We start from the raw sequence: 57,297 nt of genomic DNA on the forward strand, positions 1-57,297 counted from the left end.
GTCGACATAGAGTTCGTCCAGCGCATAGCGGTCTGCTTTGGCCTGGTCCCGCCAGACGTCCCATCGCAGGTTTCCCGATTCTGCCCTGCACTCGGGCGCCATGCTGAACAGCAGGGCCTCAAGCTCTCCGGCCTTGCCAGGCCTGGCAAGCAAGGTCGCCATGATCTTGACGTGAGACATGGTCTACTTCTCGGTTCGCTATTTCGCGGTTGCCGCACTCTCGATGAAAGCCGCAACATCCTGCGGATGCGACAGCATCACCGCGTGGCTGCTGTCGATCTCGACGGTCGTGGCGCCAGCCCGCTTGGCGAAGGTTCGCTGGAACGTCGGGGGGATCATCATGTCTTTCTTGGTGACCATGAAGTGCGAGGGCTTGGCCTTCCATGCAACCTTGTCGATTGGAGTCTGCACCGCCTCCAGGCCCCACGGAACCTGGGCGACGGCCATGAAGCCGGTTACCGTGGGATCGACGTCCGCTGCGAAAGCGGTCGGAAATCTTGAGGGATCGACCAGCAGGTAGCCATCTTTCGGCGGCAGCAGGGGCGCTCCCGACTCTCCCGCAGGCACGGGTTGCTCAGCAAGCGATGCGACCGATTCCTTGGCGTCGGGCGCAAAGGCGGCAAGGTAGACCAGGCTCTGCACCTTCGGATTATCGCCTGCCTCGGTGATGACCATCCCGCCATAGGAATGGCCCACGAGGACGACCGGCTTGCTTGCCGCGGCGATCACACGATTGGTGGCTGCAACGTCGCCGCTAAGGCTGATCGTCGGGTTCTGCACGACCAGCACCTCGTACCCGTCGCCGGTCAGGATGTCGAACACTGCTTGCCAGCCGGAGCCGTCGACGAACGCGCCATGCACCAGGACGATCGAGACGGGCTTGTCGGCGGCAGCAGAGGCGGCTGAAGATGCGATAATCATGGCAGCGAGAAATCCCCAAATTGATCGTTTCATAATCGTCTCCATCAGTTTCTGGTTTCACCTTGCGTCTGGGCGGCCGAACCGGTGCGCCTGCCTGTTAAGCTCACGTGCGATTCCGGTTCAGCGCAGCGATCAGGGCGGCGGCGATCGGATGGTCTGAGCGCGGATTCTGGCCCGTGATCAGCTCACGGTCCTCGATCACATAGGGCTCGAAATCTGGGCCGACGGTCGTTTTAGCGCCTGCCAGGTCTAAGGATTCTGGCATGTGGAAATAGAGCTTGCCGTGGAGGATGTTGTCCTCAATGGGTTTTTCCTCGCTGGCCGAATAGACTGTCATCCTGTAGCCGGCATATTGCCATCCTTTCGCAAGTTCGGCTGCCTTGGTTCGGTCGCCCTGAATCAGCGCCTCGCGAAATTTCTTCGCCCGAGGCAATGCGGAGATCGAGACGATCGGGCCGTGGCAGAGCAGCGCGGTAGGCTTTCCGGCCGCATGGAAATGCCGAAGTATCTCGCCCGCGTCGGGATCTTGCATCAGATCGACGACCGGCCCTTGGCCTCCCGGGACGAACACGCCCGCATAGTTGTCCAGTCCCTCCTCGACCACCGATCGCAAGGTGCGGCCCTGGTTCGTCGACGGATCGTTGGCGAAGAAATCCTTGCCACGCCGATACGCCGTCTCATCGCCGCCGAAATGCTGGACCGCATCGGACACCGGGTCGATGTATGGCTTGGCGCCTGAGGGAGTGGCGAGCAAGACTTCATAGCCTGCCCCGACAAGCGCCATCATCGGCACCACTGTTTCATTGAGATATTGTCCTGTCGGTCCCGTGCCGCCTCCCTGAATTTCGATACGTGTGGCGTTCGAGCCCAGCACCACCACTTTTCCCTTGCTCATGAAAGCCTCCGGATGTTTCGCGGTGGATGGCGGACCGAAGCCGGCCATCCGGGAACTGCGGATACGATATCGCGGCGACGGCAGGTCGGCTGGTTAAAAGAGGTAAAAACCAGAGCGGGTCGTGATGGCAGGGATTCGGCCAGGCGGCGAGACACTCGCGCCGAGGACAAGGTGCCTAGTCCGCCTCACCTTTTCTTCCGCATCAACATCGAGAAGATCACTGGTCGTCGTGCCCTCGTCTTACCGGCCCAGCCCCTTTCATGATGATCTCGCGATGCGGATAGGGGATGCTTATGCCGTTTGCCTTGAACGTGTCCCACAGCGCCAGCAGCACCTTGCCGCGCACGTTGGTCAGGCCTTGCTGCGGGTCTCGGATCCAGAAGCGCAGGACGAAGTTCAGCGAGGAGTCACCGAAGTCGGTCAGCCAGCAGACCGGTCGCCGGTCGGCCTCGACCCGGCCGACGCTGATCGCGGCCTCTATCGCCAGTTCGCTGACCTTGTGCGGATCGGCGTCGTAGGAGACGCCGAAGTTCACGTCGAGGCGCACGAGGTTGTCGCTGAACGACCAGTTGATAACCCTCTGGGTGATGAAGTCCTCGTTGGGGATCAGGAATTCGCGGCCGTCGCGCGTCACCACTGAGACGAAGCGCGCCCGCAATTCGCGTATCCAGCCGAAGGTGCCTTCGAGCGAAATCGTGTCGCCCGGCTTGATCGACTTGTCGAGCAGGATGATCACGCCGGAGACGAAATTCGAAACGACCTTCTGCAGCCCGAAAGCGAGACCGACGCCAACGGCGCCGGAAAACACCGTCAGCGCCGTCAAGTCGAGACCGACGGCGGAAAGTGCCACGGCACCGGCCACCAGCACGAGGCCGATCTTTGCGACCTTGCCGACGAGGACGCGGATCGACGGTGTCAGTTCCTCGGAGAGGCGGACGCGCTCATCGATGTAATTGCCGGTGACCACCGCAAGCCAGACCGTTGCGATCAGGAGCAGCGCCGCCTTCAGCACCATGAGGGCCGAAAGGCGAACCGCGCCGAGAGGGATTGCCAGGCTATCGAGGACGGCGGCCGCCTCGTCACTGACGCCCAGGATGACAAGGGCCGCGTAGATCCAGGCCAGCCAACCCAGCGTGCGCGCGACGAGGCGGTTGCGGATGATGCGCGACAGCACGGTCGCGAACAGCCACGCCAGCGAGAGCAACAGCGCGACGAGCAGGAGATGGGTGCGGCTCGGCCAAGTGAAGGCGAGCAATAGGTTGAGCGCGGCAACAAGGAAGATAATGAACAGAATCCAGTCGGTGCGCCGCAACAGCGCGATGACGACCCTTAAGAGTCCGGGATGGCCCTTAATCTGGCGTGCCTGGTTCTCGACGAAAGGCTCGACCCGCAGCGCCGCCAGCTTCGCCACCGCAAAGAGCGAGGCAATGATGCCGATCTGATAGACGAACCAGGGCGCGGCGGCATAGTCGAACCATCCGCCGGCCCAGGCCAGCGCTCTATCGATGGCGTCGCGAAAATCCATTGCCACACGACCACTTGGCTACGAATTGCACGTCCACAATGTCGTCGGCCCTGTGATTGGTCAAGCCGACCTTCAGGGTCCGTAGCGGTCACTCTCGATGCCGGCTCCGCCCCAAGGCAATCGACGTGGTTCCACCCATTCCTGACGTCCGGAGTGTAAGCCGATCACCGCTCATTCATGCCATCTCCTTTGCTTTTCGCTGGAAGCCACGGCTTCGCAGCGTTGATCTGGTGCGTGAGGTCAGGCGGCCGGCAAGCCTGGATCGATGCCGGTCATGGCGATGGAGACGTCCCAGAGCCGCTTCGCGAGCGCGGGACTTTCGGCGTGCGGCGCGCGGTTTGCTTCGCCGGCTACACCGCGGATTCCCCCAAAGCCGGTGGGACCGTAATAGCCTCCAGGCTTCACCCTGCCGGTCGCAGCCAGAAGTGCCGGCCACGCGCCCTTGTCGGCGCTGTTGAGCAATAGGCCGACGATCGGGCCCGCGAACTGGACAATCCCCATATGGCGGCCAAGACTTGTGCTGGCGATGCCAGGGTGAACGCCGATTGCCGTGACGGGCGACTTCGCCGCGCGCAGGCGACGATCCAGTTCGAAGAAGAACAGCGCGTTCGCCAGTTTGCTGGCGCCGTAGCGATCGGTCTTGATGTAGCTCTTGTCGGCGTTGAGGTCGTCCCAGTCGATCTTGGCCTTCAGATGCGCGACGCTCGACGTCACGACCACCCGCGATCCCGGCGTCTCCGCAAGTTTAGGCAGGAGCAGCGAGGTGAGCACGAACACGCCGAGATGATTGACGCCGAACTGCGATTCGAACCCCTGCTTCGTGCGCGTCAGCGGTGGGTTCATAATCCCGGCATTGTTGATGAGCGCATCGATCCGTGGCTCCTTCGCGGCGATCTCGGCTGCGGTACGAACGCTGTCGAGGTCACCGAGGTCCAGCGGCAACCAGACGAGATCGGCCTTCGGCGTGTCCGCTTGATCCGCGCGATGGCATCCTGCGCCCTGGTCTGCTCGCGGCAGCCAAGCAGGACGCGCGCGCCCCTGGCGGCAAGCACCCGCGCGATTTCGAATCCTACGCCTGCGTTGGCGCCGGTGACGATGAAGCTTTTTCCCGTCTGTTGGGGGACGTTGGCTTCGGTGAAACCCTTGCTCTTAGACATTTTCGATCCTTATACATGAGTAATGACATACTCATTTATGGGTTAAAACTCAGGCGGCAGACCCCTTCCAGAACAGGTCGAATCCGGCCTGCCGGATGGCGTCACTTTCCTGAGGTTTGGCTGTGACCGCGTTGATGCTGATGTCGGCCAAGTCGAAGAGAATAGTATCGATGTAGAAGGCGATCCTGTCAGACGCGGCATGGCCGGCGAGACACTCCTCCACCATCGTCCGCGCATCCCGCTGCATAGCGTGGCACCGGTTCCGGCTTTCCGCTGTCACGCGATCCGACACCTTCAATTGGCGAAGGGCCTTGCGCGCTGTGGCGTGAGCCAGTCCCCAGTCAATCAGACGGTTCCAAACCGCGAATAATCGGTCTTTGGCGGAAGAGTCCGCCGGATATGGGGCTAGCATCGTCTCTGTGAGGTCGGTCTCGATCTCGACAAAGAGTTGGTTGAGCAGATCGTCCTTGGTTGGAAAGTAAGTGAACAGCGTCCCCTCAGAAACGCCGGCAGCCTTTGCGATCTTGGCCGTGGACGCGCCCGTGCCCAGGCTGGCGACGAACTCGGCCGCCGCATCGAGCAGTGCCTGTCGCTTTTCTTCACTAAGGGGACGCGCCATATTCCGTCTAACGATATTGAGTGAGTAGATACTCAATCATATAGGAGATGACATGAGATTGGTCAACCCCCTTGGGCACCGCGCGAAGAGATGTCCGTTCTGCGAGGACGGCAGGGGCTGGCGGATTGACCGAGATGCGGCGCGAAGCGCGCCATTCACCGTAACTTGCCGAAACGCAACAAGGCCCCTCGCCGGGCCTTGCCGTATCAAACGCTGCCGTAGAGCGGTTCGCCGCTCACTTCCCCATCAGTTGCTTGGCATTCTCAGCCCTGATCGAGGGTGGTCTCCACCGTCACCGTCGGCTGCACCGCCACGGCGGCAGGAAGTCCGACACCAGGCCGCAGGCGATCGACGCGACAGGCGCCAAAGGGCCGTACCCGACCCTATGCTCGCTTCACAATTCTCGGTTTGGTCGGTCGGCGGGATTGATCCGCGCTCTCGAGGGTCAAGGCCAACCGCTTCTCTTCTTCGATGGCGCGATCTACTGCCTCGATTTCCTCTTGGAGCGCCTTCAACTCGGCTCCGTAGCTGGAGCCATCGCTGTCCCCGATCTGAAAGCCACTTGCCCGCATCGCGTCGCGAGTATGGTGCACGTTACGGACTCCTTCGCGTCGAGTCGCGACCAGGATTTCCCTAAACTCTTCAAGACGTTCAACGTGATTGCGAGTCATTGCGTTCTCCTATTCCGTCGTCATCGTCGCCTGCGGCGATTCAGAACGGCTAAAAATTACGACGCAGAAGCCTTAAAAGAGTACAGGAGATTCTCTCGACAAAGCATGAGCGCGGAAGCTCAAATTTGAACGTCTTGCAATAAGGTGGGGCGCAGCAGGCGGAAATTGGCCTGGGACCCAGGTGTTGGACTCGTCCGGCGGCTTCGAGGCTCGGAAGGCCGGAAGCGGACCTCTGGGCGCCGGGCCGCTGCAAGGGTTCTCAATAACCCTCGGGCGGTCAATACCTGGCGTCCCACGGGGCTCTGTCGCCAAGTTGTACGTCACGTGCGCACTTTACAAGCCACCCCGGCCATAGCGCCAATGCCAAGCATGCACTAACATTCCAGCTCGACCCCGTTGGGGCTGGCCAGTGATCTGTTCAAAGGGAAGTACCCATGACCAATCATTGCTGTGGACCGGGCTATGCTTCTCCAGCCGAGGCGATGACGGCACCTCGCGAAAAGCTGCTCTATACGATTGCCATCTACACCGGCACGGGCATTCAGAAGCCGGACTATCTGTGCACCATCGATGTCGACCCGGAGAGTTCGACCTACAGCCAGGTGATTTCGCGTTTGCAGATGCCGGGCATTGGCGATGAGCTTCATCACTCGGGCTGGAATGCCTGTTCGTCGTGCCATGGCGATGCGAGCATGGAGCGGAAATATCTGATTGTGCCGGGTGTGCGCTCGTCCAATCTGCATATTGTCGATTGCGCTACCGATCCCCGCAACCCGACACTGTTCAAGGTCATAGACGGCGCTGACATCAAAGCCAGGACCAATCTGTCGGCGCCACACACGGTGCATTGCCTCGGCTCGGACATCATCGTTTCCATGCTTGGCGATGCTCAAGGCAATGCCCCCGGCGGCTATCTGCAACTCAGCAAGGAGTTCGAGATCGTCGGCCGCTGGGAAAACTCCATGGGTAGCATCAAGTTTGGCTATGATTTCTGGTACCAGCCGCGACACAACGTGATGGTCAGCTCAGAATGGGCCGCGCCCAATACCTTCATGCCTGGCTTTGACCTGGAAGAGGTTGGCCATCTGAAATATGGCCGAGAGATCCATTTCTGGGATTTTGAAAAGAAGGAGCCAAAGCAAACATTCTATCTCGGCGAAGATGGCTTGATCCCACTGGAAGTGCGATTCCATCATAACCCCGACAGCAGTCACGGCTTTGTTGGCGCGGCCCTTTCTGCAAATATCATCCATTGGTGGAAGGACGCGGCGGGTGACTGGCAATGGGAAAAAATTATCGATGTCGGCAATGAGCCGCATCCCGAATGGCCGATACCAATACCGGGCGTGATCTCGGTCATTCTGCTCAGCATGGACGATCGATACCTCTATCTCTGCAACTGGTTGCACGGCGATATCCGCCAGTATGACATCTCGGACCCTCACAACGCCAAGCTTACCGGACAAGTGTGGATGGGCGGACTTCTCGGCCGTGCGCCTGAGGTCAATGGCGTGAAAGTGACTGGCGGGCCGCAGATGATACAGCTCAGCCTCGACGGCAAGCGCCTCTATGTGACGACCTCACTCTTCTCGACCTGGGACAACCAGTTCTATCCGGAAATCCGGACCAATGGCGGCTGCATGCTGATGGTCAATTGCGATACGGAAAACGGTGGCATGGAAATCGATCCGCGGTTTGTCGTTGATTTCGGCAAGGAGCCAAATGGGCCAAGCCGCTGCCACGAAACCCGTTATCCCGGCGGTGATTGCACAAGTGACATCTGGGTATGACCAGCTTCACCATCACTCTCGCCAATCAAGGCGGTGCAGCCTTTGACGTCGATCACCGCAAGCCGCTCTTGCAAAGCTTGCGCGAGCAGGGCGTGGACCTGCCCTACGGCTGCAAGTACGGCGGCTGCATCACCTGCGCGGCCAAGATGATCAGCGGCAAAGTCGATCAAAAGGCGCAGCGGGCGCTGAACAACCGCCAGATCAACAATGGCTATATAATCCTCTGCGTCGCCCGCCCTATGAGCGACTGCACGCTGGAGGTCGGCGTTGAGAGCCACGACAAGCTCTATCGCAACCCCTTCCTTGACCCGCTGGCCGCGCATGAATTGAAAGCCGATATCGCGACCCCGTTGGAAGCAAAGAAATGACCCATATGAATCATGATGAGCCCTATTCGGAGGCTTATCTGCAAGACATTCTGAAATCGGTCAAAACCATCGCGATGGTGGGGGCCAGCCCCGACAAGACCAAGTTTTCCTATGGTGTTCTCAGGGTGCTGCACGAAACCGGCTATGACATGATCCCGGTCAACCCCAGTTCCGGTCTGGATGAAATTCGAGGGCTTAAGGTGTATCCGTCACTGGCGGCCATCGACCGGCCTGTGGATATGGTTGAGGTTTTTCGCCGCTCTGAGGATTTGCTGGAGGTTGCACAGGAGGCTATCGCCATCAATGCCAAGGTTTTGTGGGCTCAGATTGGGGTGCGCGATGACGCTGCCGCCCGGTTGGCGGAGGAAGCGGGCTTGAAAGTGGTGATGAACCGCTGTCCCAAGATCGAGTTGTTCCGCCCCTTCTGGAAGCCGAAGTTGCACCTGGGAATATGATTGCAGGCACACGGAATTCGGTGTGTCGCGGTAACCGGTCTGTTCCCTTCGGTCCTGGACGTTGATACTGCTAGCAGATTGAATTTTGCCCGAGATACGATGCCAGATGGTCGCTGAGATCACGCGCGTCGTCGCCGGCGCCGTCGATCAACGCAGACTTGCGGCGGCGCAGAAACTGCATCCCCATCAGGTACAGGCCCGGATGTTCCGCAACCCCGCCATCGTGGCGGACGTAGCCCTTGCGGTCGAAGACCGGCAGTTCCAGCCAGGAGTAGTCCGGCCGGTAGCCGGTGGCCCAGATGATCGTCCTGATCGCGCCTGCGGCGAGGTCGAGGCCGAGCGGCGGGCTGTCCTCGACACGGGTCGGCGGCAGGCGATCCGGCGGCCCGACCGTCGCGTCCAGGTCGTTGGTGCGCGCCCATTCGTCGATGAGGTCGAGTAGCCGGGCCATCTTGAGATCGGAAAGCGCGCACATGTTGCGCAACGACCCCGCAAACTGGGCCTTGCCGTCTTCGGTGATGCCGGCAAGACGACCGATGAGCCGGACGCCGAGGTCGTCGAGCGCATTGAGGTCGAGGGTGGTGCGGTCGGGCGTGCCGGCAAGCTGCAGCGAAGGAACCCGTCGCGCCCGCCTGATGTCGTCCACCTCGTCGTAGCGCTCGTCGAGCACGCCGGCGGCGTCCATCCACCATTCGAGGTCCTTGCCGCGATAGACGCGGGGTGCCCGGATGTGCTCGCCCACCGACAGGGTCACTTGGCGTCCCGAGCGCTGCAGCTCCTGTGCGATCTGGGTGCCGCTGGCCGACGCGCCCGCCACCAGCACGCCACCGTCGGCGACCTGGCCCGGATTGCGGTAGGACTGCGCCGTCAGCATGGCGACCGACGGCGGCACGCGGACGGCGAAATCGGGCAGGCGCGCGATGTTGCACGCGCCCGACGCCAGCACGACGGTCCGACACCGCCACTCGCCGCGGTCCGTGCGCACAAGATATCCCGCCCCGTCGCTGCGAACCGAGGTAACGGTCGTGTGGGTTCTGACCGGAGCCGAGATCGCCTTGGCATAGTTCCCGAGGAAGTCGATCACTTCAGGCATCGTCCGGTAGCCGTCGGGGTCGTCGCCGTCATAGCGGAAGCCCGGCAGCCGGCTCTGCCAGTTCGGGGTGAGCAGCCGCAGCGAATCCCATCGCTCGGTGCGCCAGCTATGGGCGATCTCGCCGCGCTCCAGCAGCACGTGGTCGATAGAGCGCTCCGCGAGGCAGCGGCTCATCGCGAGCCCCGCGTGCCCTGCACCGACGATCACTGTGGTGACGGAACTAATCGCGCCCTCTTATCGGGAGAGTCTACGGTTCGAAGCGCCTTTCAGTTCACCACGACCGTGACGTTCGTCGGATTGGTGACAATGTCATAGACCGCCGACCGCTTCTGCGACTGAGCGACGAGCGCCTCGATGTCTTCTTGCTTGGCGTCGGCGTCGATGTTGTACCTTACCGTGATGCCGCTGAAGCCGTTGCGCACGTCGCTGTCGATACCAAGTATCCCGGCGAGATCCATGTCGCCTTCGATGGTCGCCTTCACCGACTTCAACTGGATGTTCCGGTTCTGGGCAACCGCAGCGATGCCGGCGGTCAGGCAACTGGCCAGCCCGACCAGCACGTATTCGACCGGCGTGGCGCCCTGATCCAGGGAAGCGAAGACCTCCGGATGGTCGGCATCGAATGCGAAGGTGGTCTTGCGATGCTGATCCTGGCCGAGACCGTAAAAACTCTCGACCGTCGAGTGGCTGTGGGTGCCGTCCTTCCATTCGCAGGCCGCGCGCCACTTGAACTGCGCGGCCTCCGGGGCGTTGGTAAGCGCTTCTTTTGCGGCGAGCAGCGCCTCGACGTTAACGCCGTTGTTTGCCTGTACTTCGGAAGCCATAATTATTATCCTCCCTACCTTGCACTGGCTCAAAAACCCGACCGATTCCACTGACCTCCTGATCAGATTTCACCATGACGCGGCATGCTATGGGTCGCGAAGCGTTTCGACAAGTTGTTTCCGTTGGGGAAGCAATGCGGGTTCACGACCACGCCGTGAGCCCGCCGGCGTTCTGGCCGGCCCAGTTGGGTGCGCCAAACCGTCAGTAGGCTTCTATCGTCAGAATGGCGTTCTGGAATCGCTTGGCCGCAAGGTCCTCTGGCGTGATCCAATATTGCAGCGGCCCCATCTCGCCGACGGTCCAGTTGAGCGCCATATCCGGCCCAAGTTGGAGCAACAGCAGGTAGCGGTCCTTCATCTCGTCGGCCGCGACCTGGACGACGTCTCCCTTGCCAAGCATTTGATGGGTACGGGACATGTGGCGGTGAGACAGGGCGGCTACGACGTCAGGACCGATGAGCGCTGCACCGGGCCGAATCTGTCAGTCCCCCCTCGGCGCTTTGATGGCCGCGATTGAAAGCCAATCGTTCATCACCTGCGGAAGCTGCCGATGATGCGGCCGCCGCACTGAGGATGACGGGATACCGTTGGCATGCAAATCTTCCAGAAAGGCAAGGATTTGCTGCTTCACCTCGGGAGGCGGTGCGTCATAATCCTTCAGTCCGGCGTTGACCGTCGGAAAGAATGCGTTGAACATCTTCGAACCGAACGCCGACAGTTCGCGCTGCACCGTCCGTAGCCGCTTGGCCTCCGGATTGTCTTCGGCAACATCGCCAAGCGCCTTCAGTTGGGCCGTGACATCGGCCGCCTCTTCGCGATGATATGCCTCCACAAGCTTCCGAACAGTCCGCGCCGAATGCCAATTGGCCGGAAATCCCGGATACGGCGTCCAGAGCGTGTCTTTCGGCGCATGATGAGCGGAAAGCAGCGGATCAGGGGCGACTGGCGGACCGTAGAAGGCGTCGACCCTTTCGGTGCGAATTTTGTCGGCGACCTCGAAAGCATGACCTTCGTGCGCACGCGCCGTGACGTCGGCGTCGGTCGGCTCCTCGATCCAGGCAAACTCGACCTCGACCCGATCATAGTGGGTTCGCTTGCCCCGCAAGATTTCTTCCATGGGGTCCGATCCCTGAATCCTGGCGGTGAAGGGCATGTCAAGCGGCGCCCACTTCTGTGTCGCCTGACGTGGTTCGTAGCGCGCCACGAAGTGCATCGCGTCCGCCCCGAACGTGTCGGACATCGGCGCAAAGAAATGGAGATAGCCCTTTTCGGGGAGCAGATCTCGTCCTGGTCCCGGCGGCAGATCCGAACAGTCAATCTGCGCCATGAAATTGAGGCGCTCGAGCAATCCCTCCCGATTGTGAACCGTTGGCCAGTCGAACTCATCGGGGACGATCGGCAGCCCACCAAAATAGCTCATGCTTCGTTGGGGAAGACGCGGCGGAAAGACGTGCTTGATCGCAATGCGCGCGGCTTGCCCACGTTCGATCGCTTCGCGGCCATCGACGGAAATCGGTGGGATCTTGCGCTCGACATGCGCTTTGAACGCCGCCTTGCGCTGGTCGTCGCTGGTCTTGGCCTGCTGCTGCATGTCGGCGATCAGCTTTTCCGCCGCAGAGTTGGGTTTGGGCGATATAGCGTGGGCCGCTTCAGAGGTTCGCGCACGGCCTGGCTTGTCTTTTTCTTTTGAAGACGAAAACAGCCCGGCAAGGCGTTTTGCCCCGCTGTAAACCAGGCCGCCAACGATCAGGAGCATCGCCCCGACCACCAACAGCGGCATCAGCTTTTCCATGACGCTTACCCCCCCGTCGTCAGCCACGTCACTCCGTCCCGCAACCAGATTATTGCCGTCATATCAGCCGTTGCGCAAGCAAGGGGCCAACCCATCCGCGATCCGGCGGCAATACCGGGCGCAGCTCACGGAGACGGAGCACGTCTTCCACCTCTGCGCAGCCGTCAGCCCGCTGACGGACAAGACCGTGAACAGCAGCACCGTGACGGAGGCCCAGAACGCCATCCGCATCGCCAAGCAGATCGAGATGGAACAGTGCGGGTTTACGACGACGCCGTGAGTGAGGCTGTGGGCTGGCGCGGCCAGTGCGCCAAACCGGTCTATCGCGTAGTTGTCTAGCAATGGCGTGCGGCACCGCGGATTTCGGATCCTTACACGGCAGAGCTTAAACGCAAGCTAAGTAGGCCGGTGCCCGGAATCCCCGCAGGAGGTGGTTATGAGGGTGCCGTGGGACGGTCAACGCGTTTCTGGCTCAAACGGCCGCGATGGATAGCATGCCTCCGGATATTAGTTTCGGCCTGCTAGCAGCAGGCTATGGGGTTAAGACCGCGTCGGCCGTTGAATATTCCGCGGATGGCCCCAAAGCGCTGCGTTAGAATTTTCCAGCGGTGAAATCGAATACCACCACATCGATCAGTGCGCGGCGCGCGTCGGGAATCCGGGCAGTCAACATTTTGCACATCTCCTCCGCACTCGTAGGCGCGGGAAGCCCGTCAGGATGAACCTTCAGCCGCCGGTTGCTCGCCGAGGCCATATCGCCGAACCACAACACACAATAAATGCCGCGCTGTTCGGAGCGCCAGTCGACGAGATATTGAACATCGAGTTGGCCCGTCGCCGCGTCCCAGACATCTGTGTGCCATTGGCCCTTAACCTCGATCGGCAATTGCATGGCCCCCCGCGCGAAGGCGAGGTCTGCCCGCTTGGTCTGGGGCATATCCGCCTCGGTAATCCGCTGAATGTCGTAACGAGAGAGCTCGGCCCCGATCATCGCCGCCAGCCGGTCGCGGCAGCGATTCTCGTCGCGCGGAATTCCGGAATCGGTCCAGAATTCGACAACCGAATCGAGGTCGTCACCGATCAGTTTGCGCCGCGCGACATCCATCTCTTCGAGGACCAACGCCTTCAAGTCCTCGATATTGCCCGGCGGTCCGTCGTCGAGAAGTGCTGCGAGATCGCGCGGCAACAGCCCCGAAAAACTCTCCTCGGCGCGCTTCTGCCGCTGCTCGGCTGCCATATGCCGAATGAACTCGGCGTAGCTGTCATTGGGGCCAGCGACGAGCCGCCCCATGGCTTCGCTCGCTTCGACGCTCGTGTCGTCAGCGATCCGGCTAATCAGTGAGCGAAGAAAGTCTGCCGCGTTATAGTCATTGGTGTCGCCCCAACCAGAGCCTTCCAACACCGCATGGGGCCACTGCTCACGAAACTCGGTAATGATCCATTCAGACTGCGCGGCCTTCAGCGGCAGCATACTGCCGCGCTGTTCGAACTGGAACCGGTTGCGGAGGAACCAGATGAATTCGGGATATTCTGCGCCGATTCCGCCGAGAGTGGGCCGCACCACGTCGAACCGCAGCAGCACATCGATCGCAAGCCACGACAACATGTGATCGAAATTGCGAAACACTGTCGCGGCCCGCGCCTCGGCCACCAGCCGTAGCGCATCGAGCGCGCCGCCATGGGTGAGGCAATCGACCAACCCAGCCTCGACGGACTCGGGAACATTGGGAAAGGCGGTTAGCCAGCCGGCGCCAAGCGCAACGCCGGTCGCCTGCCAGTCTGGATCGTGGGCGAGCATATAGAGCCCGGCGACATGTTCGTTGCCCGCCGTAAGCGCGGGTTCGATCCAGAGCTGCGCGAACGCGCGCCGCGCATCTGGAGTGGTGAAGACATCGGCTTCGAGCGCCGCGCGCAGCTCCTCCTTTTCCTTCTCGATGCTCCAACCATGATCGTCATGGCTGAGCAGCAATGCGGCCTGTTTGAGGGGTTCGGACAGGTCGGCCAAGCCCTTTCCATTGCGCGCGCGCTCATAAAGCCCGGCCATGATCGCGAAACCGTAATTATAGGTCGTCCCGCGCGCGGAAGCGTTGGCGATTTCTGCGGCGGTGGGCAGATCGGTGCGATGGAGAACGGACTCGAATCCGACGAGCGCGTCATCTCGTAACGCCGGCCCGATCCATTCGGCTAAGCGCTCGTCCGGCGGCAGTTCGCTGGGCAAGTCGCGGAACTGGTCTAAATAGGCTCGCGCGGGACCCACGATCGCAGCCAACTCGCCCGAACGCAGATCCTCGCGCCCCTTTTCAAAGTAACGACGCGCCATCTCAAAGGCCACCTTGCGCTTTCGCTCCCGCTTGCCCGCTTCCTTCTCCTGCCGGACCTCCCAGGCAGGCTTTTTGGGGTTTTCCAGCTTGCGCAAGAAATCAGCGAGAGACTTGTCGCCACGCTTGAAGGCTTCCGCCGCTGCCCTCACATCCGGATCTAGCCCGTCACGGCCCCAGCCAATTTGCACCAAATCCTTCCAATCTTGGCGCAGGTCCGATTCTTCGCTGTCACGTTGGGCGAGGTGATCGAGCGCGCAGACAAGGTCACCAGGCCGCGTTGTCAGCCCAACCAGCCGGCGTTGCAGATAGTGTTCAGTGACCCACAGACTGTCCTTGCGCCGGTCGTTCGCCAGCACATGCGTCTGGACCGCACGACGCAACGCATCATGCGCCGCCAGCCGCCCGGCGAGCGTCTTCTGCGCCTCGTGATGCCATCGATGTGCTTGCTCAATAGTCCCGAGCCAGCGCCAAAGCAAAGGTGCATGGGCCGGTCCGGCCATTCCTTCGTCGATTGCCCGGACGATGAGATGCGCCATGATATCGGCGACCTCATTGGCATTTTCCCAATCGCGGTCGAATATCAGCTCGGCATAATCGGCGATTAGGTCGAGCATCCCAATCAGCCGCCCCGACGGAATCGCGTCGAACAGACGATCATAGCTGCGCATCGTATGGACACGGCGTCCGTTGCGGCGTGGCACCGAACAACTGGTCACCCCCATTTCGGCGAACAAGGTCGCAACTAGCAACCCGTCCGACACGTCGGCATGGATGTGCTGGATCAACTGGCGGGCGAGACGCGGTGCATCGTCACCGCCCTGATCGGTTAGGGCTGCGATCGTCCTTTGCCACCAGACACGGTCGCGATGCGGCAACAACGCGTCCGCCGCGTCGTCGCGCTCGCGATAGAAGCGCTCCCGCGACAGCACGATCGCCTCAAGCGTATCGGCCAGTTCGGCAGCAAGCGACGTGCCCTCCAGTCCTTCAATCAGCAACGAGCGGAGATGGGCACGGCTAGCCGCCGAGGCGATGATAGCGTCGATCTTGGGCTTGAGCGCCGGAATCATCAGCCCCGCAGCGGTCTTGCTGTCCCAATCCGCCGCGCGGAAATATGGATCGTCCTCAGCTAGTATGCAGAGCGCCTCGAACAGGCAATCCGCGAGATGCGGAGTCAGCGCGGCAGTTTCACCGTAGCGCAGGACGCCATAGGGATCCACAGCAACGACCCGCTCGGCCATCGCCGGACTGTGATAAGCGAGCCAAGCATGCAGACCGCGCAGGCTCGCCGGCACACCGCCGCTACCCTGCAACTGCGCCAGCACACGCCGCTGCGTCCGCGCCGTTGTTGCCTGTCGTGCGAGCCAGCGCGCGCCGAGATACTCGGCGATGACCCGGTGGATCGGCTTGGCGAGCGAAGGACCGACGCTATGGAACAGCTTAGAGGAAAAGATCGCTCGGACGGCCTTTGCCTGAGGCAGCGTCTCAAGGTCGGCAAGCCGCAGGCTGCCCTGCTGGGCTTGTGCCGCGCCGGCTGCACTCGCGGCTTCGGCGCCAGCAAATAACAGGCCAGCCGCAATCGCGCCTGCGGCGTCGAGCGCCCCGTCCTCGGTGAGTTGCGCCAAGCCACAATCCTGCCGGTCCGCATCGTGCTCGGGCCAGATCAGCGCGCTGACGCGCTCGAACAAGGCCGCGCGCGTCGCAGGCAGTTGTGTGTCGCTCTCGGCAACCCGTCCCATTAGACCTAGCGTCAGTGGGTTGCGATACAATTCCTCCAGACTGTGCGATGCGAGATGGTCGAGCACATGATCGGTATCCACATTCGGATGATACGAAAGCAGATAGGCGCGCGCTTCCGCTCGATCGAATGGTTCAAGCGTCAGCAATTTGGGATCGGCACCGTAGAGTTGACGCAGGTTCGTTACGCTACGCGCCTGCCACTCGCGCGACCGACACGAAAGGACGAACTGCGGCGAACCGGCCTCTTCGAGCTGAGCGAGAATTGCGTCAATTGCGTCGCCTTCACGCCGCGACATTGCCTCGTCGAGACCGTCGATCAGTAATGGCTTGCCGGTCGGCACCAGGTTGGCCGGATACTTGGCATTGATGAACCGGATCGCGGTGACCGGTTCGACGCCGAGCCGCCGGCCGAGCTCACGCATCAGCTCGCTTTTGCCCATGCCAGGCTCGCCAAGGACAACCTTGTTACCGGCAAGGGCAAGAAGTCCCTCCTCATCAACTCGGTTATCGAGAATCGAGGCATCGGTGGGCGTGAGCAGGCGGGGGAAATAAACCGCGGCAGGCGCAAGGCCTGTGTCTTCATCCTGCGTTTCAGCAGACGCTGCGGCGCTTGCCATGTGAACTGTACGTCTCCTCTCCGATCCTGTCTCGAACCTAAGCATATGACGGGGCAATGTCAGCTGTCAGAATCGCCGAAAGTCGAGCAGAATAGCGCACAACAGGTGCAAAGCCTTCGTTCAAGCAAGTGCACAAGGCCATAAGTCACCCTGCTGCGAATGTCCGGAAATTGCCGTTTCACGGGCACAATGGCTGCAATACGGCTGACCATCCGCAGACGAGCTGCTATGTAGCCTACATGTTTCATGAAATCGTGCCCGCAACCGAAGTGACAATGGCCGAGATTGAGGCATGGCTCGACGCCGAAGAAAGCATCTATCAGGCGGCGCAGAAGACTTGGGAAGAAAATGAGAGCTTTGCCAGCGACCCGCTGGCCCGCGGATTCCGCTGCAATTGGGACTCAGTCAAGCGCGACTGGCGCAGCGAAAATGCCCAGGTCTATGTTTTGCTAGTGGACGGCCGCGCGGTTGGCTTCTTGGATGGCTACGATATTATGGAGATTAGGCCGGACCTCCGAGGGGTAGGTTATGGGCGCATTTTGGCAGAGTTCATGCTGGGACTTGCCGCCCGGCAAGGCCGCTCGGTCATCGAGATCGAGATAGCCCCGTCGACCGCGGAGCCTTTTTGGAAACACATGGGCTTTACGACGGTGCCGGAGCGTCTGAGCAACGGAGGGGGCATCTACGCCTACAAAATCCTCCCGCAGATATTCAGCCTTTCCGATGGCGAAAGGGTACCCTTTTCGATTGAGTTTTTCACGGAAGAAGAAAAATACTCGGCCACCCCGAAGCCGCTCGCGAGATTCGCGGGGTTTGGCGAGCGACTTTCCGGCAATCAGGTCCAGCTGCCACAACGGGTATACTGCTTCAACCCCGCCGACAGTGGATACCACGACTACTTCGTCCGGATTGAGGTCGGCGGTCGTCAGGTGCACTTCGAGAAAGTCAAATACGAGTCAAGCCGGGCATTCGGGATTGAGCGCGACGCAGGCCACATCTACTTCATGGATCGCATAACTGTCGCGTAGCTGGGAGTCAGGCTCAAAGCGGCTTTCCGTCGGCGGCGACTGCTTCTAGGGCTTTGGAACGGCAACGCAAACGGCTGACATGAGGCGCGAAGCTGCCATTCTTCGGCAGGGCCAACCTTCCCCAAAAACAAACAAGGCCCCTCCCGGGGCCTTGCGTATCAACCTCAATGCCGCGCTCTAACCCCCCTCACTTCCCCATCAGCTGCTTGGCATTCTCGGCCGTGATCGCGGTGGTTTCCACCGTCACCGTCGGCTCCACCGATGTCGCGCAATCGAGCAGGATCTTCTTCGACATCTCGATCGCTTCCTTGGCGCCCGTCGGGTAGGTGAAGGTTGCGACCCAGTCGCCCTTGGCCACGGCCTCGATGCCGCCGGCCGGGCCCGGCAGGCCGTCGGTGCCGATGATCTTGACGTCCTTGCCCGCGCCCTTGGCGGCGAGCAGCGCGCCGGCGGCCATCATGTCGTTGGAGGCGTAGAGCACCTTGATGTCGGGGTGCGCCTGCAGCATGGCGGCGAAAGCGACCTGGGCTTTATCCGGCACCCAGTCGGCGGCCTGCTCGGCCACGATCTGGACCTTGGGGTTTCCCTTCACGCCTTCCTTGAAGCCGTTCAGGCGCTCCACGGCCGGCGTCGAGCTCGGCAGGCCTTGCAGCACCGCCGCCTCGCCGCCATCGGGCAGCAGCGTCTTGGCGGTGTACTTTCCGGCTTCCTCGGCGATCTTGAAATTGTCGCCGCCGATGAAGGCGGTGTAGTCCTTGCCGGGGTCGCCGACCGTCTTGCGGTCGAGCTCGATGACCGGGATGCCGGCATCCATGGCGCGCTTCACCGCCGGGGTCAGCGGTGCGGCCTCGAAGGGCGAGATCAAAAGGATGTCGACCTTCTGGGTGATGAAATTGTCGACCTGCGAGGTCTGCGTGTTGACGTTGCCGGCGCCGTCGGCGATCTGCAACGTGAAGCCAGGGACTTCCTTGGCCGCCGCCTCCAGCTCGTCATTGACGTGCTGGCGGTAGGGCTCGGCATTGTTGGCCTGCGAAAAGCCGATGATGAACTGGCCGTCCTTGGCGCAGGCTTTCACCAGCGGCTCGGCGGCGTAGGCGGTGCCGGCAATGCACAGGCCGGCGCCGGCCAGAAGCACGGCCTTGAGGGTCGATGCTCTTGTAATGGTTCTCATAACTCACTCTCCTCCTCGTCGGGCCGGGGGCCAGACCTTGGTTGACGTCCACGTGTTGCCGTCTCCTCCTTGTTTGTTGATGCATGTCGTTGTCGCAAAACCGATTTCACTTTTGCGCGACATGCACTAACGACCCAAACCCTCGCGGCGGCGAACGAGGGATTGAAGCACTGCCGCCAGCACGATGATCGCGGCGGTCGCGAGCAGCTGCATGGCGGGGGTGATGTTGTTGAGCTGCAGGATGTTGGCGAGTGCGCCCAGCATGATGGTGCCGGCGACGGTGCCGACCATCGAGCCGGCGCCGCCGAACAGGCTGGTGCCGCCGATGACCACGGCGGCGATGGCCGTCAGCTCATAGCCCATGCCGTCATTGGCGCTGCCGAAATTGAACTGGCCGGCATGCACGATGCCGGCAAGGGCGGCGGCAAAGCCGGTGATGGCGTAGACCGAGATTTTCACCATCGACACCGGCACGCCGGAAATGCGCGCGGCGCGCTCATTGCCGCCGACGGCAAAGACGTAGCGGCCGAAGCGCGTGGTGTTGAGGACTATGGTGGCGATTGCGGCAAAGACGATGAAGACAAGCGTTGCCACCGGCACGGTGTTGTTGAACAGCCGTTCGCCCAGCACGGCAAACACCGGCGGCGCCAGGCCCGGCCCGTCGCCATAGGAGATGTTGATGTACTGGTTGCCAGACACGACCAGCGCGAGACCCCGCGCGGCCTGCAGGCCGGCCAGCGTGACGATGAAGGGCTCCAGTCTAAACCGGGTCGAGATGGTGCCCTGGATGGCGCCGAAGACGATGCCCATGACGAGCACGGCGAGGATGGTGGGGATCAGGCCGAAGCCGCCGGAGATCATCATCGATGCGGTGACGACGCTGGACAGGCCCAGCACCGCGCCGACCGACAGGTCGATGCCGGCGGTGATGATGACGAAGGTCATGCCGATGGCGATGATGCCGGTCTCCGACACGGCACGCACGATGTTGGCGATGTTGTCGGGGTTGAGGAACAGGATCTCGCCATGGCGGCGCGGCGAGAAGATGATGCCGCCGATCGCCACCAGCACCAGGCCGATCAGGCTCTGGAAGCGCACGATAAGCGCCAGCGGATCGCGGTGCTTTGGCGCCGCTGTCACGGGCGCGCCTGCCGCCGAAATCTTCTCCTCAGACATCAAGCCTCCCTGCCATTTGCCGCGGCCAGCACCGTGTGCTCGTCGACGCCGCCCATGAATTCCGCCACATTGCGCCCCTGGCGCAGCACCACGATGCGGTCGCACAGACCGATCAGTTCCGGCATTTCGCTGGACGCCACCAGTATGCCGAGCCCCTGCGCCGCAAGCGCCCTGAGCCGCGCGTAGATCTCGCCCTTGGCGCCGACATCGACGCCGCGCGTCGGCTCGTCGAGCAGAAGCAGGCGCGGGTTGCCGAGAATTTCTTTCGCCAGCACCACCTTCTGCTGGTTGCCGCCCGACAGCGCGCCGACAGCAATGTCGGGGTTCTTTGGCCGGATATCGAACTGGCTGAAGGACTCTTTCACCGCTTCCGCCTGGCGGCTTGGCGACATCAGGCCGGCGGGCGAAATGCGACGGATGACTGACATCACCAGATTGAGGCCGACCGCCATGCGCAGCATCAGACCCGAGCCCCTGCGGTCGTCGGTGACGAAGGCGATGCCCGCGTGGCGGGCCGCGCTGATCGAATCCAGCTTTACCGGCCGGCCTGATATGGCGACCTCGCCCTCCCAGCGGCCTGACAGGCCGGTGCCGTAGAGCGCGGACAAGAGCTCGGTGCGCCCTGCCCCCATAATGCCGGCGAGGCCGACGATCTCGCCTTCGTGGACGTCGAGTGACACGCCTTGCGGCGCCTGCCAGCCGGCGCTGTCGCGGGCGAGTTTGAAGCTCGCGTTCTTCAGGCTGAGCAGCGGCTTGCCCGCCCCTTTGGCGCGTTGGGGATAGAGTTCGTCCAGCGGGCGGCCGACCAGCAGCCGCACCAGTTCGGCCTGCGGCGCGTGTGGCTCGGTGATGCCGGCGACACGGCCGTCGCGCATCACCGTCACCCGGTCGGCAATGCCGGGCACTTCCTCCAGCCTATGCGAGATGTAGACGATGCCGACGCCGGTGGCGGCGAGTTTTCTCATGATGTCGAACAGCCGCTCGACCTCGCCCACGGTGAGCGCTGCCGTCGGCTCGTCCATGATCAGCACGCGCGAGGCATAGGACAGCGCCTTGACGATCGCCACCACCTGGCGCTGGCCGATCGACAGGTCGGCGACCATCGCCCCTGGATCGATGGCGATCTCGATCGCCTCCAGCCGCTTCTTCGCCTCGCGGCGCATTGCCGGGACGTCGAGGAAGCCGCCAGGCCGCATCAGCTCACGGCCGAGGAAGAGATTGGCCGCCACATCGAGCGACGGCACCAGGTCGAGCTCCTGGAAGATGGTGGCGATGCCGGCGGCTTGCGCCTCGCGCGGGTTGTTAAAGCGCACGGGCTTGCCGTCGATCTCGATGGTGCCTTCATCCGGCGTGTAGACGCCCGACAGCAGGTTCATCAGCGTCGACTTGCCGGCGCCGTTTTCGCCGAGCAGCGCATGGATCTCGCCCGCCCTAAGGTCGAAGTCGACGCCGCGCAGCGCCTGCACGCCGCCGAAGCGTTTGACGGCGCCGGTCATCACCAGAAGCGGCGCGGTCATTTCGGCCTCCCGCAGGATTCGCGTGCCTGCAAGGTCGCCTGCAGGCGCACGGCGCGGGGCGCGGAAGCGGTCGACGCGATGCGGGCACTGAGCAGCGCCGCCGCCTGCCGGCCGATCTCGGTGCAGGGCTGCTCGATCAGGGTCAGCCTTGGCTCGAAACAGTCGGCCCATTCGAAATCGTCGAAGCCGACCAGCGACAGGTCGCGCGGGATCGAAAGACCCTTTTCGCGGATGGCGCGGACTGCCCCGATCGTCGTCATGTTGTTGCCGGTGACCAATGCGGTGGGCGGCGTGGGCAGCGACAGGATGGCGTGCGTCGATGCGGTCGCTGCCGCCGTGTCGATATTCTCCGGCGAGACATAGTGCGGCACGCTTTCAAGTCCATTGGCGGCGAGCGAAGCCTGGAACGCCTCGATGCGTTCGCGCGTCGTCGCCAGCCCGGGCTGGCCGGCGATGTAGCCGATGCGCTTGTGGCCGAAGGAGGCGACATGGTCGATCAGCGCCCGCATCGCCGTGTCGTTCTCGACGCCGATCTGGTCGAAGCGGTCGTCGGCAAAGCGGTCGATCAGCACGCACGGCACCTTCTTGTCGGCGAGATAGTCGATGGCGCGTTGCGGCGACCCCGATGGCGCCAGGATGACGCCATCGACGCGGCGCTGGTGGAAGGCCCGCACCACTTGCAGTTCGCGGTCGGGGTCTTCCTGCGTGTCAGAGAGAAACACCATCAGCCCGAGCCGGGCGCATTCGGCCTCGACCGCGCAGATGATGTCGGTGAAATAGGGGTTGGAAATCGCCGAGATGGCCAGGCCGACGCTGTTGGTGGTCGACGCTTTCAGCGACCGCGCCAGCTCGTTGGGCTGATAGCCCATGGCGGCAATGGCGTCGTTGATCAGCTTCGCCTTCTCCAGCGAAACGAAGCGCGTGTTGTTGACGACATGCGAGACGGTCGACACCGACACGCCGGCGCGCCGCGCCACTTCAGCCATTGTCGGCAAGACAATTCAGCGCCAGCAAGCGCTCCTCCCTATGCGGTTCCCATCCGCTCTGATGGCGGATTTCGGGGAAGCTTAGGGTGATCGAAACGTTTGCGCAATCGATTCGATGGATTTTTTCGCGAAAGCTGCTGATCTCCCCCAAGTGGGGGAGATGGCCGGCAGGCCAGAGGGGGCGCTGTCCCGCCAGCGTGTCAGCGTATCGGAAGTGTCTGACTGTCGAGAGGAAAAGCGGCCGGCCGGTTCGCAAGGTTGGCGATCCTTCGCGCCCCCCTCTGCCCTGCCGGGCATCTCCCCCACGAGGGGGGAGATCGGCAGCGGCAGCGTCAGCGCCCAGCAAACTCGGCCAGCAACCCTTCATACTCATCAAGCGCCGGCAGCGCGGCATAGCTGTGCACCGCCGGCGTCTCCGCCCAGGGCAGCTTCTCGCTGGTCCATGTCTCGATGAACGGCGTGAACCAGCCGGGTTCATCAAGCATGGTCGGGCGCAGATTGACGAACCAGTCGAGGCCTTCGGGCCGGGTGAACATCCAGCTCATGCAATGCGGGCAGAAATAATGGCGCGAGGCGCCGTGCAGGCCGCCGATCACCGGCTCGCCTTGGGTGATTTCAAACCCATCCGAGGGAATGGCGGCGCTCAGCGAATAGGCGCTGGCCGACATGGTCTGGCAGCCGGTGCAGTGGCAGGCCATGGTCAACAGCGGTTGCGCGGAAATTTTCAACCGCACGCGTCCACAGCGGCAGCCGCCCTCGGCTGGCAGTTTCAGGGTCGGCAAGGCAGCCTCCTGTCTTCTTGGCGGCGGCGCTTCAGCTGCCGGTCAGCGCCTTAGTCGTCACCAGCGTGACGCCGGCATCGGTGAAGTCCGCATTGTACCGGGCGATGATCTCGGCAGCTGTTGCGTCGGGCGTATCCAGCGTGGAATGGGCATCGGACACGACAGTGACGGCAAGGCCTTCGGCCAAAGCGCCCTTGACGGTGCCGGCGATGCAGAAATCGGTCTGCGCGCCAGCGAGCACGACCTCGCCGGCCCCCTGCTCCGCAACCCACTCGCCAAGCTCGGGATTGGAGAAGGCGTTGCGCACGGTCTTGGAGAATGTCGGTTCGTCCTTGGCCTGGCCGAGTTCCGGCCATACCGGCCAACCCGGCTCGCCCGGCGCCAGCGGATCGCCGGCCGGCCCGTCATGCCGCACGAACGCGACCTTGCGCCCCTCGCGCCGCGCCCAGTCGATCAGCGAGCGAGTGCGCTCAGCGATACCCGGGGCATCGTGGATCGGCGGCTCGACAAGGCCGTCGAACATGTTGGTCTGGAGATCGATGACGATGAGGGGAGCGCGTTTTGACATGGCGCGAAGATAGCGCGGAAGGTGGATGGGTCAAGGAGAGGGCTCAGCCGTCGTGGCCAAAAATGGTTCGGAATGGATGGAAATCCACCCTTAGTAGCACTAGCATCGTTTAACAGCGGCAAGGGGCGGCTATCAGTGAACAGTATACCGTTTTCCTGATCGGTGCAGGCACTGTCAGCGACGACGAACAAGCAACGTTTACGCTGCACGATACAGGGACAAGATGCCGGCTTACCTGCAGCTATCGAGACAATACGATCGAGGCTGAGGAGGACGATTATTTCGAAGCTTTGTTCCAGCTCCGCCAGCAGCTAGAAGTCGATGGCCTGCTGCCTTCTTGTTACGGCGCGAGCTACAATGTCTTTCCTGAAGCCACGCTGATAGCGAAGAGCCGCGGGCTGGTAGTCTGCAAGGTGAAAGAGGGGCAACTCCCCCAAGAGAGCGACTTGGTCAATATATTCGACGAAGGCCACGACATCATACCTGTGTTTGTCCACATGCAACAGCGCTTTTGGGATAGATGGCTGGCCTCCCTCCCGTCATAGCGGTCGTGTGATCGGACAGACGGGCAACCGGCTAAGAGGTCGGGCGGTTCGCCCTACTCACTCGATCCCACCAGTCGCGACATAAGCGCCGGTGGTGCGTCCGTCCTCCAGTCTTATAATCGCAGTAACGATCGAGCCGTAAGCACCGCGCCAGACGCTATGCGTGCGCTCATGCTCGATGGCCGGCACCACGATGCTTCCGCGAAAGTGATTGCCGCTCCGCTGCATGGCGACGGGCTCGCCATTGACGTGGACCTTGACGCCCGCGGTCTGCGCGTCATTGGCATCGAGCTCGACCGTCACGGCGATTTCGACCTGGTCTCCCAGCCGTCTCGTCTCGGCGACAAGCCTGAGCGCTGGCGGCGGCGCATCGCTAGCCCGCAATCCACCACGCCCCGCAAACACATCATCCGGCAATTCCGGCGTGCGCGGCGGGCTGGTGCGGCGTTGGGTGGCGCGCTCGTAGTCACCGGCGAACTGCAGCAGCCTGACATCGTCATAGGCCTTGCCGGCAAATGTCAGCCCGACCGGCATGCCGATGTCGGCCATGGTGCCCATCGGCACGGTGACGGTCGGGATGCCGAGATGGCGCCAGACCAGATTGCCGTTGGCGACCCAGGTGCCATTGCGCCAGGCAAGGGCTGCCGAGGCCTCGTTGATATCGGCGTCGGCCGGGCCGACATCGGCGACCGCCGGCAGCACGACCGCGTCGAGACCGTTCGCATCGAGCCAGTCCTCGAAGTCGAGACGCCGTGTTGCCGCCAGTCCCTTGAACCCATCTTCCAGCGTCGGAATGTCGAGGAAAGACGTCACGCCTTGCCTGGCGCGGGTGACATAGTCGGCCAGATCGAAGCCGTCATCGCCATAGCGGTCGGGCAGCGTGCCTGGCGGTTGCGGGAAAATTTTCGGGCCGTCGACCGAAGCCAGATCGGGGATCGCCGGATCGGCATTGGCGCGCAAAAAATCGTCCCAGCCCCAGATGCAGAGGGCCCAGATTTCGCGCTCGGCAAACGCTTCCGGAACCAGCCCGCGCTCGACCATGGTTTTCGCGCCCGGACGGTCGCGTTCGTAGTTGGAGACGACGGGAAAATCGACCTCGACCACTTCTGCGCCGAGCTTTTCCAGGTCGTTTGCCGCCTGCCGCCAGAGGTCGAGCACCGAGGCGCGGGTCTCGATCGGGCGCTCGGCGTCGCTGTCGCGGCCGATATACATTTTCGGCACGCCGAGGCGCTTGCCTCTGAGCGAACCTTCCAGCCTAAGCGCGGTAAAGCTTGGCGGCCTGAGGTCTCCGCTTTTCGGGATCGTCACCCAGGGCTGCACGCGCCAGAAATCGCCGCGCGTCTCGGCGTCGTCGGCGACGATCACGTCGAGCAGTTCCAGCATGTCGGCCATGCCACGCGTATGCGGCACCACCACATCCATGGTCGGCACCAACGGCCAGTTGACCCTGACCGAAATGACGCCGCGCGACGGCGTATAGGCGACCAGCGCATTGTTGGAGGCCGGCGCACGACCCGACGACCATGTCTCTTCGCCGAGCCCAAAGGCGGCGAAGCTGGCGGCGGTCGCGGTGCCCGAACCGTTGGACGAACCGGAGGCGAAGGCGGCGGTCAGGTAATCGGCGTTGTAAGGGCTTTCGGCGCGGCCATAGACGCCGCGCTGCATGCCGCCATTGGCCATTGGCGGCATGTTGGTCAGCCCGATCAGCACCGCGCCGCCGGCCCGCAACCGCGCGATGGTGAAGGCGTCCTCATTGGCGACGAGATGCTCGAAGGCCTGCGAGCCCGCGGCCACCGTCAGGCCCCTCACCTTGTAGCTGTCCTTGGCGGTGTAAGGGATGCCGTCGAGCGGCGCGAGCGTGGTGCCATTGCTGCGCCGCAGATCGGAGGCGACGGCCTCCTCGAACATTGCCGGGTTGAGCACCGGCACGGCATTCAGCGCTATGCCATGGCGGTCGTAATGCGCGATGCGCCGGAGATAGGCGCCGACCAGCTCGACGCTGGTGACGGTGCCGTCTTCCAAGGCGCGGCGCAGGTCGGCGATCGAGGCTTCGACGAGGTGGAAGGGCATGGGATTCTCGGTTGGCGGCAGGCAAAGACTCTTCGCATCAGGCGATGCAAGTGTCACGCCTCAAACGGCGGGCACGACGGCGAAGCTGCTGATCTCCCCCCTTGAGGGGGAGATGGCCGGCAGGCCAGAGGGGGGCGCTGTCCCGCCGGCCTCTCGAAAAGACCGGACAACGTCCCATCGAAATATCTCAAGTCGGATAGCGCGAAAACGGATCACAGGTCGCGATCCTTCGCGCCCCCTCTGGCCTGCCGGCCATCTCCCCCTCAAGGGGGGAGATCGCTACCCTCACCCATTCCTCAGCGCCTGCGCCGGCGATTGCCGATAGGCGAGGATCGACGGCACCACCGCGGCAAGGCCCGCCACGACAAGCAGGACCAGCACTGAGCGCATGTCCTCGACGCGGAACGTCACCGGCATGGAAAAACCGCTCACCTCGCCCATCGTATGCGCAATCGTTCGGGCGGCGAGATAGCCGAAGAGGAAGCCGAGCAGGACCCCGGCGCCGACGATGACGAACGTTTCTACCCAGACGATCCCGAACACCACCGCGCGTGGCGCGCCGAAGGCGCGCAGGGCGCCGATCTGGTGCCGCCTCTGCAAAACATGGACGACGATGACCAGAAGGATGGCCGCCGCAACGAGGAATTGCGCACCGGCCGCCACCACGGACAGGATGCGCCGGGCGTCGCCGAGGGTTCCGTAAAGCCGGGTCAGCACTTCGCCGGGAAAGACCGCCAGCGTGCGTTCGCTGCGATATTGCTGGCGCAGCTTGTAGGCGTCGGCGATGGTGTGCGGTTTCACCAGGACGGCCGGCAGGCCGGGCGCCGAAGGATCGAGAACCGCATCGGGGTTGATCGCCGCATCGAAACCGTGCGGCTCGGCACCGTCTTTTGCGTCAACCTGCTCGACAAGAGCTGCTATTCCGGCGCGTCCATTCTCGTGCTTATGAACATGCCAGACCGCCTCGATCGGCACGATGATCGCCCGGTCCCAAGCTGTGCCAGTAGGGCTGAGGCGCCCGACAATCGTGTAGGTGAAATCATTGTGGATTTCGGTCGCCGCATGCAGCTGTCCGTGCGCGGGATGAAAGCGGGCGCCGACGCTTTTGGGCACGGCGGCGCCAACCAGCGCATCGCCAAGCAGCGCAAATGTGCGGCCTTCGGAGACGCCGCCCAGCCCGTCGACCAGCGCCTGCGTGGTGCCGACGATCGGAAAGTCTTCGACAAAATCACCGAAACCGACCGGCGCTGCCCAGGCCACCCGCTTATCCCTGATGAGCCCGGAGAGCACATCGCCCGGCATCAGCGACAAGGGTGCCGCCTGGAGAAATACCGAAGACAGCACCAACTGGGTTTCGCTGCCCGGCGCGCCGATCACAAGGTCGAAGGCATCAGCAGCTTGCGCGCTGCCCAGCCGCAGCGCCCGTTCGCTGAGCGTCACCGCAACGCCGAGCGCGGTGGCCAGCGCGATCAGCAAGGCCACGGCAGCCACGCCGATCCAGTGTCGCCTCAGATCCGCGGCGATGAAGCGGAGCATCGGCTATTCCTTTTCCAGCTCAAAAAGCTTCATCGCGCTCGGCCATCTCCTGCAACGCGCCGCTATCGCGCGTCACCTGACCGGCCTCCAGGCGGATGATCCGGTCCAGCCTTTCGATCAGCCGTTTCTCGTGGCTGGCGACGATGAGCGTCGTTCCCGCCTCGCCGGCCAATTGTAAGAGCAGGTTCGCCACGGCAATTCCGGCATCGGCATCGAGGCTCGCAGTCGGCTCGTCGGCGACGACAATGGCCGGTCTTGTCACCAGCGCCCTGGCAACGGCGACCCGCTGCATCTGTCCGCGCGACATGGTTTCCACCGGCTGCCCCGGACGCTCAATTTCGACCCGTTCGAGCAGCCGCAAGGCTTCCGCCTTCAGTTCAGCCATCGGACGGACTCTCGACAGCCTGCCGGGCAGCAGCACGTTCTCCAGCGCCGACAGGCCGGGGCAGAGGTAGAACTCCTGCATGACCAGGCCGACATGGGCGGAACGCCAGCGGTCGCGCCTGGCTTCGGAGAGGCTCGCAAGATCGGCACCGCCCCAGCGCACCGAACCATGCCTTGTCCTTTCCAGCCCGGTCACGATGTTGATGAACGTCGTCTTGCCCGATCCAGACGGCCCGGTCACGGCGACTTTCTCGCCGGCCGCGATCTCAAGCGTGGGCACGGCGAGCGCGGGCTTGTCGAGGTCACGGAAGGAAACCCGCAAATCCCTGACGGAAAGGCCAAGCATGATGGCTACGCCCGGTAGAAATGCGCATCGACGATGCGCAGAAGGCTGACAAAGCCGGTCTCCGGGTCGGTCCAGGAGCCGGTTTCCAGCCGGCCGGCCACTTCAATGAGGGCGTTTGCCTGTTCGAAGGTCTGCGCCTGGTCGAGATAGATGACGACGATGTTGTCCGGCCAATCGGCATCGGATGAGCAGAACGGACACAGCGCCATTGGAATCTCGGTCAGGACGAAGAATTTCGCCTCGGCCTTGAGCGGCGGCGCCATGAAACCCTTCATGGTGACGTCCTGGCCGGCAAGCGTCTTGACCTTGTCGGAGAAGCTCATGCCGAGCACGCCGATCTTGGCGTAGAGGTCATCGAAGGTAAGCGGCGCTGGCGCGGCCGACGCGCTGCGCAAAGCCTGGGAAAGACAGACCGTAGCCGAACCGAGCAGCATGCCGCGACGGGTGATCGGTCTGCACTCCATGATTGCTATTCCCTTGTCGATTGGCGCGGGCGCCGTCAGCGCCCGAACCATCGTCCCCGGCCGCTCCATCGGCAAGCGCCGTATGGAGCGGCCGGGATCATCATAGAGTGCGCGGCTCAGTTCGTCGCCGGCGCCAGTCCGAGCGCATCGGCGAGGACCTTATAGACGTCGCTCTCCTCCATGTAGCCCTTGAAGCCTTCCGCACCCGGGCCGGTGGCCTGCAGCACGACGTCGTCAACGGCATGGACCGCGCTCTCGGCCGACTTCGGCAGGTTGCCGATGCGCAGCACGGCGCCGGGCACGTCCTTGTACTTCTCGTTGGCGACATACTGCTTGCTCTCGTTCTGCACCGCCGGCACGAACGGGCCGTCGAGCTTCGGACGGAACGTCTCGTAATAGTCGGGGAAGTTGGCGCCGAAGATCGCCAGACGGCGCGAGACATCAACGCTGTCGGGATAACCGTCGTTGTTCTTGTCCTCGTAGTTCGGGAAGCCGGCGTCGGCATAGACACCGACCTTGTCGCGCATGTCCGGGCCTGGCTTGCTGTCGTCGATGGTGCCGACGATGGAGACGCTGTGGGTGTGGTCGCCGGTGACGACGATCATCGTGTCGGGATGGGTTTTGGCGAATTCCATGGCCACGCCGACGGCCTTATCGAACTCGATGACCTCGACCATGGAGCGCTCCCAATCCATCGGATGCGACATCTTGTCGACCGAGGCGCCTTCGACCATCAGGAAGAAGCCTTCCGGGTTCTTCGACAGCTCGCCAAGTGCGACATTGGTCATCTCGACGAGACCCGGCTGATTGGGGAAGGTTTCCACGGTGCCCTTCTTGAGGAAGTCGCGGTCCAGCGTGACGTCCATGTTGCCGGTATGGAACAGGCCGAGGATCTTGCCGGTGTTGGTCTTGGCTGCAGCCTCGAGTTCGGTCTTGTCGGTGGCAAGGGCGTATCCGGCATCACGGAATTTCGCGATGTAGTCGGTGTCGTCCTTGCGCTTGGAGCCGGCCGTGCTCTGCGGCAGGAAATAGGCGGAGCCGCCGCCGAGGATGACGTCGGGCTGCGTCTGGTAGAACATGCCGACGATGTCGGCCTTGTCGCCGCGGCTGCGGGTATGGGAGACGACGGCTGCCGGCGTGGCGTCCTCGACCTCGGCCGTCGAGACGACGCCGATCGACTTCTTGCCGGTGCGCCGCAGGGCCTCGGCGATGGTCTCGACCTTCGGATCATCCTGGCTGGGTTTGGTGCGGTCGGCATAGACGCCGAGCGCGTTCACCGCCGTCTTGTGGCCGGTCATGTAGGCCGACATGGTGTTGGCGCTGTCGGTGGCAATCGCGTTGGTCGACGACGTGCCGATAAAGGCCATATGGTCGAGATCGTCCATGTTGAGCCGGCCGTTCGCCTTGCCTTCGGTCATGCCCTTGGACATGATCCGCGCACCGGTGCGATGCGCAACGGAGAGGCCGTCGCCAAGCAGGAAGATGACGTTCTTGGCGCGCGGGGTCGCCGAGGTTCCGAACACCTCCCATTTGACGGACTTGGTCTCGTCGCCGGCCTTGGCTTCGATCTCATAGGTGCCGGGCTGGGCGATGCTGGCAGCGCGGATCAAAATGGCGGAGGCATCGACCCCCTCTTCCTTCTCAACGAACTCGACCTTCTTGCCAAGAACCTCTTCGGCAGGCTTGCCGTTGATCGTCACCGTGACCTGGTCGGGCGTGACGACCTTGTCGAATTCGACCTTCAAGTCGAAGGGAGACTGGGCGAGGATGGTGGCGCGGTCGAGAGGATAGATCGTGGCTGCACCAGCAGCGCTGGCAAGACTTGTCGTAACGGCAAGCGCGATAAGGGGGCGAAGCATAAGTGACCTCCAAAATTGACTGATAAAAGACAGTTTTTGGTAGTGGTTGCCGATGTCCGTTATATGACAAAACCTCGCCCGGGCCGCTCACATTTCTGCGTCATCCGGAGCCTGTCGAGAATCCGGATTGAACGAAGCTGCCGACGCGGCATATTCTTGGCCGCTTGCCATCCCCACTCGTGTGGGAGATCAGCTGCTGAGCACCCCATTCACTGCGGTGCGCCGGCAAACAGTATCTCGCCATCGCCGCCCGTCGCCGGCCAGTCCCTGATGGTGCGGTCGCCGCCGCCGGTGAGCAGCGTGCCGTCGGGGGCGAAGGCGACGGCGTAGATCGGACCGGTGCGGCTGTCGAACATGGCGATCTGGTTGCCGCTGTCGACGTCCCACAGCCGCGCCGTGCCGTCGAGCGAACCGGAGGCCAGGCGCTTGCCGTCGGCCGACAGCGCCAGCGCGTAGACCGTGCCTTCATGGCCTTCGAAGCGGCGCAGTTCCCTAAACGTGTCGAGGTCCCAGAGCTTGATCGTATAGTCGCCGCTGCCGGTGATGACATGGTGGCCGTCGGCGGTGAAGACGGCGCCGTAGGTGCCCTGCTCGTGGCCGTGCCAGCTGCGCAATTGCTTGCCGGTCTCGACGTCCCAGAATTTCAGCGTGCCATCGATGGAGCCACTCAGCGCGCGCGTGCCGTCGGGCGAGATGGCGACCGTGCTGATCGGCCAGTCGTGCCCGGTCATCACATGCAGCGCGGATTTGTTGACCAGGTCCCAGACGATCACATTGCCGGTGTCGTGGCCGCTGACGGCGCGCTTGCCGTCCTGGCTGATGGCCAGTTTGCGCACGCCGCCATTCTCGCCCGATGAGAAGACATGCAGCACCGTGCCGTCGGCAAGCTTTCGCAGCACGATTTCGCCGTCGTCGCCGGCGGTCAGCGCGGTGACGCCGTCGGGCATGAACAGGGCCGTGCGCGCCATGTCCTTGTGCTCACCGAGATTGCGGATCAGCCGCTTGCCGGCGATATCCCAGAGCTTGATCATGTGGTCGGTGCTGGCGCTCATGATGTCGCGGCCATCGGCTGACACGGCGAGCCAGACGACGGCGTCACGATGGCCGTCGGGCTCGGTCGGCAGCGGCGGTTCGGCCGGCGGCAAGGGCGCCACGGTTTCCGGGGGCGAAGGAAGTGTGGCTTGTGGCGGCGAGGCCGGAGCCGACGGCGGAGCCGCTTCCGGTGGCGGGGTCGCGGGGGCAAGAGCGACTTCGGGTGGCTGCGCCAGTGCAGGCGGTGGCGCAGGCTCCGGCGTTGCCGGAGGTTTGGCTGCCTGCTCAGGCAGCGCGGGCGGCGGGGCGACAGGCGGCGAACTCGGCGGCGCTGGCGGCGTCACCAGGTCCGGCGGGACGCCGGCGACATGCTGGCCCTTCGGCTCGGCTTTGGGTTCGTTCGGGGCGGCTACCTCAGCGCCCGGCCCAGCTGTGCGCCACGGGCCGAACTGATCGGCCAGCAGCGCCAGAACGACAATCGCCGGCAGAACCAGGAAGGCTTGCCGCATCCGCGGCCTGCCGGGGTTTTGCACCTCCGCTGCCCGACCGAACAATGGGGCTCCGGACAGGTGGTTCGGGCCGCGCGGCAACAGGCCGGCAAAGAACAACAGCGCCCCGATCACACAGACCGCGCCGGCCGTAAACAAGGCAACCAGGCGCACGGAGGCAAAGGATGCCGCGATGCTCGCATCGGCCTGCGCCAGACGCTGCATGGCGAAACAGACCACGCCGATGACCAGCGAGACCAGCGCGAGCAGCCTGTCTGCACCCCTGTTCATGCAGTCTCCTCGCAGCCGCCTGCAAATTGTCAGGCCCCAAGCCAACTCACGATACCAGCGGCGTAAATTACAGCAAAATGCTGGTACAAAGCGACATATCACCCATCTGGCCAACAGCGCTTGCCGTCAAAGGGGTATGCCACGGCTCTTTGGTCAGATACTTTAACCAACCGAATTCAAAATCGAAGGCTCTCTTTTGTCCCAAAACGCTTCAAACTCTAGCCAGTCCGGGCGCCAGGTCTTGGTAAATTTCGGCAATCGTTACGTTGTCTTCAGCTCCGACCGAACCAGTCCCCAACCTCTTGCCTTCGATGCGCTTCGCGATACGAAAGTTCTGCCTCGTGTTGCCGACGAAAGTGAAATTGCTGAAGAGCGGATAATTCAGACTCTCCGTGTTTCCGATGTGACAAATATCGAGCCCTCGATGCAGTCGGAACCTGGGGATGTAAGGCTTGTTTCAAAAGACGGGAAACAAATCTTTGTGGACGTGAAAGTGCGTCAACGTGAGCCAAAAGAGCGCGACTACGCATCTCTTTTCGAACAACTGAAGCATGTCCGCGACCTAGAGATCTGGAGTTTTAACATTGAGAGGCTTGGGCTGACCATTCTCAGCCTTGATGAGCGTAATAATCCACAAATTACAAAACTAGTTCCAATAGATGTTTGGGAAAGAACTGAAACTGGAGTGTTCGACCGCAACCGCGTTCTTGTGCGTGTTCAAGATTGGATACAGCGTATCAATAACCTCTATCTTGATGTTTGGTCTTGGATTCCTGACCGACACGATCTCCGCGCAGATCAAAGTCGTACTGTAAGCTTCTCGGAAGACTTGATGCAATCGTATGCTATAGCAGATCGTGACCTACCTGTACTCGACATTATTTTCGGCGATCAAGTGATCGTCAGCTTTGTTCCTAGAGCATTGTGGATCGTAGGTGCCCGGGGCAGAATAGACTTAATCACCCGAACCGGCACTCGCCTTCTTATTGATCGGGGCTCCGAGGGGGCACCAAACTGGCAGTTGGTGTCAGCTGAAAGCCGTCGAGATTCGGTACCGTTCAATAGAAATGAGTTCTTCACTTTGGTTTCTTTGCCATGAGCAAGCTGACAGACACGAAGCTGGCTTATGACAAGTTCGCTGACCTAATAGACCAAGAAATTAGAAATCGCCGAGGAAGCTCTAAGGAACTTGATCGCTTCCGACAGACACTTGATGTTGCTTTCTATCTCCTCGGATGGGCCCAGTTTGAATATCTAGCCAAAAACGAAGCAGAAGACCGAATTTCAGAGCAAGCTCAGGCAAAAGTTATTTCTGGTCACGCTTGGCGTTACCTGAGGGAGAACATCAAGGGTTTCCCTTTGAGACGGAAGCTAGATTTGATATTTCATGGCGATCAGAAGACTCTAGATTCTCTCAATAAAGACTATGACCTTAGAAACGACGCAGCTCATGACTATAAGCATCTCCCCAAGGACGCGCGAGATATTTCGGATTGGCTGCACGAGTTGGAGAACCTGGTGTCGAAATTCTAGGTCGAGTCCGAATTTTGTATTGCGGCATATAATCCTGAAAGGGCTTGCGCCGCAGAAGAAATCTATGCGATGCCTGACAATGGACTTCAAATGAGCAGCGCAAGGCTCACAATATCCAACACACCAGGCTCACTGCAATTCCACCCACACCGGCGCGTGGTCGCTGGCGCCGTCCTGCCCGCGAACATCACGATCGATGCCGGCAGCAGTGAGGCGGCGCGCCAGTTTCTTCGACAGCAAAATGTGGTCGAGCCTCAAGCCGGCGTCGCGCGGCCAGCGGTTGCGGCGGTAATCCCAGAATGTGTAGAGCGTTTCCTTGGGATACTTTTTGCGCAACGCATCCGTCCAGCCCTGCTCGAGCAGACGCTGGAAGGACGCCCGGCTTTCCGGCTGCACCAGCGCGTTGTCGTCATAGGAGCGGGTGGCATAGATGTCGCGCGGCTCGGGCACGATGTTGTAGTCGCCGACCAGCGCTACCGGCAGGCCGGTGTCGAACAGCTGTTCGGCATGTGCCTCCAGCCGTTCGTGCCACGCCAGCTTGTACTGGAATTTCGGCCCCGGCCGGGGGTTGCCGTTGGGCGCATAAAGGCATGCGATGACTATGCCGTTCACTGCCGCCTCGATGTAGCGGCTCTGCCTGTCGGCGTCGTCGCCGGGCAGCGTGTCCGCGGTCAGCACCGGTTCCGATCCTCGCGCCAGGATGGCAACGCCGTTCCAGGTCGGCTCGCCCTTCCACACGGCGCCATAGCCGGCGTCGGCCAGTGCCGTGCGCGGAAACTGCATGTCGCGCGCCTTCAACTCCTGCAGGCAAACGACATCGGGCTTGGCTGCCGCCAGCCATGCCAACAGGTTCTGCAGCCGGCTGTTGATGTTGTTGATATTGAACGAAGCGAGTTTCATTCAAGGTCCGCTGATATTCGGGTGATGCCGGCCTGCAAATGGCTGACACCTGCGCTTCCGGTGCTCACGTACTTTTAGTACGCTCCGCTCCGGTTCTCGGTATCAACCATTTTCGACTCGGCCTGACCCGAATCTCAACAGACCTTGGGGCGGCGATCAGGAAACGATCCGCCACGCCTTCACCGTCTCCGCCAGCGTCTTCAGATGATCCGCGGTCGAAAAGCCCGACACGCTCTTGCGCGGCTTCAGGTCGTGGTCGCCATCCTCCAGCCAGATCACTTCGATGGCGTCGGAAAGGCCATAGGTTGCGACCTCGCCCTTCGTGCCGAACTCGTCGCGCGTGCCCTGGAAGATCAGCGTCGGCGTCTTGAGACCGGCGAGATGTTTGGTCCTGAGTTGCTCGGGTTTGGCCGGCGGATGGAAGGGATAGCCGAGGCAGACGAGACCCGCGATCTCGCCCTTGGCAAACATTTCGTCGGCGACCATCGAGGCGACGCGCCCGCCCATCGACTTGCCGCCGATGATCAGCTTCCCCGTGACGCCCCTGGCTCTCAGATCGGCGATTGCCTTGACGTATTCCGGGTTGACCGTCTCTGCGCGCGGCGGCGGCTTGCGATGGCCATAGCGGCGGGCCGCCATATAGTGGAATTCGAACCGCGCGACCTGGAAGCCAGCCGCGGCCAGTGCCTTGGCGGTGGCGGTCATCGAAGGCGAATCCATCGACGCGCCGGCGCCATGGGCTAGCAGAATGGTGACGGGGGCGGTGTCGAAGCCGTCGAAGAGGAAGGTGGTCATGGGRTGGCCTCGGTGGAGAGATCGAGTTCCTTCACACCCCCCTCTGTCCTGCCGGACATCTCCCCCTCAAGGGGGGAGATTAGCAGCGTCCCCGCCGCGCCTAATTTCCAACGGCCGCCGTTGGCGAAGCCGCAGGTGACAGCCAATCTCCCTCCTTGAGGGGGAGATGTCCGGCAGGACAGAGGGGGGTGTTCACGCGCTAACATCTCACCCCGCCGTCCGTGCCAGCTGCAGATCCACGAACTGTATGCCCTTTTGTGCCGTGCGCGCCCATTCGGAGTCGGCATCGAGTTCGAGATAGCGCACCCAGTTCCGCCGTGCCTCTGCCAGATTGCCGGCGTCGAATTCCAGCCGGGCGAGGTTGAACACCGGATCGGCATAGCTCTTGTCGAGGGTAATCGCCTTTTGCAGGTGCCTGCGCGCCGAGGCGATCTTGCCTTCGTCGCTCATCAGCCCGGCGAGATTGAACCATGCCTCGACGAAGGCCGGATCGAGTTTCATCGCCCTTGCATAGTCATGAGCGGCCTCGGCTGTGCGGCCGGCGGCGCGCAGGCAGTTGGCACGGTTGAAGGCGGCGATGGCGTCGCTCGGATCGATACTGAGGCAGCGCTGGTAAAGGGTGGCGGCGTCGTCGTGCCGGCCCTCCTCTTCCGCGCCTTCAGCCTCGGCGAACAAGTCCTCCAGCGTGTCGTCGCCGGCTGCACTGCCGAGATCGAACAGCAGCTGGCCGTCAAGCTCGCTCTGGCCGCCTTCGAGATAGATCGCATCGGGCCGGCCATGCTGCGACCCGACATTGAGCGACTTGGCGGTGAGCGAGGCGACCGGGCCGGAGCGGTGCACCGAGCGCGCAATCGCGCCCCATGAGGCGCCGCCGGCGACCAGCCCGGCATATTTGCGGGCGAGGATCAGGTCGCGGAAGGAATAGGGTTCTGAATCATGCTCGAACGCGTCGAACACGCTGAGCAGGTCGAGATCGGCGCCCGACAGTTTCGACTGGTCGATCAGCGATTGCCTGGACAGCGAAGACGCCTCCGGCGCCTTCATCAAGCCGAGCAGGCGCAGGAAGCCGTTCTCGCTAAGAAGTGTTCGCCCGGCGGCGCGCTCGGCTGAGATGCGGCGCTCGATCTCGGCATCGCCGGCCTTCGCCATACCGGCCTTCGCGAGCAGCGTGCGCCCGAACACGACATGGCTGGTGCGTCGGGTGACGCCGCGCCGCAACTGGCCATGCCGGCGCTCGACCTCGCGCGCGGCGAGCCGCAGCGGGAACGCCGCCAACGCACCGATGGTGCCGAAGACGGCGCCCGGGATTGTACCGGTCGGCGCCGTCACCCCTTGCTCTTGCCGACGGCCTTGAGCAGATTGGCCTTCAACGGGTTTTCCTTGGCCGCACCTGCCCCAGTCTTAGCACCGCTTGCTTTGGCGGCGGGCTTCTCCGCCTCGTCGGCCTTGCTCTTCGACTTGGCCGGCGGCTTGGCCGATTGTGACAGGCTCGCCTTCAGCGCATCCATCAGGTTGATGACATTGCCGCGCTCGGGGGCTGCCGCAATGATCGGCTTGTGGCCTTTGAGCTTCTCGCGGATCATCGTCATCAGCGCGATCTCGTAGCGATCCTCATAGTTCTTCGGATCGAAAGTGGTTTCCTTTTGCTTGATCAGCGCTTCGGCCAATTGCAGCATTTCGGCGTCAGGCTTGCCGGCCGGGATGTTGCCGAAATATTCAGCCGTGCCACGCACTTCGTTCGGATTCCTCAAGGTGCAGACGAACATGCCGTTCTCGCGCGAACCGATCGTCACCACGCGCTCGCGGCTGGACAGGACAAGGCGGGCGATCGCCAGTTTGCCGGACTTGCGCATGGCTTCGCGCAGCACGGCGAAGGTTTCCTCGGCCATGGCGCCATCCGGAGCCATGTAGTACGGCGCATCCTGGTAGATGACGTCGACCTCGTCTTCATCGACAAAGGCCTCGATGTTCATGGTGTGGTTGGATTCGATGCGCACCGCGTCGAGGTCGGCATCATCGATGATGATGTACTGCTTGTCCTCGTACTCGTAGCCCTTGACCAGATCCGAGCGCTCGACGAGCCCCAGTTCGGGGTCGACCGGCTTCATGTTGATGCGGTTGTGGGTCTTCTTGTGCAGCTGATTGAACGAGATGCGCTCGCTTGTCGTCGTTGCCGGATAGAGCCGGACCGGACAGCTGACGAGGCTGAGCTTGAGGTAACCTTTCCAACTTGCCCTGGGCGCCATGATCTACTCCTACGCGGCCATGAACTGACAACAACTGCAGCGCTTTTCGTCCGTAGGACGATTGGCGCCGAGGAAATCCTACACCGACCCCGTACGATACAGGCAAATCCCTAGCGAAATCTTCCGGTCGCCTTGGAGGTCTTGGTCCGAGAATAATTCAAATTGTCTGAAGCGTCGATGGACTTGGGTCCCTCGCCCCCGCGGAGCGGGGGAGAGGTGGCTCGGCGAAGCCGAGACGGAGAGGGGGAATGGCGCGGACCGATGTTTCTTGAGTGCCCAATCCGCTACGCCGGCGCAGCCCCCTCTCCGTCCGCTGCGCGGACACCTCTCCCCCACGTTGTGGGGGCGAGGAACTCAGGCCTTGAAAACTGGCAGATCCCTTGCGAAATCCTCCATGTCCGCCCAGGGATCGCCCGACGTCGCCAGCAAGCCCGGCAGCGAGGAGTAGTTCAGATCCTGCGGCGCATCGATCGCCTCAAGGTCTGCCCAGCTCACCGGCGTCGAGGCCGGCAGGTTGGTGCGGGCGCGCAGCGAATAGGGGGCGGCGGAGGTGTGGCCGCGGGCGTTGCGGTGATAGTCGATGAAGATGCGGCGCTTGCGGTTTTCCTTGCCCATGGTGGTGGTGAAGGTGTCGGGCGCGCTGGCCGCCAGATGGGTGGAGATGGCGCTGGTTGCCTGGTGCAGCTTCTTCCAGTTCTGCTTTTGCGTGACCGGCACCGTGATGTGGATGCCGCTGCCGCCGGATGTCTTGGCGAACGGCACCAGGCCGAGCCCTTCCAACTGGCCCTTGATGTGGACGGCGGCCTCGACCACATCGCGCCAGGCAATGCCCTCGCCCGGATCGAGGTCGAAGACGATCAGGTCGGGCTTGTCGAGGCTCAAGCGGTGCGTGCCCCAGGTGTGGAACTCGACGACGCCGAACTGCGCCAGCGCCAGATAGCCTTTTGCGCCCTCGACCGACAGGAAGCACTTGGTCTCGCCTTCGGAATTGACGCTATCGAATGTCACCACCGAAGGCGGCATGCCGGTGAAGGCATGGCGCTGGAAGAAGCAGTCCTTGGGCAGGCCGGTCGGGCAGCGCACCAGTGACACCGGGCGACCCATAATGTGCGGCAGCATGAAGTCGCCGACCAGCGCGTAGTAGACGGCGATGTCGAGCTTGGTCGGCCCGGTCTTGCCGAACAGCCGGCGCTCGGGATTGGTCACCCAGATGGCGGCGAGGTCTGCCTCGGCGATCAGCCGCTTGCGCTTCGGTGACACCGGTGTCGAAAGGCCGACATCTCGCAGGCCACGAAACACGCCGTGGCGCAGCGCATTGTCCGCCGTGCGGTTGGCATAGTGGATGCGGGCCGACAGCAGCGGCCGCACCCATTTCATCTCGCGCATGATTTCGCGCGGCACGCCCTCGGGTGGGGTCGCGCCATCGCGCAGCGGCTCCAACCGTGCCAGCAATTCGTTTGCCGTTGCGGCATCGAAGCCGGTGCCGACTTTGCCGCGATAGTGCAGTTCGCCATCCTCGAATTCGGCCATGCCGAGCGCGGCCAATCCCTCCGCCCTATCGGAGATGGTGTAGCCGGCAATGACGAAGTCGCCCTTCTCCAGCGCCTTGACCTTGGTCCAGCTTTTGGTGCGGCCGCTCTGGTAAATGGCGTTGGCGCGCTTGGAGACGATGCCTTCCAGGCCGTGTTCGGTCGCCTGATCATAGAGCCCCTGCCCGTCGCCGTCGACATGATCGCTCAACTGGATGGCGGAGTTGGCGCCCATCCCTGCGAGTAGCTCCGCGAGCAGCGCCTTGCGCTTTATGAGCGGCGCCTTGCGCAGGTCCCAGCCGTCGAGATGCAGCAGGTCGAAGGCATAGAAATGCAATTTGGAGCCCGCACCCGCCGATAGCGCGTCCTGCAGCAGCGCGAAACGCGAAATGCCCTTCTCGTCCAGCACCATGATCTCGCCGTCGATGATCGCCTGGCTGAGCGGCAGGCGCGAAAAGGCCTGCGGCAGGTCGCCATAGCGCTTCGTCCAGTCGATGCCGCCGCGGGTGATCAGGCGGACCTCGCCGTCGGCGACATGCGCCATGGTGCGATAGCCGTCGAATTTTATTTCATGCAGCCAGAGTTCGCCCGTATCCTCCACCGGCCCGCCCGGTGGCTTCGGCACCTGTGTGGCGAGCTGCGGCTCGATACGCGACGGCGGATCGCCTTTCACCGCGCCGGGCAGCGCGCCGGGGTTCAGCGAGCCGGGACTTGGCGGCAGGCGCGCCGGCTTCTTCAGCGGCGCCACCAATTCCTCGATGCGGCGGCCCGACTTCACGCTTTCCGGGCGCGCTTCGAGAATGTCGAGCTTGGCATCGGAAGCGAGGTCGCGCTCCTTGAACAGTAGCCAGTTCTTTTTGTTCTCATCCTCGCCGGGCTTCGGCTTAAGCCGAGTCAGCATCCAGCCACCATTGAGTTTTTCGCCTGCCAACCGGAACTTGAACGCGCCGGTGCGCAAACTCTTGTCGACATCGTCCATCGGCGCCCAGGTGCCGGTGTCCCACACGATCATCGGCCCGCCGCCATATTCGCCTTCGGGAATGACGCCTTCGAAGTCGATATATTCGAGCGGATGATCCTCGGTCTCGACGGCAAGCCGCTTGTCGGCCGGGTTGAGCGAAGGCCCGCGCGGCACCGCCCAGCTCTTCAGCACGCCGCCGACCTGCAGGCGCAGATCATAGTGGTCGGCGGTTGCGTGATGTTTATGGACGACGAAGCGGTTGCCATCACCCGAAACGAGCCCGCCCGCCGGTTCCGGCGTTTTCGAAAATTCGCGCTTGGCGCGATAGGCTCTGAGCTTGGGCGGGGCGGTCATGTCCGCATGCTAGGCGGGATGCGGGCGGTGCTCAATCGATGGCAGCTCAATCGTCGGTGGCCGGCGTCAGGTCGAGCTCGGCCGGGGAAAGACCGCCCTGAAGCTGGCTCAGCCGGAACTCGTCGACCCAGTAGGCTTCGCCATCGACCAGCACGCGGGCAGAGTAGACGCCGCCGGAAAAGCTTTGCGCGGTGACATACACCTTGTGACGGTCGAGCGCCTTGCGAACCGCAGCGCGCTTGGAATTCTGGCTGGTGACGGAACTGGCCATGGCTCACTCATACACAAGAGCCGCAAGACATCGCGACCCTATCAGGATGCTGGAGATCCGGTGTTCTGTCAATTTTCGCGAGGAACTCCCGCTTGTTCCGCCAACGTCGATGTGGCGACATTCACATTCCTGTCTCGCAATCCTGATTACATTTGTGCGGCGTGAAGCAATCTAAGTGGACCACCTGATCAGATGGGGGCGACAGTGAGACAAACATACCTTGTTGAAGAAATGGACGGAGACGAGGTGATTGCAGAGCGCAATATCGACGCACCGAGCCCGTTCAGAGCTGCCACGATGTCGACGGATCGAGGGATCACACTTCGAAACTGGGAAATGGACTGGATCCGCGTCACCGACGAGGTCGGAGGACGTATCTATGCATACAGCTTTGCCCGCAGCAAATCTGCCCGCCCAGGACTATGGCAGGCTGATACGCAGACAGGACCGTTTGGTTCGGAGGCAGGGAGGCGTCCACTGAAGGGAAAGCCTTCCACCCACTCTCCAGACTGAATATTTCGAAAGCTGGCCCTGTATATCGTCTATCCGGCCTGAGTGCCTTCGTTCACTCCGCCGCCAAGTGTCGGCGCCTCCGCACCGTACTGCGATAGATGTTCGGAGCGCTGCCGGTGATGCGCTTGAAGGCATTGGAGAAGAAACCATGACAGCGGCGTGCTGCCGATGCAAGGCGGCGTCCGCCTGCCCGGGACGCTGGGCGTGATGCCCTATGCCATCGACCCAGAATCCGCAGAGCGTCTCTGGAAGTTGAGCGAGCGGCTCCTATAGTTTCCTTCTTGCCCAAAGGAGACTGCAGATGACCCTGACCACACACAAACTCGGCAGCCAGGGGCTGCGTGTCTCAACGATAGGCCTCGGCTGCATGGGCATGAGCCAGTCCTACGGGCCAGCCGACGAGGCGGAATCGATCGCCACCTTGCACCGCGCCATCGAACTCGGCTGCACCTTTCTCGACACGGCCGAAGTCTACGGCGCCTATGCCAATGAGGAACTGCTTGGGCGGGCGCTGAAGGGCCGGCGCGATGCTGTGACGCTTGCCACCAAATTCGGCTTCCGCATCGAAAACGGCAGGCAGGTCGGCACCGAGCGCAACAGCCGGCCCGCGCATATCCGCGAGGCGCTGGAAGGCTCGCTGAAGCGGCTCGGCACCGATCATGTCGACCTCTACTACCAGCACCGCGTCGACCCTGCGGTACCGATGGAAGACGTCGCCGGTACGATCGGCCGGCTGGTCGCCGAGGGCAAGGTGCGTTTCTTCGGCCTGTCGGAGGCGGGTGCGGCCAACATCAGCCGCGCGCATGCCGTGCATCCGGTGTCGGCGCTGCAGAGCGAATACTCGCTGTGGGAGCGCAACCTGGAGCCGGAGATCATCCCGTTGCTCAAAAAACTCGGCATCGGCCTGGTGCCGTTCGCGCCGCTCGGCCGCGGTTTTCTTGCCGGCGACGTCAAGCGCGCCGAGGAGTATCCCGAAGGCGATTTCCGGCGCGGCGACCCGCGCTACCAGGGCGCCAATTTCGACGCCAATGTCGCGGCAGCCGCCGCGGTGCACGAGGTGGCCGCGACCAAAGGGGTAAAGCCCGCGCAGATCGCACTGGCCTGGGTGCTCGCCAAGGGCGACAGTTTCGGCATCGACATCGTGCCGATCCCCGGCACCAAGCGGCGAAAATATCTGGAGGAGAATGTCGCGGCGGCGGCGATCAAGCTCGACCCCGCCGAGATGCAGGCCCTCGACGCGGCGCTTGCGCCGGGCAAGGTCGCAGGCCCGCGCTACAATGAGCGGGTAATGACGACGATCGACAGGTAGCGCGATCTCCCTCCTTTCGTACCCTTGCGCGGCTCTTGATTGCCGGCGCGATCTTGGCATGATCGTCGCAATGACCCAGATCAGAGCCATGACCGCAAGAGACGTGCCGTCGGTGTCGCGGCTGTTGGGTGAATCCTGGCGGCGCACCTATTCGCCGATCATGGGGCCCGAGACCACCGCGCGGCTCTCCGACGACAAGCACGCACCCGAGCGGCTGGCGGCCGAATTGCTGGATGACAACAAGATGTCGTTCGTGGCCGAGCGGCCGGACGGCTCGATTGCCGGTTACGCGATGGCGGCGATGGACAATCGTGGCGACGTCATGCTCGACCGGCTGCATATCGACAGGACCGAGTTCGGCAGCGGGCTCGCGACCGACCTGCTGCACGCTGTGCTCGCCGCCCATGCCGGCATCCCCAGCATTGCGCTGGAAGTGATAGAGGGCAACGACCGGGCGATCGCCTTCTACCGCAAGCACGGCTTCGAAATGGTCGAGCGCCGCCCGGCCGCGCACGGCGTCGGCGGCCATGCCTCAGTGATCATGCGCAGGCTGCTGTCGAGGGCATAGAAATGAGGCCCTACTGAAGCCCCATCGCCGGCACCACCGGCCCGTCCTCGTCGTCCGGCATATCGAGAATTTCGATCAGCCGCGCCACCTTCGTTCCCGGCAAGGGGCGGCCCTCGTTGACCAGCGCCTCGTCGGCACCGAGCCAGGCGAAGGCCTCGCGCGGTTCTTCAAGGCTGGCGTCGGTCAGCGCGATGTCGGCAATGACCGCCTCGTCTACCGGCCCCAACACCGAAATGATGTCGTCGCGTGTCATGGTCACCTCCATGCAAGGTGCCGGCCTGTCGTCGAGATGACGCCGGGATCCGGCATCCAGCCGGCGGATTGCGAGCTCGAAAACCGCCGACAAAGCAGAATCTGGGTCTTGTTTTCGACCAGACAAGGTGAACGCGCGGCTTTTGCCGTCAGGCACCCGAATGCGGATCGATGCCGTAGACATGCACGGGATAGCCCGGACCGATGGCATCCGCCACCCGACGCATCCAGGCAAGGACCGCCGGAAAATCCGCCAGCGCATAGCCGCAATCCTCGGCCAGGTGGCTGTAGGCATAGACGGCGATATCGGTGATGGTGAGCGTGTCGCCGACAAGGAAAGGCGTATCGTTCAGGCTGCGCTCCAGCGCGGCAAGCGTGCGGGCGCCGGCCTCGCGCTTGGCCGTGACCATGGCCTGATTGCGCTCCAGCCTTCCCGTCAATGTCCAGAAGCGCAGCGAGCCGATGACTGGCTCGACATGATACTGCTCGAAGAACAGCCACTGCATGATCTTGGCGTTGACATAGCGATCGGCCGGCAGGAACGGCGTGCCTTCGGCGAGATAGATCAGGATGGCATTCGATTCAGCAATCGCGCGGCCATCCTCGAGCTCGAGCACGGGAACGGCACCGGCCGGGTTGAGCTTCAGGAAGGCCTCTGTGTGGCTCTCGCCCTCGAAGATCGAGACAAGGCGGCTCTCATAGGGAATGGCGAGCAGCCCGAGCACGACCCTCGCCTTCCAGCCATTTTGCGACGGCAGATAGTCATGAAGCTTAAGCATGGCTGTCCCTCTGGTACGAGCGGCATCAGTTTGCACGCCGCCGCGAAACTCGCCACCCGATTCCTGCTGCCTCGCCTCAGGCCGAGCTGCGCAGCATCAGCTCGGCGTTGAGCAGGATACGGCCGTTGCCGGGTTTCGCGGCCGGCGATTTTTCATCCAGCCGCTGCAGCAGAAGTTCGATCGCCAGGCGGCCGATCTCGTTGTAGTTCTGCGCGACTGTCGTGATCGGCGGGCAGGCGTAGCGTGACAGCGGATGGTCGTCGTGCCCGGCGACTCTGAGGTCACAATCCGCGCCATGGCCAACCTTCAGGCCGAGCTGATAGGCAGCGGCGAGCACGCCGAAGGCAACACGGTCGTTGGCGCAAAGCACCGTTTTGGTCGGAAAGCCCTGTGACTTCAGGATACGCAGCGCTTCGTCAAAGCCGAATTTTTCGAAATCCCACGACCGCGCATCAGTGACAGGCACGATTTCAGGCGTCATCTTGAACTGCTGCATGGCCTCGACATATGCATCCTGCCGCGCTGAGGCGTTGTTGTTGACCAGCGGCATGGCGAAGTAGCAGGGCGGCTCGCCGGAGCGGCAGAGATAGTCGACGATCAGCCTGAAACTCTGCCTGTTGTCGGTGCCGACGAAGGAGGAGGTATCGTCGAGCGGCGAGTCGACGTAGATCAGCGGAATGCTCGATCCGAGCTCGGCCAGGATCCGGTGGTGCGACCGCACGCCGAGCGGCGCGATGATGGCGCCGGCGATGTTCATCGACCTGAACGTCTGGATCGCCTGGTCCTCCATTTCGGCGCGCCCGTCCGAGGAAAGGACAAACGCCAGGAAGCCTGCTTCGTTGGCGATCAGCTCGATGCGGCGCGTCAGCGCCATGTAGAACGGATCGGTCGAGTTCGGAATGATGACGCCCAAAATGTTGCTGCGGCGGCGGTTGAGATTGACGGCGAACATGCTCGGCCGGAAATCGGATTTCTTCAGCGCCGCCTCGATGGCGCTGCGGGTGTTCTTGCGGACCGAATTGGGGTCGTTGAAATATTTGGAGACGGTGGTGCGCGACAGACCGACGAAGTCGGAGAAGTCCTCCATCGTCCTGATCGTCTTTGCCATTCACACGCTCCCTGTCCGGACTGTCATCTTGATAGATGAGTCACGTTTTTTCGGAAAGGCGAAGCCAACAGTCATTCCCGCATGGCCCAGCCTGGCTGCCCATGGCAGCGGCCCATGCGGATTCTACTGTTCCGCAGAGAATTGTACCTTCATTGTTGCCGGATCACTGCCGCCCTTGGCGAAGAACGGCAGCAGCTCGGCAAGCGGCAGCTGGTGGCTGACCAGCCGCGCCATCGTGCCGTCGTCTTGGCTTAGGATGTCGAGCGCCTGAGGGATATTGCGGTTGAGCGAATGCGATCCTGCCAATCTGATCTGGCGGCGGAAAATCTCGAACGGGGCGACCGAAATCCTGGCGTCGGGTGCGCAGACGCCGAAGACGAGCGCCGTGCCGCCATCAGCGGTGAAGCCGATCATGCCCTCGACCACCTTGGCGACACCGGTGGCGTCGGCAACGAAATCGAAGCCGCGCGCCCGCCCCGACAGCGCCTGCGATCCGGACACCAGCGGCTCGAGCCCGAGCGTTTCGGCGAAGGCAAGCCGCTGCTCGCTGATGTCGGCGACCGCTACGTTTCCGACGCCCTTGGCCCGGAGCGAGAGGGCCAGCAGCAGGCCGATCGGCCCGGCACCGAAGACCAGCGCGGTGCCGGGTATGGATTTACCGGCCTCAATGCCGGCGCTACCCAGGCCGTTCAGCACGCAGGCGAGCGGCTCGGCCAGCGCCGCCGTGGCGAAACCGAGATCGCCGATGCCGTGCAGATGGTCGACGGCAACCAGGCTGAACTCGGCGAAGCCGCCATCTGCGGTCACGCCATAGGCTTTCAGGCTGGCGCACAGATTGGTGAGGCCCTTGCTGCAGGCGGGGCAATGCCCGCACGGGATGTTGGGATCGACGGCGACCCGGTCGCCGGGCCTGACGCTGGTCACGTCGTCGGCGACCACCTCCACCGTGCCGGCATATTCATGACCGGGGACCAGCGGAAACGCGCCCTCCCCGTAGCGGCCATGCAGGACCTCGATATCGGTGTGGCAAAGCCCTGCGGCGCGGACCCGCACCAGAGCGTGGCCCGGCTTGATGTCTGGCAGGTCCAGCTCCGCCATGCCGGCAACGCCCGCGGCGGTAAATCGGATGGCCTTCATGTCAATCTCCCTTGGCGATGCGGCTTGGAGAGCGCTTCAGCTCATCCAGTTGCCGCCGTCGACATTGTAGGTCTGTGCCAGAATGTAGTCGCTGTCGGACGAGGCCAGGAAGACGGCGAGCCCGGCAATGTCCTCGGGTTGGGCGAAACGGCCGATCGGGACCGACTTCGCCACGGCGGCCTTCTTCTCGCCGGGCTTCAGGCCCTCCCAGCGGGCGAAATGGGCGTCGACGACATCCCAGTGCTCGCCGTCGACGACGCCGGGCGCGATGGCATTGACGTTGATGCCGTGCTTGACCAGCGCCAATGCCGCCGACTGCGTCGCCGAGATGACCGCCGCCTTGGAGGCGCAGTAAAGCGTCACCAGTGCCTCGCCACGGCGACCGGCCTGGCTCGCCATGTTGATGATCTTGCCGCCGCGGCCACGCGCGATCATCACATTGGCCACCGCCTTCATCATGAACAGCGGCCCCTTGAGGTTGATGGCGAAGACGCGATCGTAGCTTGCCTCGGTGATATCGGTGATCGGCGCCATGTCGAAGATGGCCGCATTGTTGACGAGAATGTCGATGCCGCCGAAATCGCGGTCGACCTCGGCGACGATCCTGTCGATCGCAGCGAGGTCGGTGACGTCGAGCTTGACGGCGCTGGCCGAAGGGCCGATCGCAGCGGCCGCCCGCGTCGCACGCTCGACGTCGATATCGGCAATCACCACCCTGGCGCCTTCGCGCGCATAGGCTTGCGCGAAGCCGAGGCCAATGCCGCGCGCACCGCCGGTTATCAGGGCAATCTTGTTTTTCAGTCTCATTTCAATTTTTCCCGAGTTCTCGAAAGATGTGCCGCCAATTGGCGGCCGGCGCGTCGTCAAGGCAAGCATGGCCCGGCCTTCGCCGCCTGCAAGGAAAACACGGACCCGCTGTGGGGCGGGTCCGTGCATCCTCCGGGCCTGCTGCAATGGGAGGTTTTTCCAGGCCCGGATCGCCGGGGACGGCACACGCACCGTCCCTGGCTTGAACGCGCCTATTTGATGTAACCCGCCTCCGTCATAGTCTTCTCTACCGAGGCCTGGGCGCCGCTCAGCACATCATCGACCGACTGCTGGCCGGTGACCGCTGCGGCAATCGCCTGACCGACCTCGGTTCCGATGCCCTGGAATTCAGGAATGGCGACGAACTGGATGCCGGTATAGGGAACCGGATCCTTGGTCTGCTTGGTCGGATCGGCGGATTCGATCGCCGAAAGCACTGTCGCGGCGAAGGGCGCCGCCTTCTGGTAGTCGGCACTGGCATAGGTGGACTTGCGCGTTCCCGGAGGCGCCGCGACCCAGCCTTCGGTCTCGCCGACGCGCTGGACATAGGCTTTCGAAGTTGCCCATTTGACGAATGACTTTGCGGTATCTGCCTTCTTGGTCGAAGTCGGGATGGCGAGGCTCCATGCCCAGCCCCACGCCGAGCCATTGGGAGTGACCGCCACCGGCGCCTTGGCGAAGGCAACCTTGTCGGCAACCTGGCTTTGCTTCGGATCATAGACGCGACCCGCCGCCGACGTGGCGTCGATCCACATGGCGCAGTGGCCGGAGGCGAACAAGGTCTGGTTCTCGTTGAAGCCGTTGGAACTGATGCCCGGAGGTCCATCCTTCTTCATCGTGTCGACATACCAGCCGATCGCCTTTTTCCACTCGGGCGAATTGAGCTGCGGCTTCCAGTCCATGTCGAACCAGCGGCCGCCGAATGTGTTTATCAGGGTGCCGAGGAAGGCCATGTTCTCGCCCCAGCCCGGCTTGCCGCGCAGGCACAGACCATACTGTTCCTTCGACTTGTCGGTGAGCTTGTCGGCGAACTCCGTGATCTGGTCATAGGTCGGCTGCTCCGGCATCTTCAGGCCGGCGGCGTCGAACAGATCCTTGCGGTAGAGCGTGAACGAGCTTTCGGCGTAGAAGGGCACGGCATAGAGCTTGCCGTCGACCGTCAGGCCGCTGCGGACCGGCGCGATCAGATCGTCATAGTCGTAGTCGTCGCCGAGATCGTTGAGCGATGTCAGCCAGCCGCTCTTGCCCCAGATCGGTGTCTCGTAGCCGCCGATGGTCAGCACGTCGAACTGGCCGCCCTTGGTCGCGATGTCGGTGGTGACCCGCTCGCGCAGAACGTTTTCCTCGAGCACCACCCAATTGACCTTGTTGCCGGTCGCCTTCTCCCATTCCGGCGACAGCTTCTGCATGATGATCATGTCGCCATTGTTGACCGTCGCCACAGTGATTTCCTCGGACAGGGCGGCACCCGTCGCCAGTGCCGACGCAGCGACCGACGCGGCGAAAATTCCAATACGCTTACCAATTGGCATTTCGTCTCCTCCTTTACGAATGCGCATGTGTAAGTGAACATGCGTATATATTTTATTGCGCTTGGAGACAGGCGAGTCAAGCTCGGCACTAGGCGATTTTTGGCACAAGGGTCGCTTGCCGCAATGGCTACGGTTCGGCGAAGCAACCCAATAAGGCTGCATGCGAATGAAAATAAATGTACGCACGTTCAGTTTGTGTTGACTTCACTCTCCCGGCGATTTACCTCGACTGTAGCCTGGTACACGCCGTCATGATCCGCGCGCGGTCCGGCTGGGGAGAGAAGGATTTGCAAGCATGAGCCTTTCGCGCCGCAGCGAGATCGCCGCCGAGGCCGCGGGGCCAACGATTGTGGCCGGCGAAATCCTGGTCGAAATCATGGCGACCGAACGGGGTTTTGGCTTCCTCGAACCGCAGACGCTGACGGGGCCATTCCCGAGCGGCGCGCCGGCGATCTTCATCGACCAAGTCGGCAGGCTGGGCGGCGGCGCCGGCATTATCGGCTGCATCGGGCGTGACGATTTCGGCACGCTCAACCTGGAAAGACTGAAGCGCGACGGCGTCGACATCTCTGCCGTCGATGTCAGCGACCGCTTCCCGACCGGATGCGCCTTCGTGCGCTATAGGCCGGATGGCGGCCGGGACTTTGTCTACAACATCGCCGAATCCGCCGCCGGGCAGATCCGCCTTACCGCCGCTGCACGTCTGCTGGCGGATAGAGCCGGCCATCTGCACATTATGGGATCGACGCTGTCGGTGGCCGGGCTGAGGGAAATTGTCACATACGCCGTGCAGGCGGTTCGCGCCCGTGGCGGCTCGACCTCCTTCGACCCGAATATGCGCAAGGAGTTGATCGACGGCGCCGACGGCGCGCTGTTTTCGACGCTGGTCGACGATGCCGATCTTTTGCTGCCGTCCGGCGACGAATTGCTGGCCGCGGCCGGCGTCGATGACGAGCATCAGGCGGTGACGGCACTGTTTGCCCGGGGCGTCGGCGAGATCGTGCTGAAGCGCGGCGCCGCCGGCTCGTCCTGGTTCGGCGGCGATGGTACCCGGATCGACTGCGCCGGTTTCCTTGTCGAGGAAGTCGACCCGACCGGCGCCGGCGATTGTTTCGGCGCCACCTACCTGAGTTGCCGGCGCAAGGGAATGGAGCCCGGCAAGGCGCTGCTTTATGCCAATGCCGCCGGCGCCCGCAACGTCACGCGGCAAGGCCCGATGGAAGGTGTTGCCGGCTTCGACGGGCTCGACGATTTCATCAAGGGAACAGCGAGGCGGACATGATGGCCAATCCCCTCGCCGGTCTCGCCGCTGCCCGCCGGAACGGAACACCCTACGGCATCACCTCGATCTGCTCGGCGCACCCGCTAGTGATCCAGACGGCGATCAGGCGTGCCGTCACGGACAAGGAAGCCACCCTGCTGATCGAGGCAACCTGCAATCAGGTCAACCAGTTCGGCGGCTACACCGGGATGACCCCGGACCTGTTCGTCGCCTTCGTGCTGGAGATCGCCAGCAGGGAAGGTCTCGACCCCCGGCGCATCATCTTTGGCGGTGACCATCTCGGACCGAACCCGTGGCGTGCGGAACCGGCCGCAAAGGCGATGAGCAAGGCCGAAGCCATGGTCACGGCTTACGTCTGGGCCGGCTTCAGCAAGATCCATCTCGACGCCTCGATGGGCTGCGCCGGCGAGCCGGCGGCACTGGACGACGAGACCATCGCCACCCGGGCGGCGCGGTTGGCCAAGGCGGCTGAAAAGGCAGCGCTCGCGCGCGGTGGCATATTGCCGGTCTACATTATCGGCACCGAGGTTCCCGCTCCGGGCGGCGTCGATCACGCTATCAGCGAGCTGAAGCCTACGGAAGCGGCAGCGGCGCGGCGCACGATCGAGATTCATCGCGACATCTTTGCCCGCGAAGGACTGACGGACGCCTTTGGCCGCGTCATCGCCGTGGTGGTGCAGCCGGGCGTGGAATTCGGCAGCCAGAATGTCGTCGCCTACGCGCCCGAAAGGTCGAAAGGCCTGACCGGATTGCTCGATGAGCAATCCTCGCTCGTCTATGAGGCGCATTCGACCGACTATCAGAGCCGCACAGCGCTGACAGCTCTCGTCGCAAACGGCTTTCCGATCCTTAAAGTAGGTCCAGGCCTGACATTTGCCCTGCGCGAGGCGTTTTACGGTCTCGACCTGATCGCCTCCGAAATTGTCGCCGACTATGGCGAGAGGCCACTCGCCCACACGATGGAGCGCGTGATGCTGGCAGCACCCGGCCATTGGCACAGCCATTATCATGGCAGCGAAGCGGACCTCTATCTGCAGCGGCATTACAGCTACAGCGACCGGATCCGCTACTACTGGAGCAACCCCACCGCCATCGCCGCCGTCGACCGCCTGCGCAAGTCGCTCACCGACGTGGCCATTCCCGAAACGCTGATGCGGCAATTCCTGCCGACACTGCCGGCCGGGCTTGGATCAGCCGGCAATCCCGAGGCGATTTTCCACGCTGCGATCGGCCAGGTGCTGGCCGACTACGACGCCGCTTGCGGCGGCGGCAAGGACTAAGAACCCGAAGCCACTTTGTCAGCCGGCGCGCGCGATGCTAGAGCAGAGGCGCAACCGAAGGTGGCCGCATGCAGATCGATATCGAAGGCTTCTCGCTGGATTTTCTGAAAGCGCTGCCGCGCGAGGAACAGGATCAGCTGCTTGGTTTTTCCGGGCCGATCTCCTTCGCCATGGGCAGCGCCGTCATCCTCGCCGAATTCAACCGCACAGAGGACGACCTCATCATCAACCTTGCGCATATTGACCGCGGCGGCGAAGGCGTTCTGCTGGTGCTGTCGAAGCTGCTTCGCGCCTATGCGGCCGACCGGGAATTCCGGTCGATCCGCTGGAACATCCATGCCCTCACATGCGCCAAACCAAATCCGAAGCTGCAGCATTTCCTACGCACGCACGATTTCGCTGAGGTCGACGATCCTCACTACGGACCGATCTTCACCCGCACCGAGCCCCTCTGACGTGCGCATGAAGACGGCTGTTTCCTCTTTTCTGCTGGCCTTGCTCCTTGCCTCGCCCGCACGCGCCGACTGGAAGCCGGTCGAGAAGGTCGAAACCTATGACATATCGGGCCAGAGCGGCCCCGAACTCTACGCCTCGATCGGTGAAGCGGGCCCCTTGCTGGGCAAAGGCCGGGTCATTGCGCACACCAATTTCAAGCTGACATGGACCAGGGACTACAAGCCGCAAGGCGGCGCCTGCGTGCTGCGATCAGCGCGGCCGAAACTCATCATCACCTACACCTTGCCCAAGCCGGCCGAGCCGCTGCCGCCTGCCGTGCAGAAGAGCTGGGAGATTTTCGCCGCCGGGCTCGCCGCCCATGAAAAGGTGCATGGCGCGGCGATCGTCGAGATGGTGCACAAGATCGAAGCGGTAAGCGTCGGGCTGACCGTCACTGATGACCCGGGCTGCAGCAAGATCCGAACCGAACTGACCCGGCAGCTTGCCGAAATCTCGCTGGCGCAGCGCCAGGCCGGCCGCGACTTCGACAAGGTCGAATTCGGTCCCGGCGGCAATCTGCGGCAGCTGGTCTTCAATCTGGTGACCGGGAAATAGAGCCGCATAGCAAACAGAGTCAGAATGCGACTCTATCTCCTTGTTTGATCGCGATCTTTTGCGATCTGGCGATCACGCTTTGACCCTCTTTGATCAGATGGCGCGGATGATGCCGCCGTCGACGCGGATGTTCTGGCCAGTGATGTAGCCGGCACCCTCGGACGCGAGGAAGGCGATGGTCGCGGCGATCTCTTCCGAGGTGCCGTAGCGCTGCATAGGCACCGAGTCGCGACGCTCCTCTGTGGCGGGCAGGCTGTCGATCCAGCCGGGCAGCACGTTGTTCATGCGCACATTGTCGGCGGCGTAAGTGTTGGCGAAGATCTTGGTGTAGGCGGCAAGGCCGGCGCGGAACACGGCGGACGTCGGGAACATCGGGCTCGGCTCGGCCACCCAGGCGGTCGAGATGTTGATGATGGCGCCGGCCTTCTGCTTGACCATCTGCGGCGCCACGATGCGCACCGGGCGGATGACGTTGAGCAGATAGACATCCATGCCGGTGTGCCACTGCTCGTCCGTGATCTCGAGGATCGGTGCGCGCGGTCCGTGGCCACCGCTGTTGACCAGCACGTCGATGCGGCCGTAGCGCTCGAGCGTCAGGTCGGCGAGCCGCTGCAGATCCTCATTCGACTGGTTGGAGCCGGTGACGCCGAGACCACCAAGCTCCTTGGCCAGTGCCTCGCCCTTGCCGGAGGACGACAGGATCGCAACCTTGAAACCATCCGCCGCCAGGCGCTTGGCCGCTGCCGCACCCATGCCGCTGCCACCGGCCACGACCACTGCCACTTTTTCTACACTCATCTCGATTTTCCTTCGCGGTTGGCGGGGCTCCGAACGCCCATGTTTCCGATGTCCAACCAATGCTATAACCGGTTTTGTTATCTGGTTCGAACCAGAAAGCCTGAAATCAAGCTGTAGAAAAACTACTGCATGCCCGAAGCCTTCCTCAGCCTGCCGCCGTTGAATGCGCTGCGCGCCTTCGAGGCCGCCGCGCGCCACCTCAACTTCCGCATCGCCGCCGAGGAGCTGAACGTGACGCAAGGGGCGGTGGCGCAGCATATACGCGGGCTGGAAGCCGATCTCGGCGCAAAACTGTTCGAGCGTCTGCCGCGCGGCCTGGCGCTGACCGACGAAGGCCGCGCCTATGTGCCGAACATCCGCCGCGCCTTCGATCTGATCTCGGAGGCCACCTTGCTGCTGCGCCCCGAACCGGCGCGGCTGACGATCAGCGTCACGCCCAGCTTTGCCACCAAATGGCTGATCCCGAAACTGCCGGAGTTCGTGGCGCACAATCCGCTGGTCGATCTCAGGATTCTCGCCAGTGAAAGCCTGTCGAGTTTCCAGGCCGATGGCGTCGATATCGCGGTCAGGCAAGGCCGCCCGCCCTTTGGCGCCGGCCTAATGGTGGACCTGTTGTTTCCCCAGCAGATCGTGGCCATCTGCAGCCCTGCCCTGCTGCTGGCCGGCGCCAACGAGATCGCGCCGTCCGACATCCAGCATCACGTGCTGCTGCACGACGCGCACAATCTGTGGCCGGAGTTCATGGAGAAAGCGCTCGGCCTGAAGATGGCCACAGAGGCCAAACGCATGCGCTTCAACCAGACCGGCCTGGCGATCGACGCCGCCATTGCCGGCCAGGGCATCGCATTGGCCAGCCGCTTCCTCGTTGCCGCCGACATTGCCGCCGGCCGGCTGGTGCAACCGCTGCGTGCTGAAATGCGCGGCACGCAGGATTTCCATGTCGTGGTACCACGCAAGCAGCGGCACCCAGAGCCGACTCAAGCGGTGCGGCAATGGCTGCTGGATGAGGGGGATGTAGGATAGCTGATCTCCCCCCTTGCGGGGGAGATGGCCGGCGGGCCAGAGGGGGTGTGAAGGAATGCCGGCGTTCGAGTTTGTCCGCCCCCACCTTGAGCCGGGGCGTGACCGATACTTTGACAGGCCGGAGGGACAGCACCCCCCTCTGCCCTACCGGGCATCTCCCCCGCAAGGGGGGAGATCAGCAGCTTAGCCGGCAGATCTCACTAACCGCCCCGCCGCGCAATGTCAGTCGCAACCGCTATCGCCTCGCGGCCGATTTCCCGGAGCAGGCCGGTGACCGGATTGTAGAAGCCGACGAGATAGAGGCCGAGTTGCGAGGAGCGGGCGTTGACGCCGCTGCGTTCCGGTTGCAACTCCGCCGGAACGAAATTCTCGTAGCCCGGACGGTAGCCGGTGGCGAGGATGACGGCGTCGAACGCTTCCTGCCTGCCGTCGGCGAATAGCGCGCCGTGTTCGGTGAAGCGCGCTATGTCGGGCGCGATCTTGATGGCGCCTTTGGTGATGGCGTCGACCGTGCCGACATCGATGACCGGGATGCGGCCGACCTCGTCGATCTGCTGCAGGATGCCCTGTTTCGGCCGCACGATGCCGTACTTTTCGAGTTTGCCCAGGGCGAAATCGAGGATGATCGGGAACATCCAGTCGTTCAGCGCCTGGGGCATTGGCCGGCTGGCGATGCCGACCATCTGGATCGGCACGCCGAACAGCTGGCGCGGCACGATGTGGACGCCCTTGCGCACCGAAATGGTGGGCTTGGCACCGCTTTCGGCAAGGTCCAGCGCGATCTCGGCGCCGGTGTTGCCCATGCCGACGATCAGCACCGAGCGGCCGGTGTAAGGAGCAGCCTGCGTATAGTCGGCGCTATGCAGAACTTCGCCCTTGAAGGCCTCGATGGCGGGGAGCCTGGGAATGATCGGCTCGGCATTGTTGCCGCTGGCGATGACGACATGGCGCGCCTTCAGGCTCTCCGATCCGGTCTCGACCAGAAATGCGCCGTCGGCGCGGCGAATGGCTGTCACCGTCACCCCGAAGCGCGGACGCAGATCGAATTTTCGAGCGTAGTCGTCGAGGTAACGAACCACCAGTTCGCGCGGCACGTAGCGCGGATAGTCCCTCGGAAATGGCAGGAACGGCAGCGAGGAGAACGACTTCACCGTATGCAGGTGCAGCCGCCGGTAGTGACGTCGCCAGGCGGGCGCCACCTCCCCGGCTTTTTCGAGGATGGCGAAATCCACCCCTGCCCGCTTCAGGCAGGCGCCGACCGCCAAGCCGGCCGGGCCGGCACCGACAATGACGACAGTCGTGTCCAAGCGATTCTCCTCCCGCCGGGCCTGGCCGAGGCTATGCGCACAGGCGCGGGCGGGACAAGTCACCCGTTCCGCAATATCCCCGCCTTGGCCAGCGTCTCCATGCCATCGCAGAGATGTTTCTTCAGCACGCGCACGGCTTCCGCAGGGTCGCGCTTGCGGCAGGCGGCGAGCAGTTCGCGGTGTTCGGCCTGCGAGACGCCGCGATAGTCGAGGCTGGACAGGAGCATGCGGACATAACGGTCGGCGGCATTGTGGTGCGCTTCGATCAGGGCGAGTAGCCGGGCGTTGCCGCAGGCGCTGTAGAGCGCCAGATGGAAGGTCCGGTTCAACACGCCCCATCGGGCGACATCGGGCTCGGCGTCGATGCGGGCGAGCACCTGCGCGGCCTCCTCGAGCTTTTCACTGCCAAGCGTTGGGACAGACAGGTTGAGCGCCTGGCTTTCAAGCAGGTCGCGCAACGCAAAGATCTCCCTGATCTCGGTGGCGTCCATGCGGGCGACATGCGCGCCCTTGGTCGGGTGGATCTGGACGATGCCTTCGGCCTCGAGTTGGCGCAACGCGTCGCGGATCGGCATGCGGCTGAAGCCGAAGCGCAGTGCAAGATCGTCCTGGCGCAGCACCGTGCCGTCCGCCAGGCTGCCGTCGGCGATCGCCTCGCGCAGCACATTGGCGACCTGTTCGGCCACCGTCTGCGGCCGCTGCATTTCGGCAAATCCACCCATACGATCCCCTCCTGCCAGCTTCAGCGGCTCATGCCGCCAACGTCATGGGCGCTGCTCTTCATCCGCCTGCCGGCGCCGGACGTTCGAAAGCCAGGCCATTGGCTGTTCATCCGTACGCGTACACTCCCGGATTGTGACGCAGAGAAGGCCAAAGCTCCTGCCCCGGCGCTCGCTCCCCAGTTCTTCACGGGAGTGGTAAACGGCAACGGCGAC

General features: G+C 62.9%; 51 protein-coding genes and 1 pseudogene. 13 read left to right on the forward strand and 39 right to left on the reverse strand.

The features are described 5' to 3' along the window. From AC1DZ8_RS24400 to AC1DZ8_RS24430, 7 genes and pseudogenes are all read right to left on the reverse strand, one after another. A partial coding sequence (locus tag AC1DZ8_RS24400; RefSeq protein ID WP_477401755.1) for a putative quinol monooxygenase occupies positions 1–180 on the reverse strand: 180 nt, incomplete at its 3' end. A gap of 18 nt (positions 181–198) precedes the next feature. After that, entirely contained in the window at positions 199–954 is a 756-nt protein-coding gene (locus tag AC1DZ8_RS24405; protein WP_434221247.1) for an alpha/beta fold hydrolase, read from the reverse strand. Positions 955–1,024: 70 nt separating this feature from the next. Then, positions 1,025–1,816 carry a DJ-1/PfpI family protein gene (locus AC1DZ8_RS24410; RefSeq protein WP_477307783.1) on the reverse strand — a complete coding sequence of 264 codons (792 nt, stop codon included), beginning with the start codon at positions 1,814–1,816 and terminating at the stop codon, positions 1,025–1,027. A gap of 217 nt (positions 1,817–2,033) precedes the next feature. Continuing rightward, entirely contained in the window at positions 2,034–3,341 is a 1,308-nt protein-coding gene (locus tag AC1DZ8_RS24415; protein WP_477307781.1) for a mechanosensitive ion channel family protein, read from the reverse strand. A 240-nt stretch (positions 3,342–3,581) separates the two neighbouring features. Then, positions 3,582–4,498 (reverse strand): annotated as a pseudogene (locus AC1DZ8_RS24420) (oxidoreductase). Positions 4,499–4,547: 49 nt separating this feature from the next. After that, positions 4,548–5,117 (reverse strand): TetR/AcrR family transcriptional regulator, encoded by a 570-nt coding sequence (locus AC1DZ8_RS24425; protein ID WP_477307779.1) that lies wholly within the window; start codon positions 5,115–5,117, stop codon positions 4,548–4,550. Between the two features lie 383 nt (positions 5,118–5,500). Then, a complete protein-coding gene (locus tag AC1DZ8_RS24430) occupies positions 5,501–5,788 on the reverse strand; it encodes a hypothetical protein (RefSeq protein WP_477307777.1) in 288 nt (95 codons plus the stop codon). Between the two features lie 434 nt (positions 5,789–6,222). On the opposite strand from AC1DZ8_RS24430, the gene AC1DZ8_RS24435 reads away from it, so the two are divergent. The 3 genes from AC1DZ8_RS24435 to AC1DZ8_RS24445 are packed head-to-tail and all read left to right on the forward strand — an operon-like array spanning position 6,223 to position 8,401. Next, complete coding sequence (locus AC1DZ8_RS24435) at positions 6,223–7,578, forward strand: selenium-binding family protein (protein ID WP_477307775.1); 1,356 nt, start codon at positions 6,223–6,225, stop codon at positions 7,576–7,578. Then, on the forward strand, positions 7,575–7,946 hold the full coding sequence (locus AC1DZ8_RS24440) for a 2Fe-2S iron-sulfur cluster-binding protein (protein WP_477307773.1): 372 nt from the start codon (positions 7,575–7,577) through the stop codon (positions 7,944–7,946). Before AC1DZ8_RS24435 ends, AC1DZ8_RS24440 begins: the two co-directional genes overlap by 4 nt. 5 nt (positions 7,947–7,951) lie before the next feature. Next, positions 7,952–8,401 carry a CoA-binding protein gene (locus AC1DZ8_RS24445; RefSeq protein WP_477307835.1) on the forward strand — a complete coding sequence of 150 codons (450 nt, stop codon included), beginning with the start codon at positions 7,952–7,954 and terminating at the stop codon, positions 8,399–8,401. A 70-nt stretch (positions 8,402–8,471) separates the two neighbouring features. Here AC1DZ8_RS24445 and AC1DZ8_RS24450 read toward each other — a convergent pair whose 3' ends face one another. From AC1DZ8_RS24450 to AC1DZ8_RS24470, 5 genes are all read right to left on the reverse strand, one after another. Continuing rightward, the gene (locus AC1DZ8_RS24450) at positions 8,472–9,701 is read right to left on the reverse strand and encodes an NAD(P)-binding domain-containing protein (protein WP_477307771.1); all 1,230 of its coding nucleotides are present in this window, start codon (positions 9,699–9,701) and stop codon (positions 8,472–8,474) included. Positions 9,702–9,760: 59 nt separating this feature from the next. Next, complete coding sequence (locus tag AC1DZ8_RS24455) at positions 9,761–10,318, reverse strand: OsmC family protein (RefSeq protein ID WP_477242243.1); 558 nt, start codon at positions 10,316–10,318, stop codon at positions 9,761–9,763. A gap of 202 nt (positions 10,319–10,520) precedes the next feature. Further along, positions 10,521–10,736, reverse strand: coding sequence for a DUF1963 domain-containing protein (locus AC1DZ8_RS24460; RefSeq protein WP_477307769.1), 216 nt, complete (start codon positions 10,734–10,736; stop codon positions 10,521–10,523). 63 nt (positions 10,737–10,799) lie between these two features. After that, positions 10,800–12,110, reverse strand: coding sequence for a DUF1963 domain-containing protein (locus AC1DZ8_RS24465; RefSeq protein ID WP_477307767.1), 1,311 nt, complete (start codon positions 12,108–12,110; stop codon positions 10,800–10,802). Positions 12,111–12,702: 592 nt separating this feature from the next. Further along, entirely contained in the window at positions 12,703–16,785 is a 4,083-nt protein-coding gene (locus AC1DZ8_RS24470; RefSeq protein WP_477307765.1) for an NACHT domain-containing protein, read from the reverse strand. Positions 16,786–17,024: 239 nt separating this feature from the next. Here AC1DZ8_RS24470 and AC1DZ8_RS24475 point away from each other — a divergent pair, with 239 nt between their 5' ends. After that, complete coding sequence (locus tag AC1DZ8_RS24475; RefSeq protein ID WP_477401758.1) at positions 17,025–17,813, forward strand: N-acetyltransferase family protein; 789 nt, start codon at positions 17,025–17,027, stop codon at positions 17,811–17,813. Positions 17,814–18,000: 187 nt separating this feature from the next. On the opposite strand, the gene AC1DZ8_RS24480 is transcribed toward AC1DZ8_RS24475, so the two are convergent. The 12 genes from AC1DZ8_RS24480 to AC1DZ8_RS24535 all read right to left on the reverse strand — a co-directional run bounded on the left by AC1DZ8_RS24480 (position 18,001) and on the right by AC1DZ8_RS24535 (position 33,028). Continuing rightward, complete coding sequence (locus AC1DZ8_RS24480) at positions 18,001–18,984, reverse strand: substrate-binding domain-containing protein (protein WP_477307761.1); 984 nt, start codon at positions 18,982–18,984, stop codon at positions 18,001–18,003. Between the two features lie 126 nt (positions 18,985–19,110). Continuing rightward, on the reverse strand, positions 19,111–20,160 hold the full coding sequence (locus AC1DZ8_RS24485; protein WP_477307759.1) for an ABC transporter permease: 1,050 nt from the start codon (positions 20,158–20,160) through the stop codon (positions 19,111–19,113). Next, positions 20,160–21,677, reverse strand: a complete 1,518-nt coding sequence (locus AC1DZ8_RS24490; RefSeq protein ID WP_477307757.1) for a sugar ABC transporter ATP-binding protein — start codon at positions 21,675–21,677, stop codon at positions 20,160–20,162. The genes AC1DZ8_RS24485 and AC1DZ8_RS24490 overlap by 1 nt, the downstream gene beginning before the upstream one ends. Then, positions 21,674–22,672, reverse strand: a complete 999-nt coding sequence (locus tag AC1DZ8_RS24495; RefSeq protein ID WP_477307755.1) for a LacI family DNA-binding transcriptional regulator — start codon at positions 22,670–22,672, stop codon at positions 21,674–21,676. Before AC1DZ8_RS24495 ends, AC1DZ8_RS24490 begins: the two co-directional genes overlap by 4 nt. Positions 22,673–22,995: 323 nt before the next feature. Next, complete coding sequence (locus AC1DZ8_RS24500) at positions 22,996–23,445, reverse strand: GFA family protein (RefSeq protein WP_477307753.1); 450 nt, start codon at positions 23,443–23,445, stop codon at positions 22,996–22,998. Between the two features lie 31 nt (positions 23,446–23,476). Continuing rightward, positions 23,477–24,013 (reverse strand): cysteine hydrolase family protein, encoded by a 537-nt coding sequence (locus AC1DZ8_RS24505; RefSeq protein ID WP_477307751.1) that lies wholly within the window; start codon positions 24,011–24,013, stop codon positions 23,477–23,479. A 602-nt stretch (positions 24,014–24,615) separates the two neighbouring features. Continuing rightward, a complete protein-coding gene (locus tag AC1DZ8_RS24510; protein ID WP_477307749.1) occupies positions 24,616–26,628 on the reverse strand; it encodes an amidase in 2,013 nt (670 codons plus the stop codon). Positions 26,629–26,913: 285 nt separating this feature from the next. Then, positions 26,914–28,164, reverse strand: a complete 1,251-nt coding sequence (locus AC1DZ8_RS24515) for an ABC transporter permease (RefSeq protein ID WP_477307747.1) — start codon at positions 28,162–28,164, stop codon at positions 26,914–26,916. A gap of 19 nt (positions 28,165–28,183) precedes the next feature. Beyond that, the gene (locus tag AC1DZ8_RS24520) at positions 28,184–28,894 is read right to left on the reverse strand and encodes an ABC transporter ATP-binding protein (RefSeq protein WP_477307745.1); all 711 of its coding nucleotides are present in this window, start codon (positions 28,892–28,894) and stop codon (positions 28,184–28,186) included. 5 nt (positions 28,895–28,899) lie between these two features. Then, positions 28,900–29,358 carry a hypothetical protein gene (locus AC1DZ8_RS24525; RefSeq protein WP_477307743.1) on the reverse strand — a complete coding sequence of 153 codons (459 nt, stop codon included), beginning with the start codon at positions 29,356–29,358 and terminating at the stop codon, positions 28,900–28,902. A gap of 116 nt (positions 29,359–29,474) precedes the next feature. Further along, the gene (locus AC1DZ8_RS24530) at positions 29,475–31,217 is read right to left on the reverse strand and encodes an alkaline phosphatase (protein ID WP_477307741.1); all 1,743 of its coding nucleotides are present in this window, start codon (positions 31,215–31,217) and stop codon (positions 29,475–29,477) included. Between the two features lie 209 nt (positions 31,218–31,426). Next, complete coding sequence (locus tag AC1DZ8_RS24535) at positions 31,427–33,028, reverse strand: WD40 repeat domain-containing protein (RefSeq protein ID WP_477307739.1); 1,602 nt, start codon at positions 33,026–33,028, stop codon at positions 31,427–31,429. Positions 33,029–33,269: 241 nt separating this feature from the next. Between AC1DZ8_RS24535 and AC1DZ8_RS24540 the strand changes: the two genes are divergently transcribed. Together AC1DZ8_RS24540 and AC1DZ8_RS24545 are read left to right on the forward strand one after the other, a co-directional pair. Then, positions 33,270–34,127 carry a hypothetical protein gene (locus tag AC1DZ8_RS24540; RefSeq protein WP_477307737.1) on the forward strand — a complete coding sequence of 286 codons (858 nt, stop codon included), beginning with the start codon at positions 33,270–33,272 and terminating at the stop codon, positions 34,125–34,127. Then, a complete protein-coding gene (locus AC1DZ8_RS24545) occupies positions 34,124–34,561 on the forward strand; it encodes a hypothetical protein (protein ID WP_477307735.1) in 438 nt (145 codons plus the stop codon). Before AC1DZ8_RS24540 ends, AC1DZ8_RS24545 begins: the two co-directional genes overlap by 4 nt. 129 nt (positions 34,562–34,690) lie before the next feature. Here the strand turns inward: AC1DZ8_RS24545 and AC1DZ8_RS24550 are convergent, their stop codons facing one another. The 6 genes from AC1DZ8_RS24550 to AC1DZ8_RS24575 all read right to left on the reverse strand — a co-directional run bounded on the left by AC1DZ8_RS24550 (position 34,691) and on the right by AC1DZ8_RS24575 (position 41,617). Further along, positions 34,691–35,461, reverse strand: a complete 771-nt coding sequence (locus AC1DZ8_RS24550; RefSeq protein ID WP_477307733.1) for an exodeoxyribonuclease III — start codon at positions 35,459–35,461, stop codon at positions 34,691–34,693. 156 nt (positions 35,462–35,617) lie between these two features. Continuing rightward, the gene (locus AC1DZ8_RS24555) at positions 35,618–36,256 is read right to left on the reverse strand and encodes an alpha/beta hydrolase family protein (protein WP_477401762.1); all 639 of its coding nucleotides are present in this window, start codon (positions 36,254–36,256) and stop codon (positions 35,618–35,620) included. Positions 36,257–36,463: 207 nt separating this feature from the next. Next, positions 36,464–37,585, reverse strand: a complete 1,122-nt coding sequence (locus AC1DZ8_RS24560) for a tetratricopeptide repeat protein (RefSeq protein ID WP_477307731.1) — start codon at positions 37,583–37,585, stop codon at positions 36,464–36,466. After that, entirely contained in the window at positions 37,582–38,502 is a 921-nt protein-coding gene (gene ku / locus AC1DZ8_RS24565) for a non-homologous end joining protein Ku (RefSeq protein ID WP_477307729.1), read from the reverse strand. Before ku ends, AC1DZ8_RS24560 begins: the two co-directional genes overlap by 4 nt. A gap of 354 nt (positions 38,503–38,856) precedes the next feature. Continuing rightward, complete coding sequence (gene ligD, locus AC1DZ8_RS24570; protein WP_477307727.1) at positions 38,857–41,346, reverse strand: DNA ligase D; 2,490 nt, start codon at positions 41,344–41,346, stop codon at positions 38,857–38,859. A 46-nt stretch (positions 41,347–41,392) separates the two neighbouring features. Continuing rightward, on the reverse strand, positions 41,393–41,617 hold the full coding sequence (locus AC1DZ8_RS24575) for a hypothetical protein (protein WP_181060457.1): 225 nt from the start codon (positions 41,615–41,617) through the stop codon (positions 41,393–41,395). 814 nt (positions 41,618–42,431) lie between these two features. Between AC1DZ8_RS24575 and AC1DZ8_RS24580 the strand changes: the two genes are divergently transcribed. Further along, positions 42,432–43,439 (forward strand): aldo/keto reductase, encoded by a 1,008-nt coding sequence (locus tag AC1DZ8_RS24580; RefSeq protein WP_477307725.1) that lies wholly within the window; start codon positions 42,432–42,434, stop codon positions 43,437–43,439. Positions 43,440–43,509: 70 nt separating this feature from the next. After that, positions 43,510–44,007 (forward strand): N-acetyltransferase family protein, encoded by a 498-nt coding sequence (locus AC1DZ8_RS24585; RefSeq protein WP_477307723.1) that lies wholly within the window; start codon positions 43,510–43,512, stop codon positions 44,005–44,007. A gap of 10 nt (positions 44,008–44,017) precedes the next feature. Here the strand turns inward: AC1DZ8_RS24585 and AC1DZ8_RS24590 are convergent, their stop codons facing one another. The 6 genes from AC1DZ8_RS24590 to AC1DZ8_RS24615 form a co-directional block, all read right to left on the reverse strand. Continuing rightward, positions 44,018–44,260 carry a hypothetical protein gene (locus AC1DZ8_RS24590; RefSeq protein ID WP_477307721.1) on the reverse strand — a complete coding sequence of 81 codons (243 nt, stop codon included), beginning with the start codon at positions 44,258–44,260 and terminating at the stop codon, positions 44,018–44,020. A 148-nt stretch (positions 44,261–44,408) separates the two neighbouring features. Next, positions 44,409–45,038, reverse strand: a complete 630-nt coding sequence (locus AC1DZ8_RS24595) for a glutathione S-transferase family protein (protein WP_477307719.1) — start codon at positions 45,036–45,038, stop codon at positions 44,409–44,411. Positions 45,039–45,114: 76 nt separating this feature from the next. Continuing rightward, entirely contained in the window at positions 45,115–46,125 is a 1,011-nt protein-coding gene (locus AC1DZ8_RS24600; RefSeq protein ID WP_477307831.1) for a LacI family DNA-binding transcriptional regulator, read from the reverse strand. A gap of 144 nt (positions 46,126–46,269) precedes the next feature. Continuing rightward, positions 46,270–47,283, reverse strand: coding sequence for a zinc-dependent alcohol dehydrogenase family protein (locus tag AC1DZ8_RS24605; RefSeq protein ID WP_477401765.1), 1,014 nt, complete (start codon positions 47,281–47,283; stop codon positions 46,270–46,272). A 36-nt stretch (positions 47,284–47,319) separates the two neighbouring features. Beyond that, on the reverse strand, positions 47,320–48,090 hold the full coding sequence (locus AC1DZ8_RS24610) for an L-iditol 2-dehydrogenase (protein WP_477307715.1): 771 nt from the start codon (positions 48,088–48,090) through the stop codon (positions 47,320–47,322). Between the two features lie 212 nt (positions 48,091–48,302). Continuing rightward, the gene (locus AC1DZ8_RS24615; RefSeq protein WP_435053367.1) at positions 48,303–49,622 is read right to left on the reverse strand and encodes an ABC transporter substrate-binding protein; all 1,320 of its coding nucleotides are present in this window, start codon (positions 49,620–49,622) and stop codon (positions 48,303–48,305) included. A 295-nt stretch (positions 49,623–49,917) separates the two neighbouring features. Here AC1DZ8_RS24615 and AC1DZ8_RS24620 point away from each other — a divergent pair, with 295 nt between their 5' ends. The 4 genes from AC1DZ8_RS24620 (at position 49,918) to AC1DZ8_RS24635 (ending at position 53,234) form a co-directional block, all read left to right on the forward strand. Continuing rightward, entirely contained in the window at positions 49,918–50,904 is a 987-nt protein-coding gene (locus AC1DZ8_RS24620) for a tagatose kinase (RefSeq protein WP_477307713.1), read from the forward strand. Beyond that, positions 50,904–52,184: a D-tagatose-bisphosphate aldolase, class II, non-catalytic subunit gene (locus AC1DZ8_RS24625; protein WP_477307829.1), complete on the forward strand. Its 1,281-nt coding sequence runs from the start codon at positions 50,904–50,906 to the stop codon at positions 52,182–52,184. The genes AC1DZ8_RS24620 and AC1DZ8_RS24625 overlap by 1 nt, the downstream gene beginning before the upstream one ends. A 68-nt stretch (positions 52,185–52,252) precedes the next feature. Continuing rightward, entirely contained in the window at positions 52,253–52,639 is a 387-nt protein-coding gene (locus AC1DZ8_RS24630) for a hypothetical protein (protein ID WP_477307711.1), read from the forward strand. Positions 52,640–52,646: 7 nt separating this feature from the next. Beyond that, the gene (locus AC1DZ8_RS24635) at positions 52,647–53,234 is read left to right on the forward strand and encodes a DUF922 domain-containing Zn-dependent protease (RefSeq protein WP_477307709.1); all 588 of its coding nucleotides are present in this window, start codon (positions 52,647–52,649) and stop codon (positions 53,232–53,234) included. A gap of 93 nt (positions 53,235–53,327) precedes the next feature. Here the strand turns inward: AC1DZ8_RS24635 and AC1DZ8_RS24640 are convergent, their stop codons facing one another. Next, complete coding sequence (locus tag AC1DZ8_RS24640; RefSeq protein ID WP_477307707.1) at positions 53,328–54,032, reverse strand: SDR family oxidoreductase; 705 nt, start codon at positions 54,030–54,032, stop codon at positions 53,328–53,330. A gap of 129 nt (positions 54,033–54,161) precedes the next feature. Here AC1DZ8_RS24640 and gcvA point away from each other — a divergent pair, with 129 nt between their 5' ends. Continuing rightward, on the forward strand, positions 54,162–55,055 hold the full coding sequence (gene gcvA / locus AC1DZ8_RS24645; RefSeq protein ID WP_477307705.1) for a transcriptional regulator GcvA: 894 nt from the start codon (positions 54,162–54,164) through the stop codon (positions 55,053–55,055). A 200-nt stretch (positions 55,056–55,255) separates the two neighbouring features. Here the strand turns inward: gcvA and AC1DZ8_RS24650 are convergent, their stop codons facing one another. Beyond that, the gene (locus AC1DZ8_RS24650) at positions 55,256–56,362 is read right to left on the reverse strand and encodes a flavin-containing monooxygenase (RefSeq protein WP_477307703.1); all 1,107 of its coding nucleotides are present in this window, start codon (positions 56,360–56,362) and stop codon (positions 55,256–55,258) included. Between the two features lie 59 nt (positions 56,363–56,421). Then, complete coding sequence (locus AC1DZ8_RS24655; protein WP_477307701.1) at positions 56,422–57,084, reverse strand: GntR family transcriptional regulator; 663 nt, start codon at positions 57,082–57,084, stop codon at positions 56,422–56,424. Between the last annotated feature and the right edge of the window lie 213 nt (positions 57,085–57,297).

Source organism: Mesorhizobium sp. P2_F7 (assembly GCF_056403695.1).

Bases quoted from the DNA above. Each gene is read 5' to 3' on its own strand.
- AC1DZ8_RS24405 (WP_434221247.1), bottom strand. From the start codon at position 954: ATGAAACGATCAATTTGGGGATTTCTCGCTGCCATGATTATCGCATCT.
- AC1DZ8_RS24410 (WP_477307783.1), bottom strand. From the start codon at position 1,816: ATGAGCAAGGGAAAAGTGGTGGTGCTGGGCTCGAACGCCACACGTATC.
- AC1DZ8_RS24415 (WP_477307781.1), bottom strand. From the start codon at position 3,341: ATGGATTTTCGCGACGCCATCGATAGAGCGCTGGCCTGGGCCGGCGGA.
- AC1DZ8_RS24425 (WP_477307779.1), bottom strand. From the start codon at position 5,117: ATGGCGCGTCCCCTTAGTGAAGAAAAGCGACAGGCACTGCTCGATGCG.
- AC1DZ8_RS24430 (WP_477307777.1), bottom strand. From the start codon at position 5,788: ATGACTCGCAATCACGTTGAACGTCTTGAAGAGTTTAGGGAAATCCTG.
- AC1DZ8_RS24435 (WP_477307775.1), top strand. From the start codon at position 6,223: ATGACCAATCATTGCTGTGGACCGGGCTATGCTTCTCCAGCCGAGGCG.
- AC1DZ8_RS24440 (WP_477307773.1), top strand. From the start codon at position 7,575: ATGACCAGCTTCACCATCACTCTCGCCAATCAAGGCGGTGCAGCCTTT.
- AC1DZ8_RS24445 (WP_477307835.1), top strand. From the start codon at position 7,952: ATGAATCATGATGAGCCCTATTCGGAGGCTTATCTGCAAGACATTCTG.
- AC1DZ8_RS24455 (WP_477242243.1), bottom strand. From the start codon at position 10,318: ATGGCTTCCGAAGTACAGGCAAACAACGGCGTTAACGTCGAGGCGCTG.
- AC1DZ8_RS24460 (WP_477307769.1), bottom strand. From the start codon at position 10,736: ATGTCCCGTACCCATCAAATGCTTGGCAAGGGAGACGTCGTCCAGGTC.
- AC1DZ8_RS24465 (WP_477307767.1), bottom strand. From the start codon at position 12,110: ATGGAAAAGCTGATGCCGCTGTTGGTGGTCGGGGCGATGCTCCTGATC.
- AC1DZ8_RS24470 (WP_477307765.1), bottom strand. From the start codon at position 16,785: ATGGCAAGCGCCGCAGCGTCTGCTGAAACGCAGGATGAAGACACAGGC.
- AC1DZ8_RS24475 (WP_477401758.1), top strand. From the start codon at position 17,025: ATGTTTCATGAAATCGTGCCCGCAACCGAAGTGACAATGGCCGAGATT.
- AC1DZ8_RS24480 (WP_477307761.1), bottom strand. From the start codon at position 18,984: ATGAGAACCATTACAAGAGCATCGACCCTCAAGGCCGTGCTTCTGGCC.
- AC1DZ8_RS24485 (WP_477307759.1), bottom strand. From the start codon at position 20,160: ATGTCTGAGGAGAAGATTTCGGCGGCAGGCGCGCCCGTGACAGCGGCG.
- AC1DZ8_RS24490 (WP_477307757.1), bottom strand. From the start codon at position 21,677: ATGACCGCGCCGCTTCTGGTGATGACCGGCGCCGTCAAACGCTTCGGC.
- AC1DZ8_RS24505 (WP_477307751.1), bottom strand. From the start codon at position 24,013: ATGTCAAAACGCGCTCCCCTCATCGTCATCGATCTCCAGACCAACATG.
- AC1DZ8_RS24510 (WP_477307749.1), bottom strand. From the start codon at position 26,628: ATGCCCTTCCACCTCGTCGAAGCCTCGATCGCCGACCTGCGCCGCGCC.
- AC1DZ8_RS24515 (WP_477307747.1), bottom strand. From the start codon at position 28,164: ATGCTCCGCTTCATCGCCGCGGATCTGAGGCGACACTGGATCGGCGTG.
- AC1DZ8_RS24520 (WP_477307745.1), bottom strand. From the start codon at position 28,894: ATGCTTGGCCTTTCCGTCAGGGATTTGCGGGTTTCCTTCCGTGACCTC.
- AC1DZ8_RS24525 (WP_477307743.1), bottom strand. From the start codon at position 29,358: ATGGAGTGCAGACCGATCACCCGTCGCGGCATGCTGCTCGGTTCGGCT.
- AC1DZ8_RS24530 (WP_477307741.1), bottom strand. From the start codon at position 31,217: ATGCTTCGCCCCCTTATCGCGCTTGCCGTTACGACAAGTCTTGCCAGC.
- AC1DZ8_RS24535 (WP_477307739.1), bottom strand. From the start codon at position 33,028: ATGAACAGGGGTGCAGACAGGCTGCTCGCGCTGGTCTCGCTGGTCATC.
- AC1DZ8_RS24545 (WP_477307735.1), top strand. From the start codon at position 34,124: ATGAGCAAGCTGACAGACACGAAGCTGGCTTATGACAAGTTCGCTGAC.
- AC1DZ8_RS24550 (WP_477307733.1), bottom strand. From the start codon at position 35,461: ATGAAACTCGCTTCGTTCAATATCAACAACATCAACAGCCGGCTGCAG.
- AC1DZ8_RS24555 (WP_477401762.1), bottom strand. From the start codon at position 36,256: ATGACCACCTTCCTCTTCGACGGCTTCGACACCGCCCCCGTCACCATT.
- ku (WP_477307729.1), bottom strand. From the start codon at position 38,502: ATGGCGCCCAGGGCAAGTTGGAAAGGTTACCTCAAGCTCAGCCTCGTC.
- ligD (WP_477307727.1), bottom strand. From the start codon at position 41,346: ATGACCGCCCCGCCCAAGCTCAGAGCCTATCGCGCCAAGCGCGAATTT.
- AC1DZ8_RS24575 (WP_181060457.1), bottom strand. From the start codon at position 41,617: ATGGCCAGTTCCGTCACCAGCCAGAATTCCAAGCGCGCTGCGGTTCGC.
- AC1DZ8_RS24580 (WP_477307725.1), top strand. From the start codon at position 42,432: ATGACCCTGACCACACACAAACTCGGCAGCCAGGGGCTGCGTGTCTCA.
- AC1DZ8_RS24585 (WP_477307723.1), top strand. From the start codon at position 43,510: ATGACCCAGATCAGAGCCATGACCGCAAGAGACGTGCCGTCGGTGTCG.
- AC1DZ8_RS24590 (WP_477307721.1), bottom strand. From the start codon at position 44,260: ATGACACGCGACGACATCATTTCGGTGTTGGGGCCGGTAGACGAGGCG.
- AC1DZ8_RS24595 (WP_477307719.1), bottom strand. From the start codon at position 45,038: ATGCTTAAGCTTCATGACTATCTGCCGTCGCAAAATGGCTGGAAGGCG.
- AC1DZ8_RS24600 (WP_477307831.1), bottom strand. From the start codon at position 46,125: ATGGAGGACTTCTCCGACTTCGTCGGTCTGTCGCGCACCACCGTCTCC.
- AC1DZ8_RS24605 (WP_477401765.1), bottom strand. From the start codon at position 47,283: ATGAAGGCCATCCGATTTACCGCCGCGGGCGTTGCCGGCATGGCGGAG.
- AC1DZ8_RS24610 (WP_477307715.1), bottom strand. From the start codon at position 48,090: ATGAGACTGAAAAACAAGATTGCCCTGATAACCGGCGGTGCGCGCGGC.
- AC1DZ8_RS24615 (WP_435053367.1), bottom strand. From the start codon at position 49,622: ATGCCAATTGGTAAGCGTATTGGAATTTTCGCCGCGTCGGTCGCTGCG.
- AC1DZ8_RS24620 (WP_477307713.1), top strand. From the start codon at position 49,918: ATGAGCCTTTCGCGCCGCAGCGAGATCGCCGCCGAGGCCGCGGGGCCA.
- AC1DZ8_RS24625 (WP_477307829.1), top strand. From the start codon at position 50,904: ATGGCCAATCCCCTCGCCGGTCTCGCCGCTGCCCGCCGGAACGGAACA.
- AC1DZ8_RS24630 (WP_477307711.1), top strand. From the start codon at position 52,253: ATGCAGATCGATATCGAAGGCTTCTCGCTGGATTTTCTGAAAGCGCTG.
- AC1DZ8_RS24635 (WP_477307709.1), top strand. From the start codon at position 52,647: ATGAAGACGGCTGTTTCCTCTTTTCTGCTGGCCTTGCTCCTTGCCTCG.
- AC1DZ8_RS24640 (WP_477307707.1), bottom strand. From the start codon at position 54,032: ATGAGTGTAGAAAAAGTGGCAGTGGTCGTGGCCGGTGGCAGCGGCATG.
- gcvA (WP_477307705.1), top strand. From the start codon at position 54,162: ATGCCCGAAGCCTTCCTCAGCCTGCCGCCGTTGAATGCGCTGCGCGCC.
- AC1DZ8_RS24655 (WP_477307701.1), bottom strand. From the start codon at position 57,084: ATGGGTGGATTTGCCGAAATGCAGCGGCCGCAGACGGTGGCCGAACAG.